Genomic DNA, 51,693 nt, shown 5'->3' on the forward strand with positions numbered 1-51,693 from the left:
ATTCCTCCGGGAGTCGGCTTTTTTCGTGCCCATGACCCGAAGGCCATCGGTTCCCTCTCGTTTCAGAACCAGCGGCCGCCGCTGACATCACCATGCGCCGGGATTCGACCCCCTTGAGCTTCCCGGCCACAGCACGCAAGCTGAGGCGATAGCGACATGGCCGCCCCAGGAGCCCCGATGACCGATATCCGCCACCTGTTGAACGCCGCCAAGCACACGGGGTGCAACCGCGTCGTCGGCGACTGAAACGGAGCACGCCATGCACGCCAGGACGGCCACCATCCCCACAGGGGAGAGCAACCTGCCCTACCGCATCCGCGATGTGGCCATGGATATCGGCCTGCTGATGATCGCCGCCACCTTCGCCCTCCTGGGCAGTGCCGGCCTGGTCGCCCACCTACTGGGCGTGGCCTACCCGCTGAGTGGGCTGATGGTGGCCGATGCCGCCCTCACCGGTTTCCTGGCCGGGCTCAGCGTGCTGGGCTGGCTGTTCACGGCACCTCGACTGCGCCTCGCTGCGGCACTACCGCTGGTCGCCATCACCCTCTACACCCTGACCCACAACGCCTGGGCCGGAGGGCCCTGGCAGGGGAGTTCCTGGGTGACGGGCGGGCCACGGATCCTCTCGGTGGCGGCACTCCTGCTGCTGCTGGTCGCTCTGTGCAGCCTCGCAGGCTTGGGCAGCCGAATGCGTCGACTGCTGTGGGCTGGGAGTGGTGTACTGGCCCTGCTCACCGGGGCGCTATCGCTGGCGATGCTGCTGCTGCCCGCCAGCCGCACAGACTGGTCTGCGGGCTTCGTCTCGGCGCCGATGCTCGCCACCCTCTACGCCCTGCTCGGCGGCGTTGCCCTGCTCGGCGTGGCCTGGCGCGGCCCGCGGCCCATGCTGCCGGTGGGCCGGCTGACCCAGGTCGCCGCCGTTGCCGGGGTGCTGACGAGCTGCCTGGCGTGGTACGTACTGACCTGGAACGCCCAGACCACCATCCACCGCCAGGCCGCGACCCTGCTGGATAACGTCGAGCTCAACGCCCGCCGGGTAATGACCGCCCAGCTGGAGCTATATCAACGCCTGGCCTGGCGCCAGGGCCAGGAGCCCGCCCTCCGCGCCGACCGGCTGCGCGCCCACGATGTCGACAGCTACTTCCGCCACGCCCCCTACCTGGAAGCGCTGGTGCTGATGGCCCCGCAAGGGCGGATCGCCGACCTGCGCGCACCCCGCCTGCTCGACCCGCGCCGCCTGCGCCACGAGATCATGCGCGCCGAGGTCGGCGATTGGCTGGCGCTGCCCTGGCAGGCACCCCATGCCATGCCGGCGCCTGACGCCCCCACACGGCTGCTGATCGCCGCCCCGGTGGACGATGCCGGCAGTCAGCTGGTCGCCCGGCTCGACCTGGCCCAGCTGCTGGCCCAGGAGCTCGGCGTGCAGCTCCAGCGCTTCCGGGTCGAGGTCCGTACCTCCCGGCCACTGCTCGAGATTCGCCAGCCGGGCCGCCTGCCGCCGCCCGCCTCGGTACGCCCGCTGCCCCACCTCGGCACCCGCCACGTGGGGCTGCCGGGGGGCGCCCGGCTGACACTGGAGGTGCACCTGGACTCCCTGCCCGCCATGCTGCGCGCCGGCCTGATGCCCGGTGGCTTCGCCATCTCCGGACTGATCCTGAGCTACCTGCTGGCCCTGAGCCTGGGCCTGGTACGCCTGGTGCTGGGGCGCTCCCGGGAACTCCTCGCCGCACGCAGGCGCCTGGAGGCGCAGTACGACCTGGAACAGCGCTTCCGCTCGCTCTACCTCTACCACCCGGACGGCGTCTTCTCCCTCGACCATGAGGGCCGCCTCGTGTCGGCCAACGCCGCCTGCAGCGAGATCACCGGCCGCCGCGACGAGGAGGTGCTGGGCGAGCACTTCTCGGTGCTGCTGTCACCCGAAGACATCCCGCGCCTGCAGGCGCTGTTCGAGGCCACCCTGGCCGGCGAGCCGGGGCGCGTCGAGCTCACCCTCACCCACCGCGACGGCGAGCTGCGTGCCCTCGACCTCACCACCCTGCCGATCATCGTCGAGGGCGAGACCCAGGGGGTCTTCGGCATCGCCAAGGATATTACCCGCCAGCGCGAGCACGAGGCCCAGATTGCCTACCAGGCCAGCCACGACCTGCTCACCGCGCTGCCCAATCGCTCGCTGCTCGACGAGCGCCTTGCAGCGGCCTTCCTCGATTCACAAGAGAGTTCCCAGCCGCTGCTGGTGATGCTGCTGGACCTGGATGGCTTCAAGGCGGTCAATGATGGCCTGGGCCACGCCGTCGGCAACGCCCTGCTGGTCGCCGTCGCCGAACGGCTGCGCGGCCTGGTCGCCCCCGGCGATACCATCGCCCGACTGGCCGGCGACGAGTTCTGCCTGTTGCTGCCCGGTCGCCGTCGCGAGGCGGGCGCCCATCTGGCCGACCGCTTGCTGGATGCGCTGAGCCGTCCCTACTACCTGGAGGGGAATGCCGTGCATATCAGCGCCAGCATCGGCATCGCCACCAGCGACGGCGAGATCGGCCATGCCCAGGAGCTGCTGCAGCATGCCGACCTCGCCGTGAGCGGCGCCAAGCAACAGGGGCGCAATACGTGGCAGTGGTACCGCGGCGACGGCCAGCGAATCACCGCGGAGGAGGTGCTGCTGCGCCACGATCTCTACACCGCCCTCAACAACGAGGAATTCGTCCTCCACTACCAGCCCATCGTCGCCGCCGAAGACGGCAGCGTGCGCGGCTTCGAGGCGCTGATCCGCTGGCATCATCCCCAGCGCGGCCTGATCTCCCCTGGGGTCTTCATCCCGCTGGCCGAGCAGACCGGGCAGATCATCCCCCTGGGACGTTGGGTGCTGCGCCAGGCCTGCCAGGAGATGGCCGAACTTCAGGCGTATGATGGCAGAGCGCTCCCCGTCGCGGTGAATATCTCCTCCCTGCAGTTTCACCGTGACGGCTTCCTGGATGAGGTTCGGCACATCCTCGCCACTACCGGCCTGCCACCCGAGCTGCTGGAGCTGGAGGTGACCGAAAGCGTGCTGCTGGATGGTGCCGAGCCGGTGATCGAGCTGATGGAAACACTCAAGGCCATGGGCGTGCGTGTGGCGCTGGATGACTTCGGCACCGGATTCTCCAGTCTCAGCTACCTGCGCGACCTGCCCACCCACAAGGTCAAGCTCGACCGCAGTTTCGTGCAGAAGACCCTGACGGACCGACGTACCGCGGCCATCGTGCAGGGTGTCATCACCATGGCTCACCACATGGACATGGTGGTGGTGGCGGAAGGGATCGAGACACCGGAAGAGCAGGAGGACATGGTGCGTCGCGAGTGCGACCTGCTCCAGGGCTTTCTGTTTGCCCGCCCCCTACCGCTAGCGGCCTTGCGGCAACTGCCCGACTGCTTGCCCGAGCCCCATTCTTGATGACTTCCTGGCAACTATGCTGACTGCCTCATGGGCATACCATTGAACATCAACACGCTCTGGACACGCCTGGCGATCGCCATTCTGCTGCCCGTGGCCTTGGTCAGCATGACCCTGTACCCGATTTTTGCCTCTCACCTCGAGGAGCGGATCGACAGCAGCCGCCAGACGGCCGAAGCGTTCCTCGACGCCGAATACGACATGCTGCTCAGGAGCATGAACGAAAGCTTCAACCAGGTGCTGGCCACCGCGGAACTCCCGCTGCTGCGGCAGTTTTTGGTCAGACGGACCACCCCCAGAGCTCCGGAATGGGGTCCCGCCGCAGAGCAAGACTGGCACCAGATGGAAGCGCTGTTCGACACCTTGATGACCCATTACGGCCGCTACACGCGATTGGCGGTGATCGACACTCGCGGGCTCGAGTGGGTTGCCACTACCGCGATGCCTACCCTGCCGCGACCGCCGGTAGTGGCACACGGCGCCACGACCACCTTCCAGGAAGCCATGCGGCTAAAATCGCGTGACCTATATGTCTCTCCCCCGCGCCTGGGGGCCTCCGGGGACAGTGACGCGCCCGTAACCACGGTCATCGACATCGCCACACCGATCGTCGATGACCGCGGGCAGCGCCTCGGTGTGCTGCTGTTCACCCTCGACTGGTCGCAAATCACCGCCAACCTGCCGCATGCCAGGGAGGCGGGCCGCGGTGAAGTGCTACTGGTAGATGCCCAGGGCAGATGGCTGCTACCCGGCGAAGAGGGTCGGGAAGATCAGTTCGGGGACTCGATTGGCAACCGAAGGCCAGGTACCTGGGCGGCCATGTCGGCACGCAACCAGGGCATGGTCATGCTGAACGATCATCTGCTCGGGTTTCGCAGCCATGACATTCGCACCCAGCACTACCGCAGCCAGGCCGGCATGATCGTGAGTCAGCCTGAGTCGCAGCCCTGGCGCCTCGGCATCCTGATACCCAAACCCAGCCTGGTGGAGCTCCTGAAGCAGAACCCCATACAACAGCTGGCCATCGCCCTGGTCTATCTGCTGTCGGTGGCCTTCGGTGTGTTCTGGGTGCTGAGCAACCATCGCCTGCGCGGCCTGCGACAGCGTGCCCTGCAGTTCTCACGCGAGGCCCGTCGGTACGCCGGTGAGGTACAGGATCTCTACGAGCACGCCCCCTGTGGCTACCATTCGCTCGACGGCGATGGCCGGGTGGTCAAGATCAACCGTACCGAGCTCGACTGGCTGGGCTATCGCGCCGATGAGGTGATCGACAAGCTCCACTATCGTGACTTCGTCACACCCGAGACCCGAGCGGCCTTCGACGCCGCCTTCCGCCAGGTGCTGGGCGAGGGCCAGGAAGGAAGCGCCGAGTGCGAGTTGCTGTGTCGTGATGGCAGCCGACTGCCGGTAGCGATCCAGGCCACCGCTCAAGTGACCGAGGACGGCTTCCAGTACTCCCGCGCCACGGTGTTCGACCTGAGCGAGCGTAAGGCACTGGAGGCACGCCTGGAGGAGCAGGCGCTCACCGATCCCCTCACCGGCCTGGGTAACCGCCGTTACCTGGAGAACCAGGCGGCCATGGAGATCGCCCGCGCCGAGCGCAGTGCGACACCGCTGACGCTGATTGCCATCGACCTCGATCACTTCAAGCGCATCAACGACAGCCATGGCCACGATGTGGGGGATCTGGTGTTGCAGGCCTTTGCCGACCTGGCCCGCCGGGTGCTGCGCGACGGCGACGTGCTGTGCCGCATGGGCGGCGAAGAGTTCGCCGTGCTACTGCCCGACACCAACCGCGAGCAGGCCCTTCAGGTCGCCGAGAGGCTGCGGGAGGCGGTCGCCACCACCCCTGTCAGGATCGGTCAGGACGCGATGGAAGACGGCACGCTGGCCTACACCGCTTCGCTGGGCGTGACGCTGGTTAACATCGGAGAGACCACCCTGAAACCGGCGATCAAGCGCGCCGACCAGGGCCTCTATGCCGCCAAGGAGACGGGGCGCAACCGCGCCCAGTGGCAAGAAGCGTAGGACACAGCTGCCTCATCCGGTCGCGGCCACAGCCTGCCCAGCACGCCACCACCCCTTGAATCTGCCCGCCCCCACCCGCATATCCTGAGCAAACACACTCGTTTCCGGGAATACCAACCATGTCCATCGTCGATCCGCGTACCGGTGAGCCGCTCACCGCCGACACCAGTGCCCCACAGGAGGCGCCGTCGCAGCCTGGTCAGGCCGAGTCGGGCGAGGCTCCCGAGGTCATCATCGACGTCGACGCCAGCAACATCCAGCAGGTGCTGGAGCTGTCCATGCAGGTGCCGGTGCTGCTCGACTGCTGGGCCCCCTGGTGCCAGCCCTGCAAGACCCTGATGCCGGTGCTGGAGAAGCTGGCCCGCGAATATCAGGGCGCCTTCCTGCTGGCCAAGCTCAACATCGAGGAGAACCAGGAGATCGCCGCCCAGCTGGGGGTGCGTTCGGTGCCCGACGTCAAGCTGGTCAGCCAGGGTGGCCTGGTCGACCACTTCCAGGGCGCACTGCCCGAGAAGGAGATCCGTGAGTGGCTGGGCCGCTACTTCCCCGCCCCGGAGGATGTTCCGGCGAGCCCCGAAGACCAGGCCGCCGAGGCGCTGGCCGCCGGCGATGCCGCCACCGCCCGCGCCATCTACCAGGAACTCGCCCAGCAGTACCCGGACCACACTCCCTATCAGGTGGAGCTGGCCCGCACCCTGGTGGCCGAGGGGCGCGCCGACGAGGCGCGCAGCGTGCTCGACAACCTGCCGCCAGAGGAGCGCGATGCCGCCCCGGCCCGCGGGGTGCGCGCCAGCATCGAGTTCGGCGAGGAGGCCCCCTCCGCCGAGGAGCTGGCCGCCCTGGGCGAGCGTGACGACAGCGAGGCGAAGTACCTGCGTGCGATGCGCCGGGTCGCCGACGGCGACTATGAGCCAGGCCTCGAGGGGCTGCTGGCACTGATGAAGGCCGACCGCGCCTATGGCGACGACGCCGCCCGCAAGACCCTGCTGCGGGTCTTCGATGCCCTGGGTGCCGACCACCCGCTCACGGTCAGCTACCGCCGCAAGCTCTTCGCCATGCTCTACTGAGCCAGCACCCCATCCAGCCGCGAGAGCGCCGCTTCCAGCTGGGTGGCGGTGGTGCCGAAGTTGAGCCGGGCAAAGCCGGGGTGGCCGAAGTCGGCGCCATCCGAGAGCGCCACCCCGGCGCGCTCCAGCAGCGTTTGCTGGGGTGACTCGCCGAGCCCCGCCTCGCGCAGGTCGAGCCAGGCCAGGTAGGTGGACTGCGGTGGCGCCATGCCGACCCCCGGCCAGTGCGCCACCCGCTCCGCCAGGCTGCGACGGTGGTCGCGCAGCACCTCGAGCAGCACCTGTCGCCAGGGGTCGCCGTGGGCGTAGGCGGCCTCGGCGGCCACCAGCCCCAGCACGTTGCCGTCCGGCATCAGCCCCTTGGCCGTGGCGGCGAAGCACCGGCGCAGCGCGGGGTCGGGAATCACCGCGCAGGCGGCGGTCAGCCCGGCCAGGTTGAAGGTCTTGGAGGGCGCCCAGAGGGTGATCGTGCGCGCGGCGAGCTCGGGGAAGGCCGCCGCCAGCGGCACATGGCGGGCCCCCTCCTCCAGCAGCAGGTCGCAGTGCAGCTCGTCGGACACCACCCAGAGATCGTGCCGCTCGACCAGCTCGGCCAGGCCGGCCAGTTCGTCGTGGCTCCACACTCGACCGGTAGGATTATGAGGGTGGCACCACAGCAGCAGCCGGGTGCGCGGGGTGATCGCCGCCTCCAGTGCCTCTAGGTCGAGGCGCCAGGGCTCGCCCGGCGCCAACGGCTCGCCCATACGGGCCTGCTGGGGCGTGCGTCCGGTGCGCTCGGCCACCCTGAGGAAGGGCGGATAGATGGGCGTCACCGTCAGCACCCCGTCGCCTGGCTGGGTCAGCGCCAGGCTGGCCAGGTGCAGCGCCGGCACCACCCCGGGCAGCCACTGCTGCCACTCCGGCGCGATGGCCCAGTCATAGTGCTCCGCACTCCAGGCGCACAGCGTCTCGCGCAGCGAGTCGGGCACCAGACCGTAGCCGAATACTCCGTGATCGACCCGGGCACGCAGCGCCTCGAGCACCGCCGGAGGCGAGACGAAGTCCATGTCGGCCACCCACAGTGGCAGCACCTCGTCGCCGTAGCGATGCCACTTCTGAGACGGCCAGTGACCGGATGGATGCCGACGCTCCACCGGCGTGGCAAAATCGAACGCCATGCGCTCACTCCTTTCATCGACGGCCAGGAAAATCCCATGACCTCGACCATGCCCCAGGAAGACTTCTATGCCAAGGTGCGCCGCGGCATGCCGCGACTGGTGGCCCAGTGGCGCGACCTGGGCCAGGACGCCCCGCAGCGCCTGGCCCTGCTGCTCGCCGAGACCGCCCGGGTGGTGCGCATCGGCCTACCGGAGGCCACCCCCGACGCCGCCACCCTGACGGCCTGGAGCGAGGCGGAGAACGGCGACGATATCCCGCTGTGGGCCGCGCGGACGGCCACCTTCCTGCTGGTACAGATGCCCGCCCGGCCACGCCCCCGAGACGCCGACGAGGCCTGCGCCTGGGCCTACTGCTGGCTGCGCAACCGTGACTTCGACTCCCTGGAGGCGGCCGAATCGGCGCTGCCATCCCATCTGCGCGAGTCCCTGGCAGACGCCCTGCCCGCGGCCTGGCGCGACCGCCAGGGACTGCGCCTGATATAGGAACTGCGCCTGATACAGAGCCGCCGCTACCATGGCGGCCGTATGACCTCACAAGGATTAAGGAAAACGAGATGGACGTTCCCCTGAGCTGGCAACTGGCCAAGCTTGTGGTCTCGATCGGCATGGTGCTGGGTCTCGGCGCCATCGCCGTGCGTGTCAGTCCACGCGTCGCCGGCCTGCTGGCGGGCTACCCGCTGGGCACCGCCATCGCCCTGTTCTTCATCGGCCTGGAGCTCTCGCCAGGCTTCGCCGCCGAGAGCGCCGTCCACACCCTGGCCGGCTTCACCGCCACCCTGGCGCTGGGCGGCGGCTACCTGCTGGCCGGGCGCCGCCCGGGGCTGCCCGGCGTGCTGGCCGGTACCGCCGCGGGGCTGGCCGCCTTCCTGGCGGTCAGCCTGGTGCTGACCCGGGTGGAGTTCGACCGCCTCACCGGCACCCTCACCACCCTGGCCGCCATCGCCCTGTTCACCTGGCTCTACCGCCGCGTACCGGAGAGCATGGCCCGCCCCACCGGACGCTTCTCCTGGGCCGCCCTGATGGTGCGCGCCCTGCTCGCCGCCGTGATCATCTTCGTGATCACCGGCCTGGCCCATGTGCTGCCGGCCGCCTGGGCCGGCGTGATGGCCGCCTTCCCGGTCACCATGTATCCCTTCCTGGTGATCCTGCACCTGACCCACGGCCACGGCCCGGTGGCCACGGTGATCAAGCACTACCCGATGGGCCTCGGCTCGCTGCTCAGCTATGCGCTGTGCGTCTCCTTCGCCTACCCCACCCTGGGCCTGGCACTGGGCACCCTGGCCGGCTTCGCCGTGGCCACCCTGTGGCTCGTCAGCTGGACTCGCCTGCAGGCCTGGCTGGTCAACCGGCGTGAGGAGCGCCGGGGGCAGGCCTCCCCGTAAAACTTGACCGAGCGCTTGCTCGGGGCAAAGCTGTTCGTTCTGGAGACACCACAACAAGGATTCCCCCATGTTCACCCGCACCATCGAGCCCGCCTTCTATGACACCGACGCCCTGGGCCATATCAACAACACCCGCCTGCCGGCCTGGTTCGAGCTGGCCCGCAACGACCTCTTCCGGCTCTTCACCCCGGACCTGGACCCCCGCAAGTGGCGGCTGATCATGGCCCGCATGGAGGTCGAGTACCGGGCCGAGCTGCAGTACGGCAGCGATATCGAGGTCCGTACCTACGTCTCGCGGCTCGGCAACAGCTCCTTCACCGTCACCCAGGAGGCCTGGCAGAACGGCCAGATGACCAACCTGGGCCGCACCGTCATGCTGCAGTTCGACCACGACGCCAAGCAGGCCATGCCCATCGAGGGCGAGCTGCGCGAGGCGCTGGAAGCCCACCTCCAGGAGGAGCCCACCGCCGCATGACACCCGCCGTGAAGCAGCTGGAGAAGGCCGGGGTCGACTTCGCCCTGGCCGAGTACGACCATGACCCGCGCAGCCCCGCCTACGGCGAGGAGGCCGCCCGGGCACTGGGGCTATCACCGGACGAGGTGTTCAAGACGCTGCTGGCCCGGCTCGACGACGGCCGCCTGGCGGTGGCCATCGTGCCGGTATCGCGCAAGCTCGATCTCAAGGCCCTGGCGCGTGCCGCCGGCGCCCGCAAGGCGCAGATGGCCGAGGCCGACGAGGCCCAGCGCGCCACCGGCTACGTGGTGGGAGGCATCAGCCCGCTGGGCCAGAAACGCCGCCTGGCCACCTTCCTCGACGCCGGCGCCGAGGCCCTGGCAGCGATCCACGTCAGCGGCGGCCGCCGCGGGCTCGAGATCCGCCTGGCGCCTGCCGACCTGCTCCGGCTTACCGGCGGACGCCTGGCTACACTGTCCAGAGGCGCCGGGGACTAGTCATAGAGCGGGTCCGCCAACTGAGATAACCCTGCACAGGAGCCCACCATGGCCATCCGCTACACCCTCTGGCTGGACCCGGAGGACACCGAGCGCCACCGCGCCATGGAGGCGCAGCTGCTGCGCTACTTCATCGAGCGCTTCGCCGACTACCCCCATATCCGCTTGTTCGGCGCCGACCCCTACGATTATGATGCGCCGTTCAATCGACTCCATGACGTGCTGATGGCGCGGGCCGCGGAATACTGCGAGCGGGAGTGGTCCTACGTGCCCACCCCCGATCAGCTCAATCGTGCCTTCTTCCTGGCCGTAGGCGAGTCCAACAAGTTTCTACGGGGCCCCGACGATGGTGATCCAGACCGATAACCCGCCCGATCCTCGCCAGCTGGCGATCATCACCGAGCAGCTCGGCCGCGCCCCCCGCGGCATCGAGGCCGTGTCCGCCACCGATGGCGAGGGCACCCCGCTGGTGCTGCGCATGGCGCCCATCGTCGACGGCAAGCCCTTCCCGACCCTCTACTGGCTGAGCTCCGAGCTGCTCAAGGTGGTGATCTCGCGCATCGAGGCCGACGGCGCCATCAAGCGGCTCGAGGCCCGCCTGCAGGAGGAGCCCGAGCTGCTCGCCGCCTACCATGAAAGCCATCGCGACTATGTCGCCGCGCGCTGGGGACACATGAGCGAGACACAAAAGGCTGAGGTAATCCGGCTCGGCTATGATGGCGTGCTCACGGAGCGCGGTATCGGCGGCATCGCCAACTGGGACCAGGTGCGCTGCCTGCACACCCAGTATGCCCACCACCTGTGTGGCGACAACGTCATCGGCCGCTGGATGGACACCGAGTACGGCGTGGCCGACTGCCTGCCCTGAAGCACCCAGCGCACTCCTTACCCTCTACCCCCTGACCATAAGATGCTCAACAAGGAGCCCTCGATGTACGTCGATACCCATGTCATTGCCAGCCTCGCCCTGATCGTCAGCATGCTTGGCATCTCCGTGGTCGGCGTCAAGCTGCTGCGCGAGGCCATCAAGCGCGACGCCGACGCCGCCCGCTGAAACAGGGCCACGCGGTAACGAGGGGCGCCTGATGGCGCCCCTCGTCGTTGTGGTTCACGGTTGCGGCGATACGCCAGGCGCGCCAGGATGACCGTTCTTGCCAAGGAGAAGAGCATGTCAAGATTCTGCGTCTTTCTGGGCTCACGGGAAGGCCGTGACCCGCAGTACCTGGCCGACGCCCGCCGGCTGGGCGAGGCGCTGGCGCGCCGCGGCCACAGCCTGGTCTATGGCGGCGCCCGTATCGGAATGATGGGGGCCCTGGCCGATGCCACCCTGGATGCCGGCGGCGAGGTCATCGGGGTGATGCCCGACCATCTGGTGGAGCGTGAACAGGCCCACCGCGGCCTGACCCGGCTGATCCACGTGCACAACATGCACGAGCGCAAGGCCAGCATGGCGGCCCATGCCGACGCCTTCATCATGCTGCCAGGGGGCATCGGCACCCTGGAGGAGTTCTTCGAAGCCTGGACCTGGCACTATCTCGGGCTCCACGACAAGCCCATCGGCGTGCTCGACAGCGAAGGCTTCTACGCGCCACTGCTGGCCTTCCTCGACAACACCGTGGAACAGGGCTTCCTCAACGCCCGCACCCGCGCCGAGCTGTTCGACGCCAGCGAGCCCCTCGACCTGCTGGATATGCTGGAAGCCCGGCTGGCTCGCTGAATCAGGCCTCGCCGGCCAGCTCGCGGGTGCGCTGGTAGGTAAGCTGCAGCAGCCGGGCATCCTCCCCGGCGCGATGCCGGTGGATGCCCAGCTCCTCGATCAGCGCCTCCTTGGTAGGCTTCCACAGCGCCAGCTGCTCCTCGCCGAGCAGCTTGCGCAGCGCTTCCAGGCGGAATGCCGGCAACATGCCGGCATGATGGAACAGCAGCGACAGCCAGGTGTTGTCGTAGCCCCAGCTGTCGCTGTAGCAGATCTTCAGCTCGCCGAGTTCGTCATTGAGCCACTGTGCCACCTGGCGCACCGGATGCCCTTCGCGCTGCAGGCGGGCTCGGCTGATGCCATGGAGCAGCTCGGCCTTGGGATCCCAATGGGTCCACTCGGCCAGGGGCTGGATAAGGAAGGCGCAGCTGCTGCCATCGGGTCGGGCCAGCCCCACCTCGATGGGGTAGCTGCCGCGCCCGAATCCGGACGCCTCGATATCGAGCAGGGTCGGTAGCGTCACGGCGGGCAGGGTCCTCAGGCAGCCACGGAAGGAAGAGCGCCGTCGGACCGGCGCCTCGCAGGCTAGTGTCGCGTCTCGTCTTCCACGCTGTCCAGCGCCTCGCCGAATCCGGCGGCGCGGTCGGCCAGGCACTGCCAGTGGGCGGCACGTTCGGCGTCCACCGCGAGGCCCAACTGGCCCTCGCGGTAGGCCCGCGCCAGGCGCTGGGCGGCCAGCGGATGGCCCGCCTCGCCGGCGCGGGCGTACCAGGTCACGGCATGGTCGTCACGGCGCGGATAGAGGGCGCAGCCATTCTCGTAGATCTGCCCCGCCTGGTACTGGGCACGGGAGTCGCCGGCGTGGGCGGCCTCGAGCACATAGCGGGCACCGCGGGCCTTGTCCTGGGGCGACATACCACGGTGGAACAGCATATGCCCATAGGTGGAGAGCGCCGCCGGATGGCCGGCGTCGGCACAGCGCTGGAAGAGGTGCATGGTCAGGCGCTGGGTGCGCGGCGAGCGCGGCAGCCAGCGAGTATGGAAGAGCTGCTCCGCCAGGCGGTACTCGAGCCGGGTGAAAAGTGATGATGCCTGTGTCATGGCCTTCCACCGAATCCTGTATCGCGAGAAAAAGACACCCGGCACCACCCTGTGCGCGGCGTCTGACATCTGGCCCACCCCGGTCCCCGGGGCATAACGGGCGGCCAGCATACGCCCGCCCCCGCGGCGACTCAACCCCCGGCATTTGCCGCCCCGGTGGCGCCTGGCTACCATGCCGACTCCATTCCAGAACCGCGAGGACACCAGGATGCAGACGCGACCGCTGGGCGATACCGGCATCGAGGTCAGCCGCCTCTGCCTGGGCACCATGACCTTCGGCGAACAGAACAGCGAGACCGAGGCCCACGCGCAGCTCGACCGTGCGGTGGCCTTCGGCATCAATTTCATCGACACCGCCGAGATGTACCCGGTGCCGCCCAAGGCGGAGACCCAGGGCCGCACCGAGGCCTACATCGGCAACTGGCTCAAGCGTCGCGGCAGCCGCGACGACGTGATCATCGCCACCAAGGCCGCGGGCCCCGGCCTCGAGCATATCCGTGGCGGCCCGCGGCTGACCCGCGAGCATCTCCACCAGGCCATCGACGACAGCCTGGCGCGCCTGCAGACCGACTACGTCGACCTCTACCAGCTGCACTGGCCGGAGCGGAAGGCCAACTTCTTCGGCAAGCTCGGTTACGTTCCCGACGATGAGGAGGACGCCACCCCGCTCGAGGAGACCCTGGCCGCCCTGAAGGAGCTGGTGGACGCGGGCAAGGTACGCGCCATCGGGCTGTCCAACGACACCCCCTGGGGCGTGATGCGTGCCCTTCACTTGGCCGAGTCCCAGGGCCTGCCGCGGGTCGCCTCGGTGCAGAACCCCTACAACCTGCTCAACCGCAGCTTCGAGGTGGGCCTGGCCGAGATCGCCCACCGCGAGCGGGTGGGGCTGCTGGCCTACTCGCCGCTGGCCTTCGGCACGCTCTCCGGCAAGTACCTGGATGGCGCCCGCCCCGAGGGGGCCCGGCTGACCCTGTTCGAGCGCTTCCAGCGCTACACCAATCCCCAGGCCCAGGCCGCCACCGCCGAGTACGTGGGGATCGCCCGGGAGGCCGGCCTCGACCCGGCACAGATGGCGCTGGCCTTCGTCAACTCGCGCCCCTTCCTGACCAGTAACATCATCGGCGCCACCTCCATGGCTCAACTGGAGAGCAACCTGGCCAGCGAGTCCCTGCGCCTCGACGGCGAGGTGCTCGAGGCCATCGAGGACGTGCATCGCCGCTACGCTAACCCGGCTCCCTGAGGCGGCCTCCCGCCCGGCGGCTATCACCGCGATAGCCCCTCGGGCGGGGCGCCCTTGGTATACTCGACGCGACCCCACCGGATTCAGGAGCGCCCCATGCTGAGCGTGATCTCGCCCGCCAAGACGCTGGACTTCGAGACCCCGGCCACCACGGCCCGCCATACCCAGCCGGACTTCCTCGACCAGAGCCACGAGCTGATCGAGATCCTGCGCGACTACTCGCCCCAGCGTCTCAGCGAGCTGATGGGCATCAGCGACAAGCTCGCCGCCCTCAACGCCGCCCGCTACGGCGAGTGGCACACGCCCTTCACCCCGCAGAACGCCAAGCCGGCCGCCCAGGCCTTCCAGGGCGACGTCTACGTGGGTCTCGAGGCCGCCACCTTCGACGACGGCGACAACGCCTTCGCCCAGGAACACCTGCGCATCCTCTCCGGCCTCTACGGCCTGCTGCGCCCGCTGGACCTGATCCAGCCCTACCGCCTGGAGATGGGCACCCGGCTCGAGAACCCGGCGGGCAAGGACCTCTACGCCTTCTGGCGAGCGACCCTCACCGCCGAACTCGACCGCGCCGTGGCGGACAGCGGCAGCCCGGTGCTGGTCAACCTCGCCTCCAACGAGTACTTCAAGGCGATCGACACCAAAAAACTCGAGGCGCGGGTGATCACCCCGGTGTTCAAGGACGAGAAGAACGGCAAGCTCAAGATCATCAGCTTCTACGCCAAGAAGGCCCGCGGCCTGATGGCGGCGTGGATGATCCGCCAGCGCCTCGACGACCCGGAGGGCCTCAAGGAGTTCGACGTGGCCGGCTACACCTACAACGCCGCCATGAGCGAGGGCGACACCCTGGTGTTTACCCGCCCCGAAGGCGCCGCCTAAGCCGGCAGGGGAGCCCCGTTCGTCGTTGCTTCCCTCCATCGCCGATAAATCGGGCTCCCACGCTACCGGTGGGAGCGCAGATCCTGCGCGAATGGAGGCCGAAGGCCTCCCAAGGCATCGCGGCTAGGCAAACACCAGCGGCCGCGAGGCGCGTGCCTTGAGGAAGCGGCGGTGGGCCTGCTTGAAGCGCTCGTCGTCGCAGCGGTGCAGCCACTCGTAGGCCACCATGTCGGCGCTGACCGCCACCGCCCCGGCCTGCACCATGCGCTCCCTGGCCAGGCGCGCCTCGCCGGCACGGCGGCTGGCGCAGGCCTCGGTCAGCCAGTAGACCTCATAACCCGCCGCCAGCAGCCCGAGCCCGGTCTGCATCACGCAGATATGCGCCTCGCTGCCGCACAGCACCACCTGGCGCTTGCCGCTCTCCGCCAGGGCCGCGACAAACTCCGGGTTGCCACAGGCATCGAAGGTCTGCTTCTGCCACAGCCGGTGCCCCGGCAGTGCCTCGAGTAGCCGCGGCTCGCTCCCCCCCAGCCCTTCGGGGTACTGCTCGGTGACCCACACCGGTACCTCGAGGGACTCGGCCAGGCCGCCCAACCAGGCCGCCTCGTTCACCGCCTGGTCGCCGTGCTCGATCACCGGCAGCAGGCCCGCCTGCAGGTCGACGACCAGCAGCAGGCTCTCTTCTCGTGTCAGGCGCATGGCGCTCGCTCCCCTATTGTGCGTTTATCATGGAAGCCCCAAGAATAGCCGCTAGAATGGTCTGACTCGACTCTTCATCCCTCCCCTCACAGCTGACGACACGCCCATGACCTCACGATTCACCCATACCTCCCTGCTGCGCCACCTGCTGATCATGCTGGTGGCCGGCCTCTTCACCCTGGGCCCGGCCCTGCAGGACGCCGAGGCCCGCCGCCTGGGTGGCGGCAAGAGCTTCGGCACCCAGTCACGCAGCGTGCAGCAGCAGCCGGCCGCCACTCAGGGCCAGGCCACCGGCACCCGCGCCACCCAGGGCCGCGCCGGCTCGCGCATGCCCGGCATGCTGGGCGGCCTGCTCGCCGGCGGCCTGCTTGCCGCGCTGTTCTTCGGCGGCGCCTTCGATGAACTGAGGCTGATGGATATCCTGCTGGTGGCCGGCATCGCCTTCCTGCTGTTCCGCCTGCTGGCGCGCCGGCGGCCAGCCGTGGCGGGTGGCCCATCGCCGAGCGCCGAGGAGACGAGCGGCGCCACCACGGCCCAGCCCTTCCAGGCCAGCGGCGCCCCGGTCGGTGGCGCCTTCGCCGGCGAGCCCGAGTGGTTCGACCGCGAGCGCTTCCTGGGCGGCGCCAAGGAGCACTTCATGACCCTGCAGCGGGCCTGGGACAACAATGACTTCGCCGGCATCCAGGAGTATGTCACCCCGGAGCTCTACAACCTGCTACGCGAGGAGCGCGCCAGCCAGCCGGCCAATAACCGCACCGAAGTGGTGCGCCTGTTCGCCGAACTGGGGATGGTGCAGGAGGTGGGCCAGCAGGCCGAGGCCACGGTGATCTTCCACGGCATCCTCGACGAGAACGGCGAACACAACGAGTTCAACGAGACCTGGCACCTGATGCGCGAGCTGCGCGATGGCGCCCCCTGGTACGTACAGGGCATCGAACAGAACGGCTAGCAACAGGCCGCCCAACCCGGGCGGCCGCATGACGCCGCGGCTGGCCGGGTGCTATGATCCACGATCAATAGCGTACTCGTAGACACCAACAGCACAACGAGGAATCCGGCTTGTCACACTTACCGGTGATCGTCGGCATGGGCGGCGTGAACCCTGCCGGCAGAACCTCGGGCCACCAGGCGTTTCGCCGTACCGTGCTCGACGCCCTGCCCGCCGATGACCAGGCCCGCACCCTGCTCGGCCTGGCCGCCATGATGCGCCTGGCCAGCGGCCAGGAGGACGGCGGCTGGCAGGACGCGGACGGGCGCCCCCTGGATCCCGGCGCCATTGTCGAGCAGACCCGCCAGCAGGTCCTCGACCACACCCTGATCCGCCGCATCGAGGACCCGCGCTTCAACGCCGAGGGCCTGCCCGCCAACCGTCGGGCCAGCCTGGCGCTGGACGCCCCTCTGACCTTCCGCATCCGGCGTCGCCAGCTGCCCCAGGATCTGCCGGCCACCTGGCAGGTACGCGAACTCGATCGCAAGCTGCTCGAGGTGACGGTACCGGCCGGCGAGATGGACGTGATGCTGCCGGAGCACCGCCCCGCCCAGGTGCGCGCCGCCGGCCAACTGCCCAGCGGCTTCGAGCCGAACACGCTCTACCGCAGCGTGCACCACCCGCGCGGACTCTCCATGGCGATCTTCGCCGCCAGCGACTGCCTGGGCGACAGCGGCCTCTCCTGGGACACCCTGCGCGACCGTCTCGACCCCGACGAGGTCGCCGTCTATGCCGGCAACTCCATCGGCCAGCTCGACGACGAGGGCTGGGGCGGCCTGCTCAAGAGCTTCGTCTCCGGCAAGCGCGCCACCTCCAAGCAGATGCCGCTGGGCTACGGGCAGATGCCCGCCGACTTCCTCAACGCCTACGTGCTGGGCAGCGTGGGCGGCACCGGCGCGGCCATGGGCGCCTGCGCCAGCTTCCTCTATAACCTGCGCCTGGGGGTCGACGACATCCGCGCCGGCCGCCGCCGGGTGGTGATGGTGGGCACCGCCGATGCCCCGGTCACCCCGGAGATCATCGAGGGCTTCCGCTCCATGGGCGCGCTGGCCGACGACGACAGCCTGCGCGCCCTGGATGCCCTGGAGCTGCTGACCGACGCCGACTACCAGAAGGCCTGCCGTCCCTTCGCCCGCAACTGTGGCTTCACCATCGCCGAGGCCAGCCAGTTCGTGATGCTGATGGACGACGCCCTGGCACTCGAAGTGGGGGCCGAGATCCTGGGCAGCGTGCCGGATGTCTTCGTCAACGCCGACGGCTGGAAGCGCTCGATCTCCGCGCCGGGCATCGGCAACTACATCACCCTGGGCAAGGCCGCCTCCCTGGTGCGCGAGATGCTCGGCGAGCAGGCCCTGCGCCAACGCACCTTCCTCCACGCCCACGGCACCAGCACGCCCAAGAACCGGGTGACCGAGTCCCACGTCTTCGACCTGGTGGCGCGGGCCTACGGCATCGAGGCGTGGCCGGTGGTGGCGGTGAAGGCCTTCGTCGGCCACTCCCAGGGCAGCGCCGCCGGCGACCAGCTGACCAGCGCCCTGGGCAGCTTCGCCCACGGCCTGCTGCCCGGCATCCCCACCCTGGACGCCGTGGCCGACGACGTCCACGCCGAGCGCCTGGGACTCTCCCGCGAGACACGGCCGTTCGAGGCCGATGCCGCCTTCATCAATGCCAAGGGCTTCGGCGGCAACAACGCCACCGGCGTGCTGCTTTCCCCGGGCGTGACCGAACGCCTGCTGGTGCAGCGCCACGGCGAGGCCGCCGTGGCCGCCTGGCAGGTACGCCGCGAGGCCACCCGCGAGGCCGCCGCCGCCTATCGCCGCCAGGCCGACCAGGGGCGCTTCGCCCCCCGCTACCGCTTCGGCGAGGGCGTGCTGGAAGGCCCCGAGCTCACGCTCAGCGACACCGAGGTCCAGATCCCCGGCTACGCCCGCCCGGTCTCCCTGGCGGTAAACAATCCCTTCGGCCGACTCGAGGAGTGACGGCGATGAACATCGCGATATACCCCGGCACCTTCGACCCCATCACCAACGGCCACTTCGACCTGATCGAGCGCGCCTCGCGGCTGTTCGACAGGGTGGTGGTGGCCATTGCCACGAGCCCCGGCAAGGGCCCGGCGTTGGATATCGATTCGCGCATCGCCCTGGCCCGGGAGGTCACCGCCGGGCTCGACAACATCGAGGTGGTCGGCTTCTCGGGGCTGATGACCGAATTCATGCAGCAGCAGGGCGCGCGCGTCCTGCTTCGCGGCCTGCGTGCCGTCTCCGATTTCGAGTACGAGCTGCAGCTGGCCAACATGAATCGTGCCCAGATGCCGGAGCTCGAGACCGTATTCCTGACCCCGGCGGTGGAGAACTCCTACATCTCCTCCACCCTGGTCCGCGAGATCGCCAAGCTGGGCGGCGATGTATCGCAACATGTCCATCCCAGGGTCGCCGCGGCGCTGAAGAGCCTTTACAATACCTGACCACAAGGCTCGGGATTGCACCGAGCAGATCCCGACGGCCGCGGCCAGCGACTTCCGTGAGGTACCCCCATGGCCCTGATGATCACCGACGAGTGCATCAACTGCGATGTCTGCGAACCCGAATGCCCCAACGGCGCCATCTCGCCGGGGGAGGAGATCTACGTCATCGACCCGGCGCTGTGCACCGAGTGCGTCGGCCACTACGACGAACCGCAGTGCCAGCAGGTCTGCCCGGTGGACTGCATTCCCCTCGACCCGCAGCGCGAGGAGAGCCGTGAGGAACTGATGGCCAAGTATGAGCGCATCACCGCCGCCTGACGCTGCCGGCGCATAGACGACCCGCCCTCCGACACGCCGACGCCCCGCTCCTGCGAGCGGGGCGTCGGCGTTTCTTGATATCGCGGCAACGGCGACAAGGCCTTGCGCCTGGCGGCCTAGAGCTCGTCGGCGCGCTTGCTTACCGTGCAGCCCAGGCAGCGGCGGAAGGCCGCCTCGGCCGGGGTCTTGATCAGCGTCTCGGCGGCGCCATCCACCCCGCCACCCAGGGCGGTAAAGGGCAGCGTGACCAGGAAGATGGCCGTGCCACCCACGGTGGCCGCCGCCAGCAGCGGCCGGGCGATCACCGCATCGGCGATCATCGCCCCGCCGCTCGGCCGGGCCTCCATGCGCTGCTCCTGGGCCACCGCCGGCGTCGTGCCCAGCAGCGCCACCAGCGCCAGCGCGAAGAAAATCAAGGTCCGCTTGCCCATCGCTTTCATTCCCCTGCTCCCTGCAGTCTCTGCTGCCGTTGTCGCCCTGCCAGTACCAGATAACCGATGCATCGGGTATGGCACTAACCATGGTTAGCTTCTAGAATGCCCGAGGTTACATCCTTTCACAGGATCTTACATCAGGGTAGACGGCTTTCGCCGCTTGCCCAACCCAGCAGGCGCTGCCTGCACCCACCATGCAATGGAGCGCATGATGAAACGTCTGATCGCCACCGCCGCCCTGGCCACCCTCGTCGCCAGCCCCGCCTTCGCCCAGAGCTATCAGTACAACCCCAACGAGGGGCCGTATGTTGGGGTCGGTCTTGGCAATGCCGAACTGGATTTTGATATGGCGGGCTACTACGAAAGCTGGGGCTATCCGAATGTCAGCTCGGATGATAGCGATACTGCCTATAAGCTGTTCGCCGGTTACCAGTTCAATCCCAATTTCGCCATCGAGGCTGGGTACGCCAACTTCGGTGAGTTTACAGCCAGTTCCTCAGCTCCTGGTTACGCAGGCCGGTCTGAGCTTGGCATCGAAGGGTTTACCGCTGGTTTGGTTGGCAAACTGCCGATTCAGAATGGCTTCAGTGTTTACGGCAAGCTGGGCATGATCGCCTGGGATGCTGAACTTGACGAAAGTGAAAACTCTGTTTGGGGAGGCGGCTCTCTGACTTCCAGCGATGATGGCGCTGACCCCTTCTACGGCATCGGTGCCGAATATGTAGTGAATCAAGCCATCATGCGCCTCGAATACGAGCGTTATGACATCGAGTCCGATGGGGTAGGCCTTGAAGTTGACCTGGTCTCAGCTGCCATCGGCTACCGCTTCTAAACCAAGCCGAGCCTCCGCCAAGCACCGCCCCGCCCTCGTGCGGGGCGGTTGCGTTATGGCGTGCCGCCGGCCATGCTGCGCGGCTCGCATGTCTCGGGAGCCCCTCGTGAGCCGTTCGGATTCCTCGTTACCCGCGTCCGCGCACCGGCGCATCCTGACGCTGGCCTGGCCGATCATCCTCTCCAATATCACCGTGCCGCTGCTTGGGCTGGTGGATACCGCCGTGGTCGGCCACCTGCCGGACTCCCGCTACCTGGCCGCGGTGACCCTGGGCGCCACCCTGTTCAGCTTCCTCTACTGGGGCTTCGGCTTCCTGCGCATGGGCACCACCGGGCTCACTTCCCAGGCGGTGGGGCGCGAGAATGACAGCGATGTGCGCAACCTGCTGGGGCAGTCGCTGCTGCTGGCGGCGGGCATCGGTGCGGCACTGATCCTGTTCTCGCGGCCACTGATCGCGCTGGGGCTGTGGCTGCTCGACGGCAGCGAGGTGGCCACGGCGCTGGCCGCCGAGTATGCCGAGATCCGCATCCTCTCGGCGCCGGCGGTGCTCGCCAACTACGCCATCCTCGGCTGGTTCCTGGGCCAGCAGAACTCGCGGGTGACCCTGGCGATTCTGGTGCTGACCAACGGCGTCAATATCGTGCTCGACCTCGTTTTCGTGGTCGGCCTGGGCATGACCAGCGATGGCGTGGCCTGGGCCACGGTGATCGCCGACTACACCGCGCTCGCCTTCGGCCTGTGGCTGGTCTCGCGCCAGCTGCGCTGGCTCTCGGGGCGTTTCCTGCGCAGCCGCCTGCTGGCGATTGCCGCCTACGCCGAGCTCTTCACGGTGAACGCCAACCTCTTCGTGCGCACCCTGGGGCTGCTGTTCGCCATGGCCTTCTTCACCTCACGGGGCGCCGCCCAGGGTGACACCGTGCTCGCCGCCAACGCCGTGCTGCTGCAGTTCATCATGCTCACCAGCTACGCCCTGGACGGCTTCGCCCACGCCGCCGAGGCCCTGGTCGGACGCTCGGTGGGGGCGCGACGCTGGGGCGAATTCGCCCGGGCGGTGCGCGGCGCGGCCTGGTTCTCGCTGGCCACCGCCGGCGCGGCCTCGCTGGCCTTCGCCCTGGGCGGCGAGGCGCTGATCGCCCTGCTCACCGGCCTGCCGGAGGTGCGTGACACCGCCGCCAGCTACCTGCCGTGGATGATCGCCATGCCGCTGCTCGCGGTGTGGAGCTACCTGCTGGACGGCGTCTTCATCGGCGCCACGGCGATCCGCGAGATGCGCAACAGCATCTTCGCCGGCCTCGCCGTCTACCTGCCGGCCTGGTGGCTCGGCCAGGCGCTGCTGCCGGAGGCCCTCACCAACCATGGGCTGTGGCTGGCCTTCACCCTCTTCACCCTGGTGCGCTCGGCGACGCTGATCGCCTACTATCGCCAACGCCGGCGCAGCGACTGGCGTTAGGTAGCTCGCAACACCACATAGCGAGAGGCGCCGGGGATAGGCCGAAGAGGGGGTCCGAGGACCAAGGATGGCCGAGGTAGCGCCCAGGGAAGGGTTCAAAGCGCCCCCTCGAAGGCCTATCGCCGGAACAGCCTCGAGCGATCCTGCTATCGGCTATCCCTCTTAATGGTGAGAGGCCTGGACCGTTGGCAGCGAAATAACGCAAGATACTGACGCTGCGCTACTTTCTGTGCTGGACCACCAAGAACACTCACAACAGTAAGGGAACGCCATGCTCAAGGCCCTCTCGAGACCGGCGGTGAAGCTGGTCGAACGCTATCTGCCCGACCCCTATATCTTCGTGCTGCTGCTGACCATCATCGCCGCGGTGGCCGCCATCGCCGTGGAGCGCCAGACGCCGCTGGCGGTGATGCGCATGTGGGGCGACGGCTTCTGGAACCTGCTGACCTTCTCGATGCAGATGCTGCTGGTGCTGGTCACCGGCTTCATGCTGGCCAGCTCCCCACCCGTGAAGAAGCTGCTGCAGCGCCTTGCCGCCCTGGCCAAGGGCCCCGGCGGCGCCATCCTGCTGGTCACCTATGTGTCGCTGGCGGCCAGCTGGATCAACTGGGGCTTCGGCCTGGTGGTGGGCGCGCTGTTCGCCAAGGAGCTGGCCCGCCTGGTACGCGTCGACTACCGCCTGCTGGTGGCCAGCGCCTACTCCGGCTTCATCGTCTGGCACGGCGGCCTGGCCGGCTCGGTGCCGCTGACCATCGCCACCGACGGCCATTTCAGCGCCGACCAGATCGGCGTGATCGGCACCGGCTCCACCATCTTCGCCTTCTTCAACCTGGCCATCGTGGCGATGCTGTTCATCTCCGTGCCGCTGGTCAACCGCATGATGCTGCCCGACGAGAAGGACAGCGTCTTCGTCGATCCCAAGCTGCTCGGCGATGACGAGGAAGAGCGCGTGCGCATCACCCGACCCGCCGAACGCATGGAGAACAGCGTGGTGCTGGCCTGGCTGGTGGGCATCCCCGGCCTGATCTTCCTGGTCGATCACTTCTTCCTGCGCGGCGGCGGGCTGAACCTCAACGTGGTCAACTTCCTGTTCCTGTTCCTGGCCATCGTGCTGCACCGCACCCCGCGCAGCCTGCTGACCAGCCTGCATGAAGCGATCAAGGGCGGCGCCGGCATCGTCATCCAGTTCCCCTTCTACGCCGGGATCATGGCGATCATGGTGCAGTCGGGCCTGGCGACCAGCATGTCCGAGTCGCTGGTCTCCTTCGCCACCGAGACCACCCTGCCCTTCTGGACCTTCATCAGCGCCGGCATCGTCAACCTCTTCGTGCCTTCCGGTGGCGGCCAGTGGGCCGTGCAGGCGCCGGTGATGCTGCCCGCCGCCCAGGCGCTGGGCGTGGACATCCCCCGCATCGCCATGGCCGTGGCCTGGGGTGACGCCTGGACCAACCTGCTGCAGCCCTTCTGGGCCCTGCCGGTGCTGGGTATCGCCGGGCTCAAGGCCAAGGACATCATGGGCTTCTGCCTGATCCAGCTGGTCATCACCGGGGTGCTAATCTCGATCGGCCTGACCTGGTTCTGACGCCTGCTCCACCCAGACGCACAACGCCTTGTCCCCAGGCCGGGGGCAAGGCGTTATGCTGTGGATAACCCTCAAGGAGACTGCCCATGGATGTCCATCCCCTGCCCGGCCAGCACGAGCTCTCGATGACCGTGCTGATGACCCCCGACATGGCCAACTTCAGCGGCAAGGTACACGGCGGCGCCATCCTCAAGAAGCTCGACGAGGTGGCCTACGCCTGCGCCAGCCGCTACGCCGGCCACTACGTGGTCACCCTCTCGGTGGACCAGGTGCTGTTCAAGCAGCCGATCCACGTCGGCGAACTGGTCACCTTCCTGGCCTGCGTCAACCACGTCGGCCGCTCCTCCATGGAGATCGGCATCAAGGTGGTGGCCGAGGACATCCAGCACAAGCTGATCCGCCACACCAACAGCTGCTACCTGACCATGGTGGCGGTGGACGCCGACGGCAAGCCGGCCCCGGTGCCTCCGCTCAGGCTGGAGACCAAGTTACAGCGGCTGCGCTTCGAGAAGGCGGCGCTGCGCAAGAAGCTGCGTAAGCAGGCCGAGGAGGAGGAGCGCCGTACCCAGGCCGAGCACGGCGCCGATGAGCCGGGGAAAGAGGATTAACCGCAGACGATCTCGGCGATCGTGTCTTCTTCGTCGAGGCGCACGTTGAGTCGGTCCGGCCGGTAGTCGAGGGTCACCGCCTCGCCGGGGCGCACCACCCGCATGCTCGCCGCGTCGCTCTCGGCGCGGATGGCCTCGCCCAGCGCCTCGCGGTAGGTGCGGCCGACGCGGTCCTGGACGCGCTCGGCGCCACACTCGCCGCTGGCCTCCACACGAGGTGGCGGTGGCGCCGGCTCCGGGCTCGGCGCCGCATTCATGCTGCTGCAGCCGGCCAGCAGCAGCGCCAGGCCGACCCCCAGCGGGCGTAGTGGTCTCTGCCTCATGCCTTGAGCTCCCTGACATCAAGAGAAGAACATCGAGAGAAAAAAAGCTGCACCGGCGCGGCCAGGCCGCACCGATGCTGCCTTTTACGTTATGCCGGCACCCGACTCAGGAGGCGGCGTCCTGAACCGCCTCGCCGCCCTGTTCGATATCCTGGCCGGCACCGCGGATGGTGTTGCAGCCGGCGAGCAGCGAGACGGCGAAGAGGGTCGCCATCAGCATCGTCAGTGAGCGTTTCATGGGCTATCTCCTTGCGGGTTGGGAGTGTTGCAGGAGTTAATTTAGCAGCCAACGGCAAGTCGCGCCCTACCCGAGCAGCAAGCGCAGGATGATCGCCACGATCACCGCCACCGTGAGCCACTTGACCACGAAGGCCCCGCGCGGGCTGACGTTGACCTTCACCGCCAGCCAGGCCCCGGTCATGCTGCCCGCCGCCAGCAGCAGGCCGTAGCTCCAGCGTACCTGGTCGTTGACCAGGAACAGCGCCAGCGCCGGCAGGGTGTAGACCAGCACGATCAGCACCTTGAAGACGTTTACCTGGGCCAGGTCGATCCTGAGCATGCGGTAGAGCACCACGATGAACAGGATGCCCACCCCCACCTGGATGAAGCCGCCGTAGAGGCCGATGGCGAACATCGCCAGGTAGACCGCCGGCGTCAGACGCTCGGGGGTCAGCGGGCGGGTGTCCAGGCGCGGCTGTGGCAGCAGCATCAGCAGCGCCGAGCCCGCCATCACCACGATCAGGATCGCCTCGAAGAGGGCGTCGCCGGTGCGCAGGGCCAGCCAGGCCCCGACCAGCGAGCCCACCACCGCCGGCACCGAGAGGCGCAGCGAGAGGCCTACATGGCGCGCCCCGGCACGAAAGAAGTTGTAGACCGCCGAGACGCTCTGCAGGGCGATGGAGACGCGGTTGGTGCCGTTGGCCACCTGGGGGGGCAGGCCCAGGAACATCAGCAGCGGCAGGGTGAGCATGGAGCCGCCGGCGGAGAGCACATTGATGAAGCCGGCCAGCGTGCCGATCAGCAGCAGGGCCAGCGCCTCGATCAGGGTCATGGGAGCGTCCTTTCGGGGTCGGGCAGCACAGCTTAGCCGCCCGGGCAGCCGGGGAAAACTCTCCACGGTCCTGTGTCAGCGGTTCTGTGGCATGATGCCAGGCAGGCGATACCGCTCGTTGATTACCCGGGAGAGCCCTTGATGGACCACTTCGAGCCCGACCCCCGACTGGTGGAAGACAGCTATCCGGTCACCGAGCTGCCGCTCTGCCAGCTGCGGCTGATGAACGATACCCGCTTCCCCTGGCTGCTACTGATCCCCCGGAAGCGGGGCGTCAGCGAGGTCTTCGAGCTGAGTGACGCGGAGCAGCAGCAGCTGTGGCGGGAGGCGGGGCGGATCGGCCAGGCCTTCAAGACGCTGATGGGGGCCGACAAGCTCAACGTGGCCAGCCTCGGCAACGTGGTGGCACAGCTGCATGTGCACCTGGTGCTGCGCCGCGAGGATGACGCCGCCTGGCCGGGGCCGGTGTGGGGCCAGGGCGAGGCCGAGCCCTACGACCTGGACGCCCTGGCCGCCATGCGCGACCGCGTGCTGGCCATGCTCGAGGGGCTGGACCTGCGCCCCGACGAGGCGCGGGCCTCCTAGGGCGAGGGCGGGCCGACACGCGCGAGGATCTCCGCCGCCAGCGCCTCGAGGGTGTTCGGCGGCAGCGTGCGGCCACCGCGGCTGGCGGCGAGGCGCAGTCGGCTGTGGTCACCCTCCCCTTCCACCTCGACCCGCACCCGATAGCCCGGCCAGCGCGAGAACACCGCCTCGAGCCGCCCCAGCGAGGCATCGGCGTGGCGCACCACATACCCCCCCGCCATCAGCGCCTCGGCGCTGGCCTCCAGGGCGCGAGGCCCAGGCGCATCGACGGACAGCTCCATGGGCGGCAGCGAGGATGAAGGGGTGGCGCAGCCGGCCAGCAGTCCCAGCAACAGCAGCGCGCCGAGCAGACGACTCATGGCGCACCTCCCGCCCGCATGGCCCGGTGCAGGCCGCCACAGAAGGCCTCGCTGCTGGCGCTGCGCGCCTCCACCAGCTCGCCGCGCCAGTCGATGACCTGCAGGTCGCGGCTGACTCGCACTTCTCCCCCGCTGACCAGCAGCGAGACACGCTCCAGCTCGGTGGCGTCGCGGGTCAGGCTGCCCACCCCGCCGAAGCCGATCATCACCCCGCCGCCGATGCCGCTGCGGCCGCCGCCCAGGCCGATGCCGCCGAACACCCCGCGCCGCTCCCAAGTATCGTAGCGATCGCCGTAGCCGGGCAGGATGCGGGTACGCTCGGCGCTCACCAGTGCCGGCGCCGTGGCGGTATGGCGAATCAGGAAGCCGTCGTCCTCGAGCGCCGTCACCGCCCGGGCGAGTACCTCCCGCGGCGACGCCTCGTCGACGGGCCATTGGCAGGCCGCCGCGGGCGGTGGCTCCGCCACCGGCAGGGTCGCGGGAACGGTCTGGCAGCCGGCCAGCGCCAGCATGATGAGCAACGGCCAGGGACGCATGGTCTCTCTCCCGAGGTTGGACAGCTCCAGTGTAGGCCAGGGCAATCGCAGTTACCGACAGGGTGATGGCGAAAGGCGCCGGGGACAGCCTTGAGCGGTACTGCCATCTGCGATAGCCCCGCACTGTAGGCGCGGCGGGGTGACGCAGGTCACTTGAAATCGGCATCGCCCGCCATGATGTCATGCAACACGGCTATCATGGCCATGATCAGGATTCGCTGGCCGCCATCCGGCGGCATGTTGATCATGGATACCCAAACGACCAAGGAGGCATTCTCATGAGCGACACCAACCGTATCGGCCTGCACGAGGCCAGCGCCAGCCAGCTGGCCGAGAAGCTCAACGAGCTGCTGGCCAACTACCAGATCTTCTACATGAACGTGCGCGGCTACCACTGGAACGTGAAGGGCCCGCAGTTCTTCCAGCTCCACGAGAAGTTCGAGGAGCTCTACACCGACCTGCTGACCAAGGTCGACGAGGTCGCCGAGCGCATCCTCACCCTGGGACACCAGCCGGTGCACGCCTACAGCGACTACGTCGAGATTTCGCGCATCAAGGAGGACAAGAACGTCTCGGACGGCAAGACCTGCGTCGAGGGCGTGCTGGCAGGCTATCAGGTGCTGATCGAGCTGCAGCGCGAGCTCCTCTCCCTGGCCTCGGATGCCGACGACGAGGGCACCGCGGCCCAGGCCGGCGACTATATCCGCGAACAGGAGAAGACCGTATGGATGCTGGCCAGCTACCTGGCCTGATCCGGAAGCAGAGTTTCTCTCACGACGACGCCGGGCCCCAGGCCCGGCGTCGTCGTGTCTGGCTGGCGCATTTCGCTCAGGCCGCGGGGCGAGCCAGGTCCTCCACCAGGGCACGCAGCAGCGTCCAGAACTCCTCCACCGAGGCGACCTCGACCCGCTCGTCGGGAGAGTGGGCGCCGCGGATCAGCGGGCCGAAGGAGATCATCTCCAGCTCGGGATACTTGCCGCCGAGGATCCCGCACTCCAGCCCGGCATGGATCACCTTGACCGCCGGGTCGCTGCCCAGCCGCTCGCGGTGCACGCGCTGGAAGCGCGTGAGCAGCTCGCTGCGCGCTTGCGGGGTCCAGCCAGGGTAGCCGTTCTCGATGCGCACCCGGGCGCCGATCAGTTCGAACAGGGCGCGCAGGCGGTCGGCCAGGTCCCGGGTGGCGCTGTCGCGCAGCGAGCGCACCAGGGCGCCGAGCTGGAAACGCCCCTGGGCCAGGCTGACCACGCCGAGGTTATTGGAGGTCTCGACCACGCCGGGCACCTCCTGGCTCATGCGCTCCACACCGCAGGGCGCGGCGTGCAGGGCGGCCAGCAGCAGGTGGGTCGCCTGGGCGGTGAGCGGCTCATCGGCGGGTGCCTCGACCGCCTCGAGGGTCAGCGAAAGCCCATCATCGACCCCGGCCAGCTCGTCACGCAGGGTGGACTCGAGGGCCGCCAATTCGGCCATCGCGGCTTCGCGCTCCTCCTCGGGCAGCGCCAGCACCGCAAAGGCCTCGCGCGGCAGGGCGTTGCGCAGCGTCCCCCCCTCATAGCTCGCCAAGCGCGCGTCGAAGCGCTCCAGGGCGCGCAGCGCGCGAACCAGCAGGCGGTTGGCGTTGCCCAGCCCCTTGTGGATATCGATCCCCGAGTGGCCGCCTCGCAGGCCGGTCAGCGAGAGGCGCAGTGCCACCTCGTCATCGGCCATGGCCGCGGTGGGCAGCTGCGCCTCCACCACCACGTCGGTGCCGCCGGCGCAGCCGATGAACACCTCGCCGCGATCCTCGGAGTCGAGGTTGAGCAGGTAGCGCCCGGTGAGCCAGCCCTCGGCGAGGTTGAGCGCCCCGCCCATGCCGGACTCCTCCTCCAGGGTGAAGAGCGCCTCCAGCGGGCCGTGGGCGAGGTCGTCGGCCTCGAGGATCGCCAGGGCGGCGGCCACGCCGAGGCCGTTGTCGGCGCCCAGGGTGGTGCCGCTGGCGCGCAGCCAGCCGTCGTCGCCGAGGCGGGTCTCGATGGGGTCGCGGGTGAAGTCGTGGGGGTGGCCGCTGTTGGCCTGGGGCACCATGTCGAGGTGGCCCTGGAAGATCACCCCCGGGGCGTCCTCGCGGCCAGGCGTCGCGGGCTTGCGTATCAGCAGGTTACCGAAGGCATCGCGCTCGTGGGCGAGGCCCCGGGTGTCGGCCCAGGCCTCGAGGCGGGCCGCCAGGGCGGCCTCATGGCCGGAGGGGCGCGGGGTCTCGCACAGGGTGCGGAAGTGGCGCCACAGCGGCTGCGGCGCGAGCCGATCGAGATGTTCGTTCATGGGGATCCCTTGCTGAGTAACCGACCTACCTTACTCAGCCCGCTCCGGCAGGGGAAGCGGTGGCCGACTCCAGTCAGGGTTATCGCAGATGGAAGCACCGCTCAAGGCTATCCCGGCGACAGGTCTGTTCGGGGGCGCTATGAACCCGTCCATGGGCGCTACCTCGGCCATCCTTGATCCTCGGACCCCCTCCAGACCTATCCCCGGCGCCTCGCTGAGAGCATTAACCGTGCAACCGCCTGGCGGAGCCGGGCGGTGGCCTGGCGCCGTCCCGGCACGCCCAGGCGCCTGGCCAGGGCCTCGCCGGTGAGGCCCTGAAAGCCCCAGGCCACGAGCAGCGCCAGGTCGGCATCCTCGGGGGACACGCCGCGGGCCAAGGCGTGACGCACCAGCGCCTGCAGCGCCGGTCGCGCCAGCGCCGGCTCGCGGTGGCCGGCGGCGACATCCTCGGCATCCTGGCGATCGTCGTCGGTAAGGGCCGGTCCGTCGCCCTCCGACAGCAGGGCGGCGGCGACGTCGGGCGCCAGGTCGCGCAGCTCGAAGGCGAGCAGGCCCGGCAGGGCGCGCTGGAAGCGCTCGGTCAGGGTGGCCAGCAGGCGCTCGCCGCCCTCGCCGGTGGCGCGGGCCACCATCAGGGCGTGCTCGCCGGTGGCGGTCTCGCGGGTCAGGCCCAGGCGCACCGTGCGAAAGCCCTGGCGACGCCAGAAGGTGATCAGTCCCGGTTCGGCGCCGAAGCTCGCGCCCAGCAGGTCACAGCCATCGGTGCGCGCCCGCGCCAGCTCCGCCTCAATCAGCACCTGGCCCAGCCCCTCCCGGCGGCGCTCGGGGGCCACGGCGATGCGCACCACCCGGCGCAGGCGGCCGGTGAGCGCCTCCCGGACGCCGGCATGGGCGGCCAGGGACTGGGCCATCAGGTGGCCACGGGGGCGCCGCTCGCCGCGGGCCACGTGCTCGGCGAGCGTCGCATCGAAGCCGCCCTCGTCGCCGGTCAGCGCCACCGCCAGGGGCGCCCCGTCGCCCTCCAGGGCCGTCACCGAGAGGCCCGGGCCGTCCAGCAGCAGGCGCAGGTCGCTCGGCGTGGTGCGGTAGTGGGCCTGCACCAGCAGCCCGAACAGGGCGCGCAGGCGCGGCTCATCGACGGTAAGTTCATCCCGCGACAACCTCTCCGGCATGCCATCGGCCTGCGCCTCGGGCTCGGGAGGCTCGGCATCCAGCATCAGCAGGCGATGGAGCAGCGGTTCCAGCGGGTCGTCGGCCGCCCAGCGGATCGGCGCGGCCAGGTGCAGGCCCCGCCACTCCGGCGTGGCGCGCTCGAGGCGCTCGCGGAAGCGCAGGGCGAAGCCGCGGCCGGAGCCCTCGTAGCCGTGCACGGTGGTGGCGAAGGCGATGCGCGGGAAGGCGTCGAGCCACTCGCCGAGCAGCCCGGCGGGGATCGCCGCCGCCTCGTCCACCAGCAGCAGCCGGCCGGCGCCGCCGGCCTCGCCGGCCCGGGCGAGTTCGGCCAGGGCATCGGGGGCCACGAAGCGCACCGCCCCGCGGTCGGTGACGAAGGCGCCGCCCCGGCGTTCGCCGTGGGGGCAAAGTGCGGCCAGCCGTTCGAAGAGACTCTCCACCGCCGCCGGGCGCGGCGCGGTGACCAGCACCTCGGGCTCGCCGGCGGCCAGCCAGCGGGCGCCGGCGATCCCCAGGGCGGCGCTCTTGCCGCGGCCGCGGTCGGCGGTGATCACCAGCGGTCGACGGCGACGCAGGCGGCCCAGCCGCTCAACCGCCCGGGCCTGGTCGCCGGTCAGGCAGTCGCTATCGGCCACCGCCCCGCCGCAGGGCGCCTCGCGGACGGGCAGCCTCGGCAGGCGTGGCGCCTGCCCGACGCGCCAGCGAATCACCCCGCCGGCGGCCGAGAGCAGCCGCGCCAGCCGGGCCAGGTAACGGCTGGTAAGCGCCTCGGGCCGCCAGGGGTGCTCGGCCAACCGCGCATAGTCGGCATCCGGGCGCGCGCCCCAATCGTCCGGCGTCATCAGTACCAGCAGCCCCCCGGCGCGCAGGGTGCCGGCCAGGGCCGCGACCGCATCGGGGTCGAAGCCCGCCCCGCAGGAGACGGCGTCGACCACCAGCAGGTCATGCTCGCCCCCCAGGCGGGTGCGGGCGCGGGCGGGCGGCAGCCAGTGCACGCCCTCGACCTGCCCAGGCGCCTCGGGCGCTACCCAAAGAGGCGAGCGCCAGGCGCCGGTCAGCCACAGCTCAGCGGCGGCTCCGCGACACGCCTCTGGCGCCCCCTGCAGCCACGCCAGCCCCCGCCAGCGGCGGTGACCGAGTCGCCTGGCATGGGCCAGCAGCGCCCGTGTCGACGCATCCAGCCCCCTCGCCGTCTTGCCCGCTTCACCTTCTCTTCGGGTCATCGCCCCTCTCCTGGCATCGCGCCCCTGGCACCACACTCTGGCACCACGGCCACTTCTAGCACTTTGGTCTTATGGCGATGCAGCATTCAACGCTGAAAACCGCCCGAATAGCGACATTGACGTAAACGTAAGGCTACTATAACCGACTGATAAACAATCACTTAACCATCACTCCTGCGGGACCGAACGGCCACGCCAGCGGCACCGTCATCCGGTTATCAGGAGTCGGCGCCGTCACACCGGCATGATCGTCTCGCGAGCCAATAGCATGCTAGCTTGAGGCCGTAGTTGCGGATCTGCCAATGCAACATGCAACGGCTTCCGCAGCCCGGCATTATCCGGCGGGCGCCGACCCGCGCCGCCGCCTGCTCAGACCCGAAGGGAGAACAACATGAAAGCACTGCGCACCTTCACGCTCACCGGCCTGGCCGCCGGCGTGGCCCTGGCCACGCTGAGCACCACCGCCCAGGCCCAGGAAGAGTGGACCATGACCACCACCTGGCCGGACAACCTGGACCTGATCCAGATGGACCGCCACTGGGTGGAGCTGGTCAACAAGCTGGCCGGCGACGAGCTGACCATCGACTTCCGCGCCGGCGGCACCCTGATGCCCGGCAGCGAGGTCTTCGACGCCACCCAGACCGGCGCCATCGAGGCCGCCGCCGACTGGCCCGGCTACTGGGCGGGCCTGAGCCCGGCCTTCTCGCCGCTGGCCACCACCACCAGCCTGTTCAACGGGGTGGACTACCTCAACTGGATCAACCAGTGGGGCGGCTTCGAGCTGTATCAGGAGGTCTACGGCCAGTATGACATGGTCTACCTGCCCTACGGGATCACCAACAACGAGTCCGGTTTCATGGGCGGCACCCCCATCGAGAGCATCGCCGACCTCGAGGGCAAGCGCCTGCGCCTCTCCGGCCGCGACCAGGGCCGCGTGCTCGAGAAGCTCGGCGGCTCCCAGGTCACCCTGGCCGGCGGCGAGGTCTACCAGGCCATCGAACGCGGCGTGATCGACGCCGGCGAGTTCTCCACCCCGGGGGTCGACTACAAGGCCGGCTTCGGCGAGGTCGCCGACTACTGGTCCACCCCGGGCTGGCACCAGTCCGCCAGCGTGTTCGGCGTGATGATCAACAAGGACGCCTGGGACGCCCTCTCCGAGGAGACCCAGGAGAAGCTGAAGATCGCCGCCGAGGCCACCATGGCCTGGTCGCTGGCCTGGTCCGAGCGCGAATCCACCGAGGCCACCGTCAAGTTCAAGGATGAGGGCATGACCATCAACCAGCTGCCCGAAGAGGACCTGGCACGCATCCAGGAGATCACCAACGAGGTGATCCTGCAGGGCGCCTGCGAGGACCCGATGCACGCCAAGGTCTACCACTCCATGGTCAGCTACCTGGAGCACTACGCCAACTGGCGCGACGTGACCGTGCCCTTCAACATGAGCCGCACCATGGACAACCTGCCGTCCGTGGAAGAGCTCGAGGCCTGCATGAACCAGTAATCGGGAAAACCGCCGGGCCCTCGGGGCCCGGCTCCCCTGCGGCGCCCCTGGCGCCGCCTTTCGTCTGATTTTCCTGTTTCCGAGAGCCTCACCATGAACGCCATTGCCAGGGCCATCGATGCCCTCAACGAGGGGTTCGGACGCCTGATCGCCCCGCTGCTCGCCGTGATCACGCTGATCGTGATCTATGATATCGCCGCCCGCTTCTTCATCGGCCGCCCCAGCGACTGGGCCTTCGATGTCACCAAGATGCTGTTCGGCGCCCATTTCATGCTGATGGCGGCCTATGGCCTACGCCATCATGCCCACGTCGAGGTCGACGTGCTCAAGCGCCTGCTCTCCCGCCGCAAGCAGGCCGCCCTCGACCTGGTCGGTTACCTGGTCTTCTTCGTGCCCTTCATCTGGATGCTGCTGACCTTCGGCTGGGCCTTCTTCGAGCGCTCCTTCAGCCGTGGCGAGACCACCTACGGCATGATGTCCATCCCGGTCTATCCGGTGAAGGGCGTGATCGTGGTGGCCGCCGTGCTGCTGCTGCTCCAGGCGGTGGCCGTCGTCATCCGCGCCTTCAGCGAACTGCGCAAGACGGATCCGAATAAGGAGAGTGCCGCATGAGTGCCGAGATGCTCACCCTGTTCATGTTCGGCGGCCTGCTGATCGGCCTGTTCATGGGCCATCCGCTGGCCTTCGTGCTCGGCGGCGTCGCGGTACTCGGCGCCTGGCTCGGCCCCGGAGCCAAGACGCTGGGTATCCTGATCAACAACATCTATGGCAACTCCATGGACAACTATGTCCTGGTGGCCATCCCGCTGTTCGTGCTGATGGCACGCTTCCTGAATGACTCCGGCGTCACCGAGAAGATGTTCGATACCATGCGCCTGCTGCTGGCCAACCTGCGTGGCGGCCTGGCGCTGACCGTGGTCATCGTCTCGGTGCTGCTGGCCGCCACCACCGGCATCGTCGGCGCCTCCATCGCGGTGATGGGCATGATCGCCCTGGTGCCGATGCTCAAGTACTCCTACAACAAGGAGCTGAGCGCCGGGGTGATCATGGCCAGCGGCTGTCTGGGCATCCTGATCCCGCCCAGCATCATGCTGATCCTGATGGCCAGCTACTCACCGGTCTCGGTGGGGGCGCTGTTCGCCGGCGCCCTGGTGCCGGGGGTGATGCTGGGCACCATGTATGCGCTCTACGTACTGATCATCTGCTTTATCAAACCCAGCTATGGCCCGGCCGTGCCCGCCGCGGAGCGCGCCGAGACCTCCACCGGCCAGCTGCTGATCATGCTCGCCAAGTACGTGGTGCCGCCGATGTCGCTGATCCTCGGCGTGCTGGGCTCGCTGTTCCTGGGCATCGCCACCGCCACCGAGGCCTCGGCCATCGGGGTGGCCATCGCCTTCGTGCTGTTCCTGATCTTCGGCGACCGCAAGGCGTCGACCTGCTATCACACCCTGATCGAGGCCAGCAAGACCACCACCATGGTGATGCTGGTGGTCGTGGGGGCCACCGCCTTCACCGGGGTGTTCTCCATCGGCGGCGGCATGGACGTCATCCACGAGGTGGTGATGGCGATGCCCGGCGGCACCATCGGGGCGCTGATCCTGATGCTGTTCCTGGTGTTCATCCTGGGCATGTTCCTGGACTGGACCGGCATCGTGCTGCTCAGCTTCCCGATCATGCTGCCCATCGTCGACAGCATGGGGGTGGATATGCTGTGGTTCGTGGTGATGGTTGCCGTGGTGCTGCAGACCTCCTTCCTCACCCCGCCCTTCGGCTATGCGCTCTTCTACCTCAAGGGGGTGGCGCCACCCGGGGTGGAGATCGTCGACCTCTACCGCGCGGTCATTCCCTTCGTGGCGCTGATCGTGCTGGCCTGCGTGCTGATGGCCTTCTTCCCGGTGCTGATCACCGGCCTGCCGGGGATGCTGCTCGGCTACTAGCACCCTCAGGGACAGTCCCTTTTCGCTGGGGACAGTCCCTTCTCGCTGACGCCCGCCGTCTTATGACGGCGGGCGTCGTCGTCTTGCCCCCGGTCAGCCGAAGTCGGCTGCAGCGATCAGGCGCAACTGATACCATTTGCCGTCGTCAACGTCTCGCATTTGCTTTTGCGCCTGCAAGGAGCCTTGCCTTGTCCCGACCCTCCAGCGGTGGCCTGCCCGCCCTATCGCGCCGGCTGATTCCCTCCCTCACCCCCTGGACCGCCCTGCTGCTCGGGGTAGCCCTGATCGTGGCGATGCCGGTGCTGGCGGTGCTGGCGCATATCCTGATGCCCTCCGGCGGCGTCTGGCAGCACCTGGCCAGCACGGTGCTACCGCGCTACCTGACCAATACCCTGTTCCTGGTGGTCACGGTGGGTCTCGGCACCCTGGTGATCGGCACCGGCACGGCCTGGCTGGTGGTGATGTGCCGCTTCCCGGGGCGACGGCTGTTCGAGTGGGCACTGCTGCTGCCGCTGGCCGTACCCACCTATGTGATCGCCTATGCCTACACCGACTTCCTGCAGTTCTCGGGCCCCCTGCAGGGCTGGCTGCGCGACCTGTTCGGCTGGCGCTTCGGCGACTACTGGTTTCCCGAGGTGCGCTCACTGGGCGGGGCGGCGACGCTGATCACCCTGGTGCTCTACCCCTATGTCTACATGCTCGCTCGCGCCTCCTTCATGGAGCAGTCGGTGTGCATGCTGGACGTGGGACGCACCCTGGGGCGGGGCCCCTGGCAGCTGTTTCGCAGCGTGGCCATCCCGCTGTCGCGTCCCGCCCTGGTGGGCGGCGTATCGCTGGTGCTGATGGAGACCCTGAACGAGTTCGGCGCGGTGCAGTACTTCGGCGTGGATACCTTCACCACCGGCATCTATCGCACCTGGTTCGGCCTCGGCGAGCAGGTCGCCGCCGCCCAGCTGGCCGCCTGCCTGCTGGCCTTCGTGATCGCCCTGGTGCTGCTGGAGCGCTGGTCGCGGGGCAAGCGGCGCTACTTCCACACCTCCAGCCGCTACCAGCAGCTGCCGGAGTTCCGGCTCGGCGGCTGGGCCTCGGCGGGCGCCTTCCTGGCCTGCCTGCTGCCGATCCTGGGCGGTTTCCTGATTCCCAGCGGCATCCTCACCGAGCTGGCCATCACACAGGGAGACTCGCTGTTCGGCACCGCCTTCATCGGCTATGCCCGCAACAGCCTGGTGCTGGCCGCCATCGCCGCGCTGATCGCGGTGACCCTGGCGGTGGTGCTCAGCTACGGGGTGCGCCTCAACGATACCCGGCTGACCCGCACCGCCACGCGGATCTCGGCCATGGGCTACGCGATCCCGGGTTCGGTGGTGGCGGTGGGCATCCTGATCCCCTTCGCCTGGCTGGACAACACCATCAATACCTGGTGGCTTGAGTCCCGCGGCGAGGTGATCGGGCTGATCTTCAGCGGTTCGGCGTTCATCCTGATCTACGCCTACGTGGTGCGCTTCCTGGCGGTGTCGTTCAATGCCGTGGAGGCCAGCCTGGGCAAGGTGACCCCGAGCATGGACGCCGCCTCACGCACCCTGGGCCAGACTGCCACCGGCACCCTCAAGCGGGTGCACACCCCGATCATGCGCGGCAGCCTGCTGGCGGCCTGCATCCTGGTCTTCGTGGATGTGATGAAGGAGCTGCCGGCGACCATCATCCTGCGCCCCTTCAACTTCGATACCCTGGCGGTGCGGGCTCACAGCCTGGCGGCCGACGAGCGGCTCGCCGAGGCGTCGACGGCCTCACTGACCATCGTGGTCGTAGGCATAGTGCCGGTGATCCTGCTCAGCCTGGCCATGCGCCGCTCGCGCCCCGGCGGAACGTGAGGGGAAGACGAACACCTGGGAGGGGTCCAGCCGCAGGGTCACGGGCTGGCCCTCAGCGGGCAGGAAGACGCCCGGCACCCGGGCATGGATATGCGCCTCTTCACCGTCGGAAGCATGGGCGCAGATATGCAGCAGGCTGCTGCGCCCGAGCAGCTTGGCCATGACGATATGGCTGTGGCTATGCGCCTGGGCCGGCGCATCCAGCGCCGCCACCTGCAGTGCCTCCGGGCGCACCAGCACCCGGGCGGTGCTGCCCTCGGCCAGCCAGCCGGCGTCCACTGCACCCACCGGCGTCAGCACCTGGCCGTCGCGGACCTCGCCGGAGAGCTCGTTGACCTCACCGAAGAAGGTCACCACAAAGGGATCGCTGGGGTTGCAGTAGAGCTCCCGCGGTGTGCCCACCTGAACGATATGGCCATCGCGCATCAGGGCGATGCGGTCGGCCATGAACATCGCCTCCTCCGGATCGTGGGTCACCAGCAGGGTGGCGGCCCCGACCTTCTTGAGCACGTGCAGGGTGTCATCACGGATCTGGTCGCGCAGGCGCGCATCGAGACTGGAGAAGGGCTCGTCGAGCAGCATCAGGTGCGGCTCGGGTGCCAGGGCGCGGGCCAGGGCCACGCGCTGCTGCTGACCGCCGGACAGCATGTGCGGATAGCTCTCGGCATGAGCCGCCATGCCCAGCTGTTCGAGCAGCGTCAGGGCGCGCCGACGGCGCTCCCCCACCGGCAGGTGCTTGAGCCCAAAGGTGACGTTCTCCAGCACCGAGAGGTGGGGGAAGAGTGCGGAGTCCTGGAAGGCCAGGCCGACACTGCGCTTCTCGGGCGGCAGATGACGCCCACCGAAGCGCGCCACCTCCTCGCCTTCCAGGGCCACACGCCCCTGCTGCAGGGTCTCGAGACCGGCCGCGATGCGCAGCAAGGTGGTCTTGCCGCAGCCCGAAGGGCCCAGCAGGCAGACCACCTCGCCCGGCAGCACTTCAAGATCGATGCCCTTCACCACCTCGTGCCTGCCGAAGGCATGGTGGATGCCCTGCATCGAGAGTGCCGGGGCGAGGGAGGCGAGCGGTTGTTGCAGATTCTGGTTCATGTGGCCCTCGACGTCGTGTCGGTGGAGTTGTCCTCATCATAACCGATCGTGAGCGCTAATGCGTTTGAAAGCGACTCGCATTCAGCGGATTACCTGCTCCAGCGCAAGGAATCTTCACACGACCACTTGACGTCGCCGATGTGCAGGGCTTCAATAGGCGTGTCAATAATGCAACGTATTATCATTCCACTAAGCCACTCACCCAGGAACCACAGAGGTCATGATGATCAAGCACGCTCGTCTCGCCGCTCCCATCGCCGTCGCGCTGGCCGGCTCCGCCTTCGCTACCGCCGTCTCCGCCGACGAGCTGAACATCTACTCGGCGCGCCACTACGACTCCGATGAGGCCCTCTACCAGGCCTTCACCGAGGAGACCGGCATCGAGGTCAACCTGCTGGAAGGTGATTCGGATCAGCTGATCGAACGCATCACCCGCGAGGGCGTGGCCAGCCCCGCCGACGTGATGATCACCGTGGACGCCGGCCGTCTGTGGCGCGCCGAACAGGAGGGCGTGTTCCAGGCTGTCGACTCCGAGGTGCTGAACGAGCGCCTGCCGGAGGCCATGCGCCACCCCGAGGGGCTGTGGTTCGGCTTCAGCCAGCGTGCCCGCGCCATCTTCTATGACCGCGAGAGCTTCGACCCGAGCCAGATCGGCAGCTACGAGGAGCTCGCCGACCCGAAATTCGAGGGGGAGGTGTGCATCCGTTCCTCGAACAATATCTACAACCAGTCGCTGCTCGCCTCGCTGGTCGAGCATCACGGCGCCGAGGGTGCCGAGGAGTGGGCCCAGGGCGTGGTAGCCAACATGGCCCGCGACCCGGCGGGTGGCGACACCGACCAGATCAAGGGCGTGGCCAACGGCGAGTGCGACCTGGCGGTGGCCAACCACTACTACTACGTGCGCCTACTGCACTCCGACGACGAGGCGGATCGCGAGGTGGCCCGCCGGGTCGGCGTGATGTTCCCCAACCAGGACGGCCGCGGCACCCATATCAACGTCGGCGGCGCCGGCGTGGTCGAGGGCGCCCCGAACCGCGACAACGCCGTGCGCTTCCTGGAGTTCCTGGCCTCCGACACCGCCCAGGAGATCTTCGCCAACGGCAACTACGAGTTCCCGGTGGTGGCGAACGTGAAGAAGAACCCGGTACTGGAGTCCTGGGGCAACTTCAAGAAGGACAGCCTCAACATCAGCAAGCTGGGCGAGAACAACCCCGAGGCCATTCGGATCTTCGATCGCGTCGGCTGGCGCTAAGCCTTTCGGCCCTCGCTTCAACCAGAAACGCCACCGCAGCCGCGGTGGCGTTTCTTTATGGTGCATCGCAAATTGGCGTGAGTTAATACGGCAGAGAGTGGCTCAGGCCGGGTTTTATGGTGGGAGGCCGGGTTCCCCGGGCGATGGAGGCCGCAGGCCTCCCGGCGAGGATTGCCATGTTCACCCGGTACCACCAGGGCGCCTGTCGGCGCCATTCGCCCGGCCGAGCCGGCCTCCCACAGGAGCGCTGCACGCCAAGGGCGAAGGCGAGCTTGGTGGTCAATGCGCCTCGTCCCAATTGGCCCCACTCTCGGCCTCGACGATCAGCGGCACGCTGAGCTCGGCGGCGGCCTGCATGCGCGCCTTCACCTGCTCGATAAAGGCCTCGACCTGGGCCTCGGCCACCTCGAACACCAGTTCGTCGTGGACCTGCATCACCATCCAGGCGTCCATCTCGCCCTCCTCCAGCCAGGCGGCCACCTCGATCATGGCGCGCTTGATGATATCCGCGGCGGTGCCCTGCATGGGGGCGTTGATGGCGGTGCGCTCGGCGCCCTGGCGTCGAGCGCGGTTCTGGGAGCGGATCTCCGGCAGGTAGAGCCGCCGGCCGAACACCGTCTCGACGAAGCCATCCTCGGCGGCCTGGGCGCGGATGCGCTCCATGTAGCGGGCCACCCCGGGGTAGCGGTCGAAGTAGCGCTCGATCCAGGTCTGGGCCTGGTTGCGCTCGATATGCAGCTGCCGCGACAGCCCCCAGGCACTCATGCCGTAGATCAGCCCGAAGTTGATCGCCTTGGCGCTGCGCCGCTGATCCCCCGAGACCTTGTCGAGCGCCACCCCGAACACCTCCGCGGCGGTGGCGGCGTGGATGTCACGCCCCTCGGCGAAGGCCTCGAGCAGCCCCCTGTCCTCGGAGAGATGGGCCATGATGCGCAGCTCGATCTGGGAGTAGTCGGCGGCGACGATGCGATAGCCCGGCCGGGCGATGAAGGCCTGCCTGATTTTTCTTCCTTCCTCGGTCCTGATCGGGATGTTCTGCAGGTTGGGGTCGCTGGAGGAGAGCCGCCCGGTGGCGGTGACCGCCTGATGGTAGCTGGTGTGCAGCCGGCCGGTTGCCTTGTTGACCAGTCGCGGCAGCTTGTCGGTGTAGGTGGACTTGAGCTTGGCCAGGCCGCGGTGTTCCATGATCACCTTGGGCAGCGGATAGTCCAGCGCCAGCTCCTCGAGTACCGCCTCGGCGGTGGAGGGCGCCCCCTTGGGGGTCTTCTTGATCACCGGGATCTTCTGCTCCTCGAAGAGGATCTGGCCGAGCTGCTTGGGCGAGCCCAGGTTGAACTCGCGGCCGGCGAGCTCGTGGGCACGCGCCTCCAGCTCGTTGATCCTCACCTCGAGATCACGACTCTGGTCATGCAGGCGCTGAGGGTCCAGGGCCACGCCGGTCAGCTCCATCTGCGACAGCACCGGGATCAGCGGCAGCTCGATCGCCTCCAGCACCTCGGCGAGCCGACCCTCGGCCTCGACGCGGGGCCGCAGCTCCTGATGCAGGCGCAGGGTGATGTCGACGTCCTCGCAGGCGTAGGGCGCGGCCTGCTCCAGGGCCACCTGGTTGAAGGTGAGCTGTTTGGCGCCCTTGCCGGCGATCTCCTCGAAGGAGATGGTCTTCTCGCCCAGGTACTTGAGCGCCAGGGAGTCCATGTCGTGGCGGGTGGCGGTGGAGTCGAGCACATAGGACTCCAGCATGGTGTCCTGAAGCGGCCCGGCCACCCGGATGCCGTAGCCGGCCAGCACCGAGATATCGTACTTGAGGTTCTGGCCGATCTTGGTCCTGCTGCCATCCTCGAGCAGCGGTTTGAGGGCGGCGAGCACGGCGGCGCGGTCGAGCTGGTCGGGGGCGTCCAGGTAGTCGTGGGCCAGCGGGATATAGGCGGCCTCCCCCGCTTCCAGCGCAAGCCCCACGCCGACGATCTGCGCCTCCATGTAGCTCAAGCTGGTGGTCTCCAGGTCGAAGCAGAAGGCGTCTGCCGCCCTCAGCCGCTCGAGCCAGGCGTCCAGCTCGGCCTGTTCGAGGATGACGTGATCCTCGCGGTTCGACGCGCCATTGCCGAGGGCCTCACCTTCCTCGCCGTCGGCATCCGGAGTCGCCGTGCCACCGGCGACGTCATCCACGCCTTCGTCACTGCCCTCCAGCAACTCGGCGAGCCAGGCCCGGAACTCCAGCCGGCGATAGAGCTCGAGCAGCGCCGCGCGGTCGGGATGGGCGATGTCCAGGTCGTCGAGCCCCACCGGCAGCTCGCAGTCGGTCTTGATGGTGGCCAATTGGTACGAGAGGAAGGCCTGGTCGCGGTGCTCCTCGAGCTTCTTCGGCAGCGTCTTGGCGCCGCGGAACCCCAGCGCCTTGACCCTCTCCAGGTCGGCATAGATGGCATCGAGCCCTCCCTCCATGCCCTGCAGCAGCCCGAGTGCCGTCTTCTCGCCGACCCCCGGCACGCCGGGGATGTTGTCCACCTTGTCCCCCATCAGCGCCAGGAAATCGATGATCAGCGCAGGCGGCAGACCGAACTTCTCCTTCACCCCCGCCACGTCGAGGGTCTCATCCTTCATGGTGTTGACCAGGGTGATATGGGCGTTGACCAGCTGGGCCATGTCCTTGTCGCCGGTGGAGATCACCGCGTCGCGCCCCGCCTCGGTGGCCTGGCGGGCCAGGGTGCCGATGACGTCGTCGGCCTCGACCCCCTCGATGCAGAGCAGCGGCAGGCCCAGCGCCTTCACGCAGTCGTGCAGCGGCTGCACCTGGTCGCGCAGGTCATCCGGCATCGGTGGGCGCTGGGCCTTGTACTCCTCGAACAGCTCGTCGCGGAAGGTCTTGCCCGGGGCGTCGAAGACCACCGCCATGGGGCTGTCGGGGTAGTCCTTGATCAGCCGCTTGAGCATGTTGAGCACGCCCTTGATCGCCCCGGTGGGCAGGCCCTCGGAGGTGGTCAGCGGCGGCAGGGCGTGGAAGGCCCGATAGAGGTAGGAGGAACCGTCGACGAGAACGATGGGAGTATCGGCCATGGAGGCATCCATTGCAGCTGGGCGGAAGATGATTCTGGTCAACCATGATACGCATTGCGCGGGGGTTTTGCCGCGGGCGGTGGGCGCCAGGCCCGGGACGCCTTACACTGGGGACAGGCACACCATCTCACCGCCCCCGGCGGCCTGGAGGTCACCATGAACGCCCTTCGCTCGCTTACCGCCCTGCTGCTGGCCGTGGGCCTGACCCTCTCCGCCGCCCTGCCGGCCCTGGCCCAGTCCGACGAGGCGCTGGCCCCGGACATCACCATCCGTCAGGAGCAGGAACGCATCATCCGCGAGTACCGGGTCAACGGCGAGCTCTACGCCATCGAGATCCGTCCCTCCAGCGGCCCCTCCTACTATCTGGTCGACCGCGATGGCGACGGCAACTTCGAGCGCCAGGAGGGCGACCGCATCGCCGTGCCCGAATGGGTGCTGAAGACCTTCTGAACAATGGAAATCGCCATCAACGGTGTAGCGAGAGGCGCCGGGGACAGGTCGTAGAGGAGGTCCGAGGACCAGGGGTGAGGAGCACTGCTCCGAACGGGCTGGCCATGGATGGCCAGCACCGGTCCTGCAAGCGAAGCGGGACGCGAGAGCGCCGCAGGGCCGAGGTAGCGTACAAGGAGGTATTTACAGCGCCTCCTCGACGGTCCGGCGCTCCGGGGCCTGTCGCCGGAAAAGCCTCGAGCGGTTCAGTCATCTGGCGGATCGACGAAGCGTGCATCACACTCGCAAGTCGCTACAATAGGCGGCTTGGCATTCCCGGGTGAGAGACACATGGCCGTATTCACACCGCTGACCGAGTCCCAGGTCGAGGCTTTCCTGAGCCGCTTCGACGCCGGCTCACTGGTCTCCCTGGAGGGCGTTCCCGCCGGCACCGAGAACAGCACCTTCTTCGTCACTACCGACCGGCGCGAGCTGGTGCTGACCCTGTTCGAGCAGGGTGAACACGAAGAGCTGCCGTTCTTCGTCGACCTGCTCGACTACCTCGACGAGCACCGCCTGCCGGTGCCGGGGCCGCTGCACGACCGCGACGGCGTGGCGCTGCACGACCTGGCCGGCAAGCCCACGCTGCTCTTCCCGCGCCTGCCCGGGCGGCACCCGAAGGCCCCCGACCCGGCCCAGTGCCGCGCCCTGGGCGAGGCCCTGGGCCGCCTGCACCGGGTGTCGAAGCACTTCCCCGGCCACCGCCCCAACCCCCGCGACCTCCACTGGCTGCTGCCCATGCACCACAAGGTGCTGGCCTACCTCGCCCCCGAGGACCAGACGCTGATGAAGGACGAGGTGGAGACCTACCAGGGGTTCTTCGGCAATGGTCCCGAACTGCCCCAAGGGGCCCTGCACGGCGACCTGTTCCGTGACAACACCCTGTTCGAGGGCGAGCGCCTGGGCGGCCTCATCGATTTCTACAACGGCTGCACCGGCGACCTGCTGTTCGACCTGGCCATCGTCATCAACGACTGGGCCAGCGACGCGGACGGCCGCCTGAATGCCGAGCGCCACGACGCCATCATCGCCGCCTACCAGGCACACCGTCCGCTGACCGCCGCCGAGCGCGACGCCTGGCCGATGATGCTGCGCATGACCGCCCTGCGCTACTGGCTCTCGCGCCTGCTGGTGATCTACGTGGATCCGCCGGCGCATGACCTCACCCCCCATGACCCCGAGCGGTTCCACACCATCCTCAAGGCGCGCATCGATCACGCTGCGCTGCCCCTGCCGGAGGCAGATTCATGAGCCGACCCATGGCCAGTACCGGAAGCCCGGCGCGGCGAGCGCGGCGCGTCTGGAACATCGACCAGTGGGGCAGCGGCTACTTCGACGTGGATGACTCCGGCCACGCCCTGGTGCGCCCCCTGGGCAGCGAGGCCGAGGGCCCTGCCCTGCCGCTGGACGAGCTGGTGGCCGAACTCAAGGCCGCCGGCCTGCGCCTGCCGGTGCTGGTGCGCTTCATCGATATCCTCCATGACCGGGTCGAGCAGCTCTGTCACGCCTTCGACACCGCCATGGCCGAGGAGAGCTTCGACGGCGGCTACACCGCGGTCTACCCGATCAAGGTCAACCAACAGCGCCGGGTGGTGGAGGAGATACTGGCCACCCCCGAACGCGGCCGCGACCGGGTGGGCCTGGAGGCCGGCAGCAAGCCGGAGCTGCTCGCCGTACTAGCGCTCTCCGGCGACGGCCCCTCGCTGATCGTCTGCAACGGCTACAAGGACCGCGAATACGTGCGCCTGGCGCTGATGGGCGAGAAGCTCGGCCACCGCGTCTACCTGGTGGTGGAGAAGCTCTCCGAGCTGCCGCTGATCCTCGAGGAGGCCGCCGCGCTCGGCGTCACGCCGCGTATCGGCCTGCGCGCCCGCCTGGCCAGCGTGGGTCGCGGGCGCTGGCAGAACACCGGTGGCGAGAAGTCCAAGTTCGGCCTCACCGCCAGCCAGATCCTGGCGGTGGTGGAGCAGCTGCGCGAGGCCAATGCCCTGGCCAGCCTGCAGCTGGTGCACTTCCACCTGGGTTCCCAGATCGCCAACATCCGCGATATCCAGCGTGGCCTCAACGAGTGCGCGCGCTTCTACCAGGGCCTGGTGGAGCTGGGCGCCCCGGTGGATACCGTGGACGTCGGCGGCGGCCTGGGCGTCGACTACGAAGGCACCCGCTCGCGCAGCTTCTGCTCGGCCAACTACTCGATGCTCGAGTACGCCCGCAACGTGGTCTACGCCTTCCGCCTGGCCTGCCAGGAACATGGCCTGCCGCAGCCGCACCTGATCAGCGAGTCGGGCCGGGCGCTCACCGCCCACCACGCGGTACTGATCAGCAACGTGATCGGCGAGGAGCGAGTCAGCGAAGCCGTTCCCGAGCGCCGGGTCGAGGGCGACCCCCAACTGGACGAGCTGTGGCGGGTCCACGACCTGCTCGGCGCCTCCCCCGACCAGCGCGGCCTGGTGGAGGCCTGGCACGACCTGGTCCAGGCCATGGGCGACCTGCACGAACGCTTCGTCATGGGACTGACCAATATCACCGCCCGCGCCGAGGGCGAGGGCGTCTACTTCGCCGCCTGCGCTCGGCTGCGCGCCCGCCTGGATACCCGCAACCGGGTGCACCGCGAGATCAACGACGAGCTGGCCGAGAAGCTCGCCGACAAGCTGTTCGTCAACTTCTCGCTGTTCCAGTCGGTGCCCGACGTCTGGGGCATCCAGCAGATCTTCCCGGTCGTGCCGCTCACCGGACTCGACCAGGAACCGGTTCGCCGCGGCGTCATCCAGGACATCACCTGCGACAGCGACGGCCGTATCGATGGCTACGTGGACGGCCAGGGCGTGGAGACCACCCTGCCGCTGCCGGAGTGGCAGGAGGGCGACGAGAAGCTGCTCGGCTTCTTCATGGTCGGCGCCTACCAGGAGATCCTCGGCGACCTGCACAACCTGTTCGGCGATACCGACTCGGTGGACGCCACCCTCAACGACGACGGCAGCTGGACCCTGAGCCATATCCAGCAGGGCGACCGGGTGGCCGACGTGCTGAGCTACGTCAACTTCGACGCCGAGGTGCTGCGTAGCAACCTGGCCGAGCAGCTCGCCGCCAGCGGCCTGGAAGAGGCCGAGCAGCGGCGCTTCCTCGATGACCTCTCCGAGGGCCTGGCGGGCTACACCTACCTGGAATAATGGCCACGCTACTCCACCACGCGGGTGGTCACCTCCAGGCCGCCGGTCAGGGTGAAGCACAGCTCGCTGCCGCGCTCCAGCGGGCCGACGCCCGCGGGTGTGCCGGTGAGCACCACGTCACCCGGCTGCAGGGTGAAGTGACGGCTTATCTCGGCCAACAGGGTCGGCACCGGGAACAGCATGTCGGCGCCTTCGCCATGCTGGCGCGGCTCGCCGTCCACCTCCAGGGTGAAGGAGAGCGCGCTCCAGTTGGGCACCTGGGAGAGCGGCAGGAAGTCCGAGAGCGGGCAGGCGCCGTCGAACGCCTTGGCGATCTCCCAGGGGTGCCCCTTCTCCTTGAGGCGCGACTGGACGTCACGCAGAGTCAGGTCCAGGGCCAGCCCGATGCCTACCACGGCACGCTCCGCCTCGTCGGCAGTGACGTGGGTCAACTCCTCGCCGATCAGCAGCGCCAGCTCGGTCTCGTAGTGCACCTCTCCCCGGGAGAAGGGGGCCTCGATGGGTGACACCATGGGCACGGCGCTGGTCGCCGGCTTGATGAAGAGCAGCGGCTCGCTGGGCACCGGATTGTCGAGCTCCCGGGCGTGATCGGCGTAGTTGCGGCCGACACAGACGATCTTGCCGAGCCGCTCGGGATAGGCCTGGCCATCGGTGAAGCGGGGGACAAAGCGCATGGCGCATCTTCTCCTTGTCTTGGGGCGTGCCGCGGGCGCGACAGACGCCACAGTCTATCGCAGCCCGCGGCACAGGCCACAGCGCTTGTGTCGCGAGGCCCTCAATCCTGCGGCGACCACGCCTCGTCCGGGGCGTGGGCCAGGAAGCCGGGGCGCCGCCGGCGCGCCGCGAAGGGCGCCACGCAACGGTTGTCGCGACGATTGTAGACGAAGAAGGCATTGCTGCGAGGATCCGGGGACATGTTGGCGTTGGAGCCGTGCAGCACGTTGCAGTCGAACAGCAGCAGGCCGCCGGCGGCCCCGGTGGGGGCCTCGATGCCGTGGCGCTCGACCAGCGCGGCCAGTGCCTCACGGCCGGGCACGCCGAGCTCCTGGGTCTTCAGCGACTGCTTGTGGTTGGCCTCCGGCGTCTCGCCCAGGCAGGGCACGAACACCCGGTGGGAGCCCGGGATCAGCATCAGCGGGCCGTTGAAGTGGTGGTTGTCGGTGAGCACGAGGGAGGCGCTCACCGCATGCATCGCCGGCATGCCGTCCTCGGCGTGCCAGGTCTCGAAGTCCGAATGCCAGTTGAAGCCCTTGCCCTCGAAGCCCGGCTTGTAGTTTATCCGCGACTGGTGCACGTAGGGCTCGCCGCCGAGGATCTGGCGGGCACGACCGACCAGGCGCTCGTCGCGGGCCAGCCGGGCGAAGCGCCGGGAGAGGAAATGCGTCGCGAACAGCGAGCGGATCTCGTTGCCGTAGGGCTCGGTGATGCTGAAGTCGCGATGGCGATAGTCGGGGTTCTCCAGCAGTGCCGCCAGCTCCCGACGCAGGGCGTCGAGCTCCTCGCCAGCGATGAAGTCGGGCTCGAACAGGAAGCCCTTGCGCTCGAACTCGTCGAGCTGCGCCCGGCTCAGGGGGCCCTCCTCGGCGCGCCCCTTCACCACCGGCTCGCGGCGGTTGAGCCAGGGCATGTCCAGGGGCTCGGCCAGGCGCGTGGGATAGGGATCATCGCCCGGACGCGGCGCGCTCTTCACGAGGCTCTGCGGGTCCGGCGAGTCGACGACACCATGACGGGAAACGGTCTTCTCAAACGCACGGTCAGACGTCTTGACTGACATCCAATCACCTCCTGTGTGTCCGTGATCAGTCTCAGCAAAACTCGCTTTCCGACGGCGAGGCAGCCGTGGGCGACTCCAGGGGAAGAAGCCGCATGGCATCATCTGGGGATGGCCCGAGGGTATTCAAGGGCGGGGACGCGCTCGAGGGTATCGCATCGGAGAACCACGCCAACCGTCTGCGGGGCGGTTGATGTTGCTCACGCAATGCGGAACCACCAGGCGTTGGATGGTGCCGCCCCGGATGTTCCTGTTCTGGTCAAATCAGAGCGGACACATTTTCAAGCCACAGCCGCCAGTTCAATCTCCCTTGGCGTTTGGTAGCTCAGGGGCGAGTTGAGCCGCCAGTTCTGACATGCGACGTGCCACTCATCATGCCCTCTCCAATAAAGTCGCTATGCCCTGCCCCACGCCCACGCACATGGTGCACAGGGCGTAGCGCTTGCCGCTCTTCTGCAGCTCATGGGCGGCAGTCATCAGCAGGCGAGCACCGGACATGCCCAGCGGATGGCCCAGGGCGATGGCACCGCCGTTGGGGTTGACCCGCGGGTCGTCGTCCTCGAGGCCCAGGTCGCGCATGCAGGCCAGGGCCTGGGCGGCGAAGGCCTCGTTGAGCTCGATGACATCGATCTCGTCCAGCGACACCCCGGTGCGCTCGAGCAGGCGCTTGACCGCGGGCACCGGGCCAACGCCCATGATGCGCGGCTCGACGCCGGCGGTGGCCATGCCGAGGATCCTCGCCATGGGGGTGAGGCCGTGCGCCTCGACGGCCGATTGGCTTGCCACCAGCATCGCCGCGGCACCGTCGTTGACCCCGGAGGCGTTGCCGGCGGTGACGCTGCCGCCCTCACGGAAGGGGGTGGGCAGGCCGGCGAGCTTCTCGAGCGTGGTCTCGCGCAGGTGCTCGTCCTGGTCGAAGATCAGTGGCGCCTGCTTGCGGCGCGGGATCTCGATGGCGGTGATCTCCAGCGCGAAGCGGCCGGTCGCCTGTGCGGCGGCGGCCTTCTGCTGGGAGCGCAGGGCGAAGGCGTCCTGGTCCTCCCGGGAGATGGCGAACTGCTCGGCCACGTTCTCGGCGGTCTCGGGCATGGACTCCACGCCGTAGGCCTGCTTCATCTGCGGGTTGATGAAGCGCCAGCCGATGGTGGTGTCCTCGATCTTCTGGCCCCGGGAGAAGGCGCTGTCGGCCTTGCCCAGCACATAGGGGGCGCGGGACATGGACTCCACGCCGCCGGCCAGCGCCAGGTCCATCTCGCCGGCCTTGATGGCGCGGAAGGCGGTGCCCACCGCGTCCATGCCGGAGCCGCACAGGCGGTTCATGGTGGTGCCGGGTATTGAGACCGGCAGGCCCGCCAGCAGCGCCGACATGCGCGCCACGTTGCGGTTGTCCTCGCCGGCCTGGTTGGCGCAGCCCATGAAGACTTCTTCAATCGCCGCCGGGTCCAGCTCGGGGGCTTCCGCCAGCACCGCCTTGAAGATGGTGGCGGCCATGTCGTCGGGGCGCACGCTGGCAAGCGTTCCGCCGAAGCGGCCCACGGCGGTCCGTCGCGGATGGCAGAGGAATACGTCGGTCATCACACACTCCATACAGGGACAATTTGAGCTTACATATTGGGGTAGTTCGGCCCGCCGCCGCCCTCCGGCGCCACCCAGGTGATGTTCTGGGCCGGGTCCTTGATATCGCAGGTCTTGCAGTGCACGCAGTTCTGGAAGTTGATCTGGAACTTGGGGTTACCTGCGTCATCCTCGACCACCTCGTAGACCCCGGCCGGACAGTAGCGGCTTGCCGGCTCGGCATACTCGGGCAGGTTGTCGCGGATCGGCAGCTCCAGGTCGGCCAGCTTCAGGTGACAGGGCTGGTCCTCCTCGTGGTTGGTGTTGGAGAGAAACACCGAGGAGGGCTTGTCGAAGGAGAGCTTGCCGTCGGGCCTGGGGTAGTCGATCTTCTCGAATTCGCCGGCCGGCTTCAGGGCGGCATGGTCCGGGGTGGTGTCGTGGACGGTGGGCAGCTTGCCCCGCAACAGCTGGTCGGCGAAATTGTAGGCGCCGCCCATGACGGTGCCGTACTTGTGGATCGCCGGGCCGAAGCTTGAGCTCTCCTTGAGCTCGGCATAGGCCCAGCTCGCCTCCCACTTCTCGGTGAAGGCGGTGAGTTCCTGGCCGCCCTCGTCGCCCCTGGCCACCGCCTCGAACACCGCCTCGGCGGCCACCAGGCCGGACTTCATGGCGGTGTGCAGGCCCTTGATCTTGGCGAAGTTGAGGGTGCCGGCGTCGCAGCCGATCAGCAGGCCCCCGGGGAAGGTCATCTTCGGCAGGCAGTTCAGCCCGCCCTTGGCGATGGCCCGGGCGCCGTAGGCGACCCGCTTGCCGCCCTCGAGGTGCTTGGCCAGCACCGGGTGGTGCTTCATGCGCTGGAACTCGTCGAAGGGCGAGAGCCAGGGATTCTGGTAGGAGAGGTCCATGATCAGGCCCACCACCACCTGCTGGTTGTCGCCGTGGTAGAGGAACCAGCCGCCATGGGTGTGCTTGTCCAGGGGCCAGCCGGAGCCGTGCAGCACCAGGCCGGGCTCGTGCTTCTCGGCGGGCACGTCCCACAGCTCCTTGAGGCCGATGCCGTAGTGCTGGGGGTCCTTGCCCGCGTCGAGGCGATACTCCTCGATCAGGCGCTTGCCGATATGCCCCCGGGCGCCCTCGGCGAACAGGGTGTACTTCGCCCGCAGCTCCATGCCCGGCATATGGCCGTCCTTGGGCTGACCATCGGCGCCCACGCCCATGTCGCCGATCAGGATGCCCTTGACCACGCCCTCCTCGACGATCGCCTCCTGGGCGGCGAAGCCCGGGAAGATCTCCACGCCCAGCCCCTCGGCCTGCTCGGCCAGCCAGTGGCACAGGTTGCCGGCGCTGATCACATAGCGGCGGGAGTCGCCACTCGGCATGTCCCCACCGGTGTTGTGCATGGAGGGCGGCACCAGGGCGTTGGGCAGCTTCTGGCCCTTCTCGGCGTCCTTGAGCAGGTAGACCTCGTCGCGGCTGGCCGGGGTGGTCAAGGGCGCGCCACGCTCCTCCCAGTCGGGGAACAGCTCCTGCAGGGCGCGGGGCTCGAAGATGGCGCCGGAGAGGATATGGGCGCCGACCTCGGAGCCCTTCTCCACCACGCACAAGGAAAGCTCCTGTTGCGCCTCGCTCGCCTGCTGCATCAGCCGGCACGCGGCAGTCAGGCCCGAGGGCCCGGCACCGACGATGACCACATCGAATTCCATGGATTCGCGTTCGCTTTCTGACGCCATGTTCCGTCCCTTGAAGAAGAAAAAAGTCGACGGAAACGGCAAACGCCACTGCCGCCGACAATCGGAGAGACCACTTCTGAATCAAGTCCAACTGCTACAGTTTGCTTTCCAGTTCCGGCAGGGCCTCGAAGAGATCCGCCACGAGACCATAGTCGGCCACCTGGAAGATCGGCGCCTCCTCGTCCTTGTTGATGGCGACGATCACCTTGGAGTCCTTCATGCCGGCCAGGTGCTGGATGGCACCCGAGATGCCCACTGCGATATACAGATCCGGGGCGACGATCTTGCCGGTCTGCCCCACCTGCATGTCGTTGGGCACGAAGCCGGCATCCACCGCGGCGCGCGAGGCACCGATGGCCGCGCCCAGCTTGTCGGCGATGCCGTCGAGGAGCTTGAAGTTCTCGCCGTTGCCCATGCCGCGGCCACC

Annotated in this window: 50 protein-coding genes; 31 read left to right on the top strand and 19 right to left on the bottom strand. The window is 68.4% G+C overall.

The annotated features are described in order from the left end of the window. Nucleotides 1-259 precede the first annotated feature (259 nt). The 3 genes from RAN53_RS15610 to RAN53_RS15620 all read left to right on the top strand — a co-directional run bounded on the left by RAN53_RS15610 (nt 260) and on the right by RAN53_RS15620 (nt 6,519). Entirely contained in the window at nt 260-3,424 is a 3,165-nt protein-coding gene (locus tag RAN53_RS15610) for a GGDEF domain-containing phosphodiesterase (RefSeq protein ID WP_305797722.1), read from the top strand. Nucleotides 3,425-3,454: 30 nt separating this feature from the next. Continuing rightward, entirely contained in the window at nt 3,455-5,452 is a 1,998-nt protein-coding gene (locus RAN53_RS15615; RefSeq protein ID WP_305797723.1) for a diguanylate cyclase, read from the top strand. A gap of 119 nt (nt 5,453-5,571) precedes the next feature. After that, nucleotides 5,572-6,519 carry a tetratricopeptide repeat protein gene (locus RAN53_RS15620; protein WP_305797724.1) on the top strand — a complete coding sequence of 316 codons (948 nt, stop codon included), beginning with the start codon at nt 5,572-5,574 and terminating at the stop codon, nt 6,517-6,519. On the opposite strand, the gene RAN53_RS15625 is transcribed toward RAN53_RS15620, so the two are convergent. Beyond that, nucleotides 6,513-7,676 carry a MalY/PatB family protein gene (locus tag RAN53_RS15625; RefSeq protein ID WP_305797725.1) on the bottom strand — a complete coding sequence of 388 codons (1,164 nt, stop codon included), beginning with the start codon at nt 7,674-7,676 and terminating at the stop codon, nt 6,513-6,515. The two genes, RAN53_RS15620 and RAN53_RS15625, sit on opposite strands and share 7 nt — an antisense overlap. Before the next feature lie 48 nt (nt 7,677-7,724). Here RAN53_RS15625 and RAN53_RS15630 point away from each other — a divergent pair, with 48 nt between their 5' ends. From RAN53_RS15630 to RAN53_RS15665, 8 genes are all read left to right on the top strand, one after another. Next, nucleotides 7,725-8,159, top strand: coding sequence for a hypothetical protein (locus tag RAN53_RS15630; protein ID WP_305797767.1), 435 nt, complete (start codon nt 7,725-7,727; stop codon nt 8,157-8,159). A gap of 71 nt (nt 8,160-8,230) precedes the next feature. Continuing rightward, the gene (locus RAN53_RS15635; protein ID WP_305797726.1) at nt 8,231-9,058 is read left to right on the top strand and encodes a hypothetical protein; all 828 of its coding nucleotides are present in this window, start codon (nt 8,231-8,233) and stop codon (nt 9,056-9,058) included. 67 nt (nt 9,059-9,125) lie between these two features. Continuing rightward, entirely contained in the window at nt 9,126-9,533 is a 408-nt protein-coding gene (locus RAN53_RS15640) for an acyl-CoA thioesterase (RefSeq protein WP_305797727.1), read from the top strand. Beyond that, a complete protein-coding gene (gene ybaK / locus RAN53_RS15645; RefSeq protein WP_305797728.1) occupies nt 9,530-10,009 on the top strand; it encodes a Cys-tRNA(Pro) deacylase in 480 nt (159 codons plus the stop codon). The genes RAN53_RS15640 and ybaK overlap by 4 nt, the downstream gene beginning before the upstream one ends. 48 nt (nt 10,010-10,057) lie before the next feature. Beyond that, nucleotides 10,058-10,375, top strand: coding sequence for a hypothetical protein (locus RAN53_RS15650; RefSeq protein ID WP_305797729.1), 318 nt, complete (start codon nt 10,058-10,060; stop codon nt 10,373-10,375). Continuing rightward, the gene (locus RAN53_RS15655; protein WP_305797730.1) at nt 10,356-10,877 is read left to right on the top strand and encodes a DUF501 domain-containing protein; all 522 of its coding nucleotides are present in this window, start codon (nt 10,356-10,358) and stop codon (nt 10,875-10,877) included. The genes RAN53_RS15650 and RAN53_RS15655 overlap by 20 nt, the downstream gene beginning before the upstream one ends. Before the next feature lie 63 nt (nt 10,878-10,940). Then, nucleotides 10,941-11,063: a hypothetical protein gene (locus tag RAN53_RS15660; protein WP_305797731.1), complete on the top strand. Its 123-nt coding sequence runs from the start codon at nt 10,941-10,943 to the stop codon at nt 11,061-11,063. 114 nt (nt 11,064-11,177) lie between these two features. Beyond that, nucleotides 11,178-11,726, top strand: coding sequence for a TIGR00730 family Rossman fold protein (locus RAN53_RS15665; RefSeq protein WP_305797732.1), 549 nt, complete (start codon nt 11,178-11,180; stop codon nt 11,724-11,726). Nucleotide 11,727: 1 nt separating this feature from the next. Here the strand turns inward: RAN53_RS15665 and RAN53_RS15670 are convergent, their stop codons facing one another. Both RAN53_RS15670 and RAN53_RS15675 read right to left on the bottom strand, forming a co-directional pair. Beyond that, nucleotides 11,728-12,228 (bottom strand): hypothetical protein, encoded by a 501-nt coding sequence (locus RAN53_RS15670; RefSeq protein WP_305797733.1) that lies wholly within the window; start codon nt 12,226-12,228, stop codon nt 11,728-11,730. 62 nt (nt 12,229-12,290) lie between these two features. After that, nucleotides 12,291-12,806, bottom strand: coding sequence for a tetratricopeptide repeat protein (locus RAN53_RS15675; RefSeq protein ID WP_305797734.1), 516 nt, complete (start codon nt 12,804-12,806; stop codon nt 12,291-12,293). A gap of 208 nt (nt 12,807-13,014) precedes the next feature. Between RAN53_RS15675 and RAN53_RS15680 the strand changes: the two genes are divergently transcribed. Together RAN53_RS15680 and yaaA are read left to right on the top strand one after the other, a co-directional pair. Beyond that, nucleotides 13,015-14,046, top strand: a complete 1,032-nt coding sequence (locus tag RAN53_RS15680; RefSeq protein ID WP_305797735.1) for an NADP(H)-dependent aldo-keto reductase — start codon at nt 13,015-13,017, stop codon at nt 14,044-14,046. Nucleotides 14,047-14,142: 96 nt separating this feature from the next. Continuing rightward, nucleotides 14,143-14,922, top strand: a complete 780-nt coding sequence (gene yaaA, locus RAN53_RS15685; RefSeq protein WP_305797736.1) for a peroxide stress protein YaaA — start codon at nt 14,143-14,145, stop codon at nt 14,920-14,922. 123 nt (nt 14,923-15,045) lie between these two features. Here the strand turns inward: yaaA and RAN53_RS15690 are convergent, their stop codons facing one another. Further along, nucleotides 15,046-15,621: an isochorismatase family protein gene (locus tag RAN53_RS15690; RefSeq protein ID WP_305797737.1), complete on the bottom strand. Its 576-nt coding sequence runs from the start codon at nt 15,619-15,621 to the stop codon at nt 15,046-15,048. Nucleotides 15,622-15,727: 106 nt separating this feature from the next. On the opposite strand from RAN53_RS15690, the gene RAN53_RS15695 reads away from it, so the two are divergent. From RAN53_RS15695 to RAN53_RS15710, 4 genes are all read left to right on the top strand, one after another. Continuing rightward, on the top strand, nt 15,728-16,570 hold the full coding sequence (locus RAN53_RS15695; protein WP_305797738.1) for a Tim44 domain-containing protein: 843 nt from the start codon (nt 15,728-15,730) through the stop codon (nt 16,568-16,570). Between the two features lie 137 nt (nt 16,571-16,707). After that, nucleotides 16,708-18,588 (top strand): beta-ketoacyl synthase, encoded by a 1,881-nt coding sequence (locus RAN53_RS15700; RefSeq protein ID WP_305797768.1) that lies wholly within the window; start codon nt 16,708-16,710, stop codon nt 18,586-18,588. Nucleotides 18,589-18,593: 5 nt separating this feature from the next. Then, the gene (gene coaD, locus RAN53_RS15705) at nt 18,594-19,073 is read left to right on the top strand and encodes a pantetheine-phosphate adenylyltransferase (protein ID WP_305797739.1); all 480 of its coding nucleotides are present in this window, start codon (nt 18,594-18,596) and stop codon (nt 19,071-19,073) included. Nucleotides 19,074-19,142: 69 nt separating this feature from the next. Further along, nucleotides 19,143-19,391 (top strand): YfhL family 4Fe-4S dicluster ferredoxin, encoded by a 249-nt coding sequence (locus RAN53_RS15710; protein WP_300273425.1) that lies wholly within the window; start codon nt 19,143-19,145, stop codon nt 19,389-19,391. Nucleotides 19,392-19,507: 116 nt separating this feature from the next. Here the strand turns inward: RAN53_RS15710 and RAN53_RS15715 are convergent, their stop codons facing one another. Further along, nucleotides 19,508-19,831, bottom strand: a complete 324-nt coding sequence (locus tag RAN53_RS15715; RefSeq protein ID WP_305797740.1) for a hypothetical protein — start codon at nt 19,829-19,831, stop codon at nt 19,508-19,510. A gap of 205 nt (nt 19,832-20,036) precedes the next feature. Here RAN53_RS15715 and RAN53_RS15720 point away from each other — a divergent pair, with 205 nt between their 5' ends. The 4 genes from RAN53_RS15720 (at nt 20,037) to RAN53_RS15735 (ending at nt 24,297) form a co-directional block, all read left to right on the top strand. Continuing rightward, a complete protein-coding gene (locus tag RAN53_RS15720) occupies nt 20,037-20,657 on the top strand; it encodes an outer membrane beta-barrel protein (protein WP_305797741.1) in 621 nt (206 codons plus the stop codon). A 106-nt stretch (nt 20,658-20,763) separates the two neighbouring features. Further along, complete coding sequence (locus RAN53_RS15725; protein ID WP_305797742.1) at nt 20,764-22,107, top strand: MATE family efflux transporter; 1,344 nt, start codon at nt 20,764-20,766, stop codon at nt 22,105-22,107. Between the two features lie 271 nt (nt 22,108-22,378). Further along, nucleotides 22,379-23,689 (top strand): short-chain fatty acid transporter, encoded by a 1,311-nt coding sequence (locus RAN53_RS15730; protein ID WP_305797743.1) that lies wholly within the window; start codon nt 22,379-22,381, stop codon nt 23,687-23,689. An 86-nt stretch (nt 23,690-23,775) separates the two neighbouring features. Next, nucleotides 23,776-24,297, top strand: a complete 522-nt coding sequence (locus RAN53_RS15735; protein WP_305797744.1) for an acyl-CoA thioesterase — start codon at nt 23,776-23,778, stop codon at nt 24,295-24,297. On the opposite strand, the gene RAN53_RS15740 is transcribed toward RAN53_RS15735, so the two are convergent. The 3 genes from RAN53_RS15740 to RAN53_RS15750 form a co-directional block, all read right to left on the bottom strand. Beyond that, complete coding sequence (locus RAN53_RS15740; protein WP_305797745.1) at nt 24,294-24,620, bottom strand: I78 family peptidase inhibitor; 327 nt, start codon at nt 24,618-24,620, stop codon at nt 24,294-24,296. The genes RAN53_RS15735 and RAN53_RS15740 overlap by 4 nt on opposite strands. A 106-nt stretch (nt 24,621-24,726) precedes the next feature. Further along, nucleotides 24,727-24,858 (bottom strand): entericidin A/B family lipoprotein, encoded by a 132-nt coding sequence (locus RAN53_RS15745; RefSeq protein ID WP_305797746.1) that lies wholly within the window; start codon nt 24,856-24,858, stop codon nt 24,727-24,729. Nucleotides 24,859-24,924: 66 nt separating this feature from the next. Continuing rightward, a complete protein-coding gene (locus RAN53_RS15750; protein WP_305797747.1) occupies nt 24,925-25,671 on the bottom strand; it encodes a sulfite exporter TauE/SafE family protein in 747 nt (248 codons plus the stop codon). Nucleotides 25,672-25,812: 141 nt separating this feature from the next. Here RAN53_RS15750 and RAN53_RS15755 point away from each other — a divergent pair, with 141 nt between their 5' ends. Continuing rightward, on the top strand, nt 25,813-26,256 hold the full coding sequence (locus RAN53_RS15755) for an HIT domain-containing protein (protein WP_305797748.1): 444 nt from the start codon (nt 25,813-25,815) through the stop codon (nt 26,254-26,256). On the opposite strand, the gene RAN53_RS15760 is transcribed toward RAN53_RS15755, so the two are convergent. Together RAN53_RS15760 and RAN53_RS15765 are read right to left on the bottom strand one after the other, a co-directional pair. Next, nucleotides 26,253-26,615 (bottom strand): hypothetical protein, encoded by a 363-nt coding sequence (locus tag RAN53_RS15760; protein ID WP_305797749.1) that lies wholly within the window; start codon nt 26,613-26,615, stop codon nt 26,253-26,255. The two genes, RAN53_RS15755 and RAN53_RS15760, sit on opposite strands and share 4 nt — an antisense overlap. Beyond that, on the bottom strand, nt 26,612-27,151 hold the full coding sequence (locus RAN53_RS15765) for a hypothetical protein (protein ID WP_305797750.1): 540 nt from the start codon (nt 27,149-27,151) through the stop codon (nt 26,612-26,614). The genes RAN53_RS15760 and RAN53_RS15765 overlap by 4 nt, the downstream gene beginning before the upstream one ends. Before the next feature lie 278 nt (nt 27,152-27,429). On the opposite strand from RAN53_RS15765, the gene RAN53_RS15770 reads away from it, so the two are divergent. Further along, entirely contained in the window at nt 27,430-27,903 is a 474-nt protein-coding gene (locus tag RAN53_RS15770; protein ID WP_305797751.1) for a Dps family protein, read from the top strand. Between the two features lie 76 nt (nt 27,904-27,979). Here the strand turns inward: RAN53_RS15770 and RAN53_RS15775 are convergent, their stop codons facing one another. Both RAN53_RS15775 and RAN53_RS15780 read right to left on the bottom strand, forming a co-directional pair. Continuing rightward, nucleotides 27,980-29,449, bottom strand: a complete 1,470-nt coding sequence (locus tag RAN53_RS15775; RefSeq protein ID WP_305797752.1) for an aminoacyl-histidine dipeptidase — start codon at nt 29,447-29,449, stop codon at nt 27,980-27,982. A 197-nt stretch (nt 29,450-29,646) separates the two neighbouring features. Continuing rightward, nucleotides 29,647-31,845 (bottom strand): tRNA(Met) cytidine acetyltransferase TmcA, encoded by a 2,199-nt coding sequence (locus RAN53_RS15780; RefSeq protein ID WP_305797753.1) that lies wholly within the window; start codon nt 31,843-31,845, stop codon nt 29,647-29,649. Nucleotides 31,846-32,236: 391 nt separating this feature from the next. Here RAN53_RS15780 and dctP point away from each other — a divergent pair, with 391 nt between their 5' ends. The 4 genes from dctP to RAN53_RS15800 all read left to right on the top strand — a co-directional run bounded on the left by dctP (nt 32,237) and on the right by RAN53_RS15800 (nt 37,154). Then, nucleotides 32,237-33,346, top strand: a complete 1,110-nt coding sequence (dctP, locus tag RAN53_RS15785) for a TRAP transporter substrate-binding protein DctP (RefSeq protein WP_305797754.1) — start codon at nt 32,237-32,239, stop codon at nt 33,344-33,346. A gap of 93 nt (nt 33,347-33,439) precedes the next feature. Further along, on the top strand, nt 33,440-33,958 hold the full coding sequence (locus tag RAN53_RS15790; RefSeq protein WP_305797755.1) for a TRAP transporter small permease subunit: 519 nt from the start codon (nt 33,440-33,442) through the stop codon (nt 33,956-33,958). Beyond that, on the top strand, nt 33,955-35,283 hold the full coding sequence (locus RAN53_RS15795; protein ID WP_305797756.1) for a TRAP transporter large permease: 1,329 nt from the start codon (nt 33,955-33,957) through the stop codon (nt 35,281-35,283). The genes RAN53_RS15790 and RAN53_RS15795 overlap by 4 nt, the downstream gene beginning before the upstream one ends. Before the next feature lie 293 nt (nt 35,284-35,576). Beyond that, nucleotides 35,577-37,154 (top strand): ABC transporter permease, encoded by a 1,578-nt coding sequence (locus tag RAN53_RS15800; protein WP_305797769.1) that lies wholly within the window; start codon nt 35,577-35,579, stop codon nt 37,152-37,154. Here RAN53_RS15800 and RAN53_RS15805 read toward each other — a convergent pair. Then, nucleotides 37,071-38,243 carry an ABC transporter ATP-binding protein gene (locus RAN53_RS15805; protein ID WP_305797757.1) on the bottom strand — a complete coding sequence of 391 codons (1,173 nt, stop codon included), beginning with the start codon at nt 38,241-38,243 and terminating at the stop codon, nt 37,071-37,073. The two genes, RAN53_RS15800 and RAN53_RS15805, sit on opposite strands and share 84 nt — an antisense overlap. Nucleotides 38,244-38,466: 223 nt before the next feature. Between RAN53_RS15805 and RAN53_RS15810 the strand changes: the two genes are divergently transcribed. Continuing rightward, nucleotides 38,467-39,495, top strand: a complete 1,029-nt coding sequence (locus RAN53_RS15810) for a Fe(3+) ABC transporter substrate-binding protein (RefSeq protein WP_305797770.1) — start codon at nt 38,467-38,469, stop codon at nt 39,493-39,495. 279 nt (nt 39,496-39,774) lie between these two features. On the opposite strand, the gene polA is transcribed toward RAN53_RS15810, so the two are convergent. Then, entirely contained in the window at nt 39,775-42,549 is a 2,775-nt protein-coding gene (gene polA, locus RAN53_RS15815) for a DNA polymerase I (protein WP_305797758.1), read from the bottom strand. Nucleotides 42,550-42,705: 156 nt separating this feature from the next. Between polA and RAN53_RS15820 the strand changes: the two genes are divergently transcribed. The 3 genes from RAN53_RS15820 (at nt 42,706) to speA (ending at nt 46,208) form a co-directional block, all read left to right on the top strand. Further along, nucleotides 42,706-42,999: a DUF2782 domain-containing protein gene (locus RAN53_RS15820; RefSeq protein ID WP_305797759.1), complete on the top strand. Its 294-nt coding sequence runs from the start codon at nt 42,706-42,708 to the stop codon at nt 42,997-42,999. A 330-nt stretch (nt 43,000-43,329) separates the two neighbouring features. Further along, nucleotides 43,330-44,289, top strand: a complete 960-nt coding sequence (locus RAN53_RS15825; protein ID WP_305797760.1) for a homoserine kinase — start codon at nt 43,330-43,332, stop codon at nt 44,287-44,289. Continuing rightward, a complete protein-coding gene (gene speA, locus RAN53_RS15830) occupies nt 44,286-46,208 on the top strand; it encodes a biosynthetic arginine decarboxylase (RefSeq protein WP_305797761.1) in 1,923 nt (640 codons plus the stop codon). The genes RAN53_RS15825 and speA overlap by 4 nt, the downstream gene beginning before the upstream one ends. Before the next feature lie 8 nt (nt 46,209-46,216). On the opposite strand, the gene RAN53_RS15835 is transcribed toward speA, so the two are convergent. The 5 genes from RAN53_RS15835 to RAN53_RS15855 all read right to left on the bottom strand — a co-directional run. Next, nucleotides 46,217-46,882 (bottom strand): fumarylacetoacetate hydrolase family protein, encoded by a 666-nt coding sequence (locus tag RAN53_RS15835; RefSeq protein ID WP_305797762.1) that lies wholly within the window; start codon nt 46,880-46,882, stop codon nt 46,217-46,219. 101 nt (nt 46,883-46,983) lie between these two features. Continuing rightward, nucleotides 46,984-47,982 (bottom strand): ectoine hydroxylase, encoded by a 999-nt coding sequence (gene thpD, locus RAN53_RS15840; protein ID WP_305797763.1) that lies wholly within the window; start codon nt 47,980-47,982, stop codon nt 46,984-46,986. Between the two features lie 369 nt (nt 47,983-48,351). Further along, the gene (pcaF, locus tag RAN53_RS15845; protein WP_305797764.1) at nt 48,352-49,554 is read right to left on the bottom strand and encodes a 3-oxoadipyl-CoA thiolase; all 1,203 of its coding nucleotides are present in this window, start codon (nt 49,552-49,554) and stop codon (nt 48,352-48,354) included. A gap of 29 nt (nt 49,555-49,583) precedes the next feature. After that, a complete protein-coding gene (locus RAN53_RS15850) occupies nt 49,584-51,266 on the bottom strand; it encodes an electron transfer flavoprotein-ubiquinone oxidoreductase (RefSeq protein ID WP_305797765.1) in 1,683 nt (560 codons plus the stop codon). 94 nt (nt 51,267-51,360) lie between these two features. Next, nucleotides 51,361-51,693 (bottom strand): FAD-binding protein (locus RAN53_RS15855; RefSeq protein ID WP_305797766.1); only part of this gene is annotated, 333 nt, incomplete at its 5' end.

This window comes from Halomonas sp. SSL-5, assembly GCF_030708455.1.
GTDB lineage: Bacteria > Pseudomonadota > Gammaproteobacteria > Pseudomonadales > Halomonadaceae > Halomonas.

Coding starts and splice junctions, on each gene's coding strand:
- RAN53_RS15795 (WP_305797756.1), top strand. CDS start 33,955: ATGAGTGCCGAGATGCTCACCCTGTTCATGTTCGGCGGCCTGCTGATC.
- RAN53_RS15625 (WP_305797725.1), bottom strand. CDS start 7,676: ATGGCGTTCGATTTTGCCACGCCGGTGGAGCGTCGGCATCCATCCGGT.
- RAN53_RS15765 (WP_305797750.1), bottom strand. CDS start 27,151: ATGCGTCCCTGGCCGTTGCTCATCATGCTGGCGCTGGCCGGCTGCCAG.
- RAN53_RS15635 (WP_305797726.1), top strand. CDS start 8,231: ATGGACGTTCCCCTGAGCTGGCAACTGGCCAAGCTTGTGGTCTCGATC.
- RAN53_RS15805 (WP_305797757.1), bottom strand. CDS start 38,243: ATGAACCAGAATCTGCAACAACCGCTCGCCTCCCTCGCCCCGGCACTC.
- RAN53_RS15730 (WP_305797743.1), top strand. CDS start 22,379: ATGCTCAAGGCCCTCTCGAGACCGGCGGTGAAGCTGGTCGAACGCTAT.
- RAN53_RS15640 (WP_305797727.1), top strand. CDS start 9,126: ATGTTCACCCGCACCATCGAGCCCGCCTTCTATGACACCGACGCCCTG.
- RAN53_RS15710 (WP_300273425.1), top strand. CDS start 19,143: ATGGCCCTGATGATCACCGACGAGTGCATCAACTGCGATGTCTGCGAA.
- RAN53_RS15620 (WP_305797724.1), top strand. CDS start 5,572: ATGTCCATCGTCGATCCGCGTACCGGTGAGCCGCTCACCGCCGACACC.
- RAN53_RS15655 (WP_305797730.1), top strand. CDS start 10,356: ATGGTGATCCAGACCGATAACCCGCCCGATCCTCGCCAGCTGGCGATC.
- RAN53_RS15750 (WP_305797747.1), bottom strand. CDS start 25,671: ATGACCCTGATCGAGGCGCTGGCCCTGCTGCTGATCGGCACGCTGGCC.
- yaaA (WP_305797736.1), top strand. CDS start 14,143: ATGCTGAGCGTGATCTCGCCCGCCAAGACGCTGGACTTCGAGACCCCG.
- RAN53_RS15775 (WP_305797752.1), bottom strand. CDS start 29,449: ATGAACGAACATCTCGATCGGCTCGCGCCGCAGCCGCTGTGGCGCCAC.
- RAN53_RS15720 (WP_305797741.1), top strand. CDS start 20,037: ATGAAACGTCTGATCGCCACCGCCGCCCTGGCCACCCTCGTCGCCAGC.
- RAN53_RS15780 (WP_305797753.1), bottom strand. CDS start 31,845: ATGACCCGAAGAGAAGGTGAAGCGGGCAAGACGGCGAGGGGGCTGGAT.
- RAN53_RS15770 (WP_305797751.1), top strand. CDS start 27,430: ATGAGCGACACCAACCGTATCGGCCTGCACGAGGCCAGCGCCAGCCAG.
- RAN53_RS15680 (WP_305797735.1), top strand. CDS start 13,015: ATGCAGACGCGACCGCTGGGCGATACCGGCATCGAGGTCAGCCGCCTC.
- RAN53_RS15835 (WP_305797762.1), bottom strand. CDS start 46,882: ATGCGCTTTGTCCCCCGCTTCACCGATGGCCAGGCCTATCCCGAGCGG.
- RAN53_RS15690 (WP_305797737.1), bottom strand. CDS start 15,621: ATGCGCCTGACACGAGAAGAGAGCCTGCTGCTGGTCGTCGACCTGCAG.
- RAN53_RS15820 (WP_305797759.1), top strand. CDS start 42,706: ATGAACGCCCTTCGCTCGCTTACCGCCCTGCTGCTGGCCGTGGGCCTG.
- thpD (WP_305797763.1), bottom strand. CDS start 47,982: ATGTCAGTCAAGACGTCTGACCGTGCGTTTGAGAAGACCGTTTCCCGT.
- RAN53_RS15615 (WP_305797723.1), top strand. CDS start 3,455: ATGGGCATACCATTGAACATCAACACGCTCTGGACACGCCTGGCGATC.
- RAN53_RS15825 (WP_305797760.1), top strand. CDS start 43,330: ATGGCCGTATTCACACCGCTGACCGAGTCCCAGGTCGAGGCTTTCCTG.
- speA (WP_305797761.1), top strand. CDS start 44,286: ATGAGCCGACCCATGGCCAGTACCGGAAGCCCGGCGCGGCGAGCGCGG.
- RAN53_RS15660 (WP_305797731.1), top strand. CDS start 10,941: ATGTACGTCGATACCCATGTCATTGCCAGCCTCGCCCTGATCGTCAGC.
- RAN53_RS15740 (WP_305797745.1), bottom strand. CDS start 24,620: ATGAGGCAGAGACCACTACGCCCGCTGGGGGTCGGCCTGGCGCTGCTG.
- pcaF (WP_305797764.1), bottom strand. CDS start 49,554: ATGACCGACGTATTCCTCTGCCATCCGCGACGGACCGCCGTGGGCCGC.
- RAN53_RS15665 (WP_305797732.1), top strand. CDS start 11,178: ATGTCAAGATTCTGCGTCTTTCTGGGCTCACGGGAAGGCCGTGACCCG.
- RAN53_RS15810 (WP_305797770.1), top strand. CDS start 38,467: ATGATCAAGCACGCTCGTCTCGCCGCTCCCATCGCCGTCGCGCTGGCC.
- RAN53_RS15790 (WP_305797755.1), top strand. CDS start 33,440: ATGAACGCCATTGCCAGGGCCATCGATGCCCTCAACGAGGGGTTCGGA.
- RAN53_RS15700 (WP_305797768.1), top strand. CDS start 16,708: ATGGGCGGCGTGAACCCTGCCGGCAGAACCTCGGGCCACCAGGCGTTT.
- RAN53_RS15650 (WP_305797729.1), top strand. CDS start 10,058: ATGGCCATCCGCTACACCCTCTGGCTGGACCCGGAGGACACCGAGCGC.
- RAN53_RS15850 (WP_305797765.1), bottom strand. CDS start 51,266: ATGGCGTCAGAAAGCGAACGCGAATCCATGGAATTCGATGTGGTCATC.
- RAN53_RS15715 (WP_305797740.1), bottom strand. CDS start 19,831: ATGAAAGCGATGGGCAAGCGGACCTTGATTTTCTTCGCGCTGGCGCTG.
- RAN53_RS15610 (WP_305797722.1), top strand. CDS start 260: ATGCACGCCAGGACGGCCACCATCCCCACAGGGGAGAGCAACCTGCCC.
- RAN53_RS15695 (WP_305797738.1), top strand. CDS start 15,728: ATGACCTCACGATTCACCCATACCTCCCTGCTGCGCCACCTGCTGATC.
- RAN53_RS15800 (WP_305797769.1), top strand. CDS start 35,577: ATGCCGGTGCTGGCGGTGCTGGCGCATATCCTGATGCCCTCCGGCGGC.
- dctP (WP_305797754.1), top strand. CDS start 32,237: ATGAAAGCACTGCGCACCTTCACGCTCACCGGCCTGGCCGCCGGCGTG.
- RAN53_RS15735 (WP_305797744.1), top strand. CDS start 23,776: ATGGATGTCCATCCCCTGCCCGGCCAGCACGAGCTCTCGATGACCGTG.
- RAN53_RS15745 (WP_305797746.1), bottom strand. CDS start 24,858: ATGAAACGCTCACTGACGATGCTGATGGCGACCCTCTTCGCCGTCTCG.
- RAN53_RS15755 (WP_305797748.1), top strand. CDS start 25,813: ATGGACCACTTCGAGCCCGACCCCCGACTGGTGGAAGACAGCTATCCG.
- RAN53_RS15675 (WP_305797734.1), bottom strand. CDS start 12,806: ATGACACAGGCATCATCACTTTTCACCCGGCTCGAGTACCGCCTGGCG.
- RAN53_RS15630 (WP_305797767.1), top strand. CDS start 7,725: ATGCCCCAGGAAGACTTCTATGCCAAGGTGCGCCGCGGCATGCCGCGA.
- polA (WP_305797758.1), bottom strand. CDS start 42,549: ATGGCCGATACTCCCATCGTTCTCGTCGACGGTTCCTCCTACCTCTAT.
- coaD (WP_305797739.1), top strand. CDS start 18,594: ATGAACATCGCGATATACCCCGGCACCTTCGACCCCATCACCAACGGC.
- RAN53_RS15760 (WP_305797749.1), bottom strand. CDS start 26,615: ATGAGTCGTCTGCTCGGCGCGCTGCTGTTGCTGGGACTGCTGGCCGGC.
- ybaK (WP_305797728.1), top strand. CDS start 9,530: ATGACACCCGCCGTGAAGCAGCTGGAGAAGGCCGGGGTCGACTTCGCC.